The organism is Paenibacillus sp. 1182 (assembly GCF_017833915.1).
Classification (GTDB): domain Bacteria; phylum Bacillota; class Bacilli; order Paenibacillales; family Paenibacillaceae; genus Paenibacillus; species Paenibacillus polymyxa_D.
This window is the reverse complement of sequence record NZ_JAFICR010000003.1, coordinates 461,372-519,042: the sequence shown is the minus strand read 5'-3', so window position 1 is coordinate 519,042 and position 57,671 is coordinate 461,372. Positions and strand designations below refer to the sequence as shown.

Below are 57,671 nucleotides of genomic sequence, written 5' to 3'. Positions count from 1 at the left end.
TGAGCCTTATATTTTGGCAAAATCTGATCATCCAAATACGCAGTTCCTACCATAGAGGATTCCAGCCCAAGAGCCAGCATAACCTCAGTCGGGTGCTGGTTCAGTGTAACCGCGCGTTTAGGCGCCTCGGGAAATGCCATTTTAACGCCCATGTTCTCAAGCTCTACCGACGTCTCCTTGGTTGCTGATTGGGATGCGGCAGGTTGCTGCCCGCTTGCGGATGGATCGCTTGTTTGGGCCGTGTTTCCTGCTGCACAGGCTGATAACAACAGCATCATTGCCAAAGCGAGCATAACCAGCGGTAACGCGGGCCTGCTATATCTTTTCATATGTACCGTCTCCTCTTTTATTTGTAGTTAATCTTACCTCATCGTATCGCCTTTTCTGTTAACATCATGGATGGCCTCCTCTCCTGAGAGAATCCGGTAAAAAGGTAATATTCGGCTTTCCGGTTTTTGGATGAATGCAGATTTCTGTCTCGACCCCGAATACACTCCACAGCAGGTCTGGCTGAAGCACATCCTCTGTTATGCCGGAGGCTACCACTTTGCCTTCTTTTAATACATACATTCGATCACAATAAAATGCCGCTAAATTCAAATCATGCAGTGCAGCTAGCGTAGTTATCCGAAGTGTTTTGACCAAATCCAGAATTTGCAGCTGATACCGGATGTCCAGATGATTCGTCGGCTCATCCAAAACAAGAAATTTCGCCTGCCCGGCCAAAGCTCTGGCGATCAATACCCGTTGCTTTTCGCCGCCAGACAAGGTGGCAAAGCCCTGATCTGCCTGAGCATTCATGCCTACCCGCTCCAGCGCCTGCTCGACCAGTTCATGATCGACGACAGTATCTGCTTCCAACAGTTTCTTATGCGGATGGCGACCCATCAGGACGATGTCCCGTACTGAGAAATCAAACGTTTGCGGCGCATCCTGACTCACCACTGCCATTTGTCGGGCTGTCTCTTTATACTTCATCCGTAGCATATCCTGGCCATCCAACGTAACCACACCACTGTCAGGCTTTAGCACACGATACATATTTTTGAGCAACGTCGACTTCCCGCTGCCATTCGGACCGATCAATCCGACTAGCTCCCCTGCTTTTACCTGGAGACAGATGCCGTCGATCAGCCGTTTGTCGTGAATACTGAAGGTCACGCATTCGACTTCTATATTCATTTTTCGCCTCCAAACGAGTAGGAACTACGACGCAGCAGCCACACAAAAAAAGGTCCTCCGCACACAGCCGTCACAATACCAATCGGTAGCTCCTGTGGAGCCAGCACAAGCCGGGCACATACATCAGCCCACACGACAAAAATAGCTCCCGCCAACAGGCTGACGGGCAGTACACGCCGATGATCTGATCCCACTACCAGCCTAACGATGTGCGGAATCATTAGTCCGACAAAGCCAATCGAGCCACTAACGGATACGACTGCCCCGGTTAAAAGAGACGCCACCACAACCAGTAATACGCGGAACGCCTGTACGTTCACACCAAGCGTTACTGCGGTCTCTTCACCCGTTAGCAAAGCATTCAGCGACCGGTATCGGGTCAGAAGCACAGCCGTTCCAACGACTACAATAAGGCTTGGAATGAAAAGCGTGTCCCATTGAGCACCTGCCAGACTTCCCATCATCCAATACATCGCGTCACGAATGCCTTTTTCATTCGGGGCCATCGTCACGATAAAGCTAGTCACAGCCGACAGCATCATAGACACCGCCACCCCTGCCAACAATAAGCGGGTCGTCGATATGCTCCCAGCTACACGGGCTAACGCGAACACCATAAGCATTGCAGCTAACGATCCTATAAAAGCAGATAAAGGCAGCGCAAGTCGTCCTAAAAACCCGAAAGCTCCGAACACAATTACCAATGTGGCTGTCACCGAAGCCCCAGACGAGACACCTAAAATATAGGGATCCGCTAACGAATTACGAATTAATGCCTGTATAGTCGCCCCTGTAACAGCTAGTCCTGCTCCTACGATGACACCTAACAACACGCGTGGAAAGCGGATTTCCCAAACGATATATTGCTCAGGCTTGGTCCATGTCACGGGTATCCACTGGTCCAGCCAGGGAAGATGGGACAGTGCAATTCGCCATATCGTCCCCGGTGCGACAGCTACAGGGCCCAGCATGACCGCAAGTGTGACCGAAAGCAACAGCCCAGCAGTCAGCAGCAGAATTGTTGTAAATCCCCAAGTAGGCTTGCCCGCTAGGTGTGCACGAGAATGATGTTGTGATGGATTAGGTCTTGATGGATTAAGGTGACTCGTTCTCGAAGTCATGAATTACTCAATGGCTTTTCGGCCGCTTCCAGCTTTCTCAATTGTTCCTCGATCTCGGAAGCAGAGAAATTCTCACCCATGACAACCGCTACATCGTTCACTGGCTTTTGCGGGCGGATCGGAATGATTTCCAGCTCCCGATAGGCAAATTGAAACATCATCTGACCCTCTGATTCCAGAAACCGCACAATTCCTTTGGCCCGATAAATTTCAGCTGGCAAACTGCGGAACAACTGTTCAAACTCGTAGCGTGGCACAGGTTGTCCAAAAAAATGCGTGTGAACAACTACATGGTCGTAGGAATGATAATGCTCCCCATGTTCGTGTTCGTGGTCGTGGTCATGGTCATGGTCGTGATCATGGTGATCATGAGACTGATGATCTGTATGGTCATCATGGTCATACGTGTGCAGATGATTTTCCGAATGAGGATGTTCACTCTCAATATCAACTGCGGATTCCTTATGTCGCGAAACATCCATACGCTCCTGTCCTTGAGTGGAGAAAAAAATTCCAGCGTCCACGTCACTTCGTTGCGTGCTCACAGTCAAAGCATATGGATTTAACTCTTTTACGAGGGCCTGTACTTTCTGTAACTCGCCCGCAGCCAATAAATCGGTCTTGTTAATAATCAGTTTGGAAGCGCATCGAAGCTGATCCTGCATCAAACGAAGCGATTTGCTTCTCTCGTTCCCCGAGGCAAAATCCAAAAATTGACGCGCGTCTATGACCGTGATAATGGATTGTAATATCATAGTAGAATAAATGGAGGCGTCTGTCACTGCATCTACAATCTCCATCGGGTTAGCCACTCCGGTACATTCTACAATAATCACGTCCGGCTTATATTCCTCAGCAAGATTCATGAGCTCGACGCCCAAGTCCCCGCGAATGGTACAGCATATACAGCCACTGAGCATTTCCTTCATGGGTGCTTGTCCATTCACCAAACTACCGTCCAGATTAACATCACCCAACTCATTCATCAAAATGGCTGGCTTGAGACCCTTTTCCTTGTAGTAAGCCAGCGCATGCTGAAGAAGAGTGGTTTTACCGCTACCCAAAAAACCGGATAAAACAACAATCGGTATCATATAACCCCTCCTTGTCTTTGCAACATTTAATATGGATCGTACCTTAAAAATTTCCTTCTTGCAATCATTTATCGGATTTTAATCGTAATAATTACTATTAATGAGTATAAATATATATGAGCATGCTCAGATTTGTCAATATAGGGAGGTGATTCACACACAATCCGGCGGGCATGATTGTCCCCTTACAGGCATAGGCTGTAGATAAGAACCCTTATTCCCAAGGAGACGTGGAATGAAAAACAGTACGCTGTTGAAGATGCTGCCTTTTATGATTCCGTTTGCCTTTCTCATCCCTGTGCTTGTCACGCTATCTCCCCAGTGGCTTCGTTTGTTAGATGTGGGGCAGCTGCAGCCATTAAAAACGGTATTTATGGGTATTTTTCTGGAAGCTGTTCCGTTTCTCCTGATCGGTGTGCTCGTCTCATCCCTTTTGCAGTGGCTTGTACCGGAGACATGGATTCGCAAAATAGCGCCTGCACATCCTGTACCGGGTGTCCTGCTGGCCTCCTTACTAGGTATACTGTTTCCCATCTGTGAATGCGGCATGATCCCTGTCGTTCGCCAATTAATGCTCAAGGGAATGCCTGCCTATATGGGTATCACTTTTATTTTAAGCGGGCCCATTATCAATCCCGTGGTACTGGCTGCGACGATGATGGCTTTCCCTTCCCATCCCGAGGTCACTGCCGTTCGAACGGGTTTGGCTTTTACCGTTTCCGCGATCATCGGACTGATCGTGTATGCCTTTGTGCGAGTACATCCGCTCAAACGGTCGTTACTCTCTTTTAACCAGCAAAAGCAGAACAATCAGACTCATCGGCATAATCGCACATGGCGGGGATTTTTTGTACATGCTGGGGACGAGTTTTTGGACATGAGTAAATATCTCATTATCGGCGCATTATTGACAGCCTGCATCCAAACCTTCATCCCACGTAATGAGATGCTTTCGTTAAGCAACGGAACGGTCGGATCGTACGCCTTTATGATGGGTTTTGCCTACATACTGTCGCTGTGTTCCACCTCTGATGCCTTTGTAGCGACTGCTTTTTCACATACCTTTACACTGGGTCCACTGGCGGCCTTTCTTGTACTTGGTCCGATGCTAGATTTCAAAGGCACGCTCATGCTACTAAGCACCTTCCGCACCAAATTTGTCGCCATCCTGGCCTTGCTCATTGTTTCACTTGTTCTAGTGGGTTCTATAGCTGCTGAATGGTTATTGGGGAGGTGAATACAAACGTGAATTCAACCTTTAGCATCCGCTGGCAATATGGCATGCGCTCCTTGCTCATGATCGGATTGGCTGTATACATTATCTCATTAAGCCGCACGAATGCACTTCATTACTACCTAGCTCCCCATATGCAAAAGCTACTCCTACTCTGTCCTGTACCACTTTTGTTCATCGCATTGGCGATGGCATGGCACGGAATCGTTGGGGGGCGGGACGGTGAGGATGTATGTGATTGTGAGCACCCGTTGCCGCAAAGCTGGTTCAAAAAAACACTCGTATATGGAATGCTGCTCATTCCGCTCCTATTCGGTTCTTTGCTGCCCAATCAGGCACTTGGTAGTGATATGGCCGCCAAAAAAGGCATGTCCTTCACGTATCCCAACCCGGACATCCGACGGAAAACAGATACACAGACCACGAAAGCATCCACCTCCTCCCTTTTATCAACTGCATCTTCTGTCCCCACTTCGCCCCCTCCAGAGGGGAAATGGAGTCAGGAAACGCTGGATAAGCTGTTCGTTCCGCCTGATAAGTACAATGTGGAATTCGCCGAACTGGCGAAACGCCTGTATCAGCAACCTATCATACAGATCAAGCCAGAGATTTTTTCCGAAACTATTGGAGCCATTGAATTATATAAACAAGCTTTTGAAGGAAAAAAAGTACAGGTGACTGGCTTTGTGTATAAAGACGACAATCTGCCGGGTAAAGGGCTTTTTGCAGTAGGAAGATTCCTCGTCATGTGCTGTACTGCCGATGCCATGCCCTTCGGGATCATCGTCCAATCCCAGAAAGCCCCGTCCTTTGACAAGGATACCTGGGTGACCATTGAAGGAACACTGCATACCGCACAAAAGGGAAACGCTCCCGTACTTGAAATTCGATCCGAAAAAATAACCGCTGTCGAGCAGCCAGAATCCCCTTATGTCTATACCCAAGCAGACTCGGTAGCTACCTTTGATCGCTTGAACACAACACACTAACCCCGCCAAGGAGGAAAAATGATGAACAAAGTTCCTGTTATTTTAATCAGTGGTTTTCTTGGAAGCGGCAAAACAACACTGCTTTTGCGCCTGTTAGCCCATACCCGCCAAATTCCCCTTCGTGCTGTTGTTTTAATGAACGAAATGGGTGAATATAATGTAGACAGCGCTATAATTTCAGAGGAAATGCCTGACGTAACAGTAGAAGGATTGCTAGAAGGCTGCATTTGTTGCAGCAAAAGAAATGAACTGGCAGGGGCTTTGCATACCCTGCTCAGCCAGGAGCCAGATCTGATCTTCATGGAGACCACCGGGGTAGCCAACCCCGAACAAGTACTGGAGGAGCTTCGCTCCCCTCTACTGGCAGATCAGCTTTATCTGGTTCACAGCATCAGTGTTGTGGATGCTGAGCTGTTCCATGAATACAATAGCCGTTTTACGGCTGATAAAGAACTGGTTCGCACCCTGCACGGACAACTGCGCACCGCAGACTTCATTGTGGTGAACAAGACGGATGCAGCAAGCAGCCGTGAAGTGACGAAGGTCGTCAAAAGCATCCGCAAGCTCAACGATACGGCCAAGCTGCAAACTACTGAATATAGCCGGGTTGACCTTGAACCACTGCTAGAGCCTGTTCTGGCCTCCACATCCGTTGCCGCGAAACCTGTACAGACACCTCAACCAGCACCTGCACAGGTCCAGCCCACTGATGCAGATGCACTGTCTGTCCCCATTCCCGTCAAAAGTTCCGGACGACCCAGTATTACCTCTATAAGTACGCCGTTCAAAGTTATTTCTGCACACAGTCATAGCCACAGCCACGATCCCAACCAGACCCACTCGTTTTCCCATTTGGAGAGCTTAACGCTGCATCAATATTCTCCTCAGCCACTCGAAAAACAACGATTGGAGCGCTTTCTGACAGGGCTAGGCTCCTCTCTGCTTCGAGCGAAAGGTTATTGCGTGCTTCCTCAGGAAGGGACAATGCTTTTGCAATTTTCAGGAAATCACTTGGAGTGGCAGCCTACTGCACTTCCCGTGAGTCAGGGATATGTCACGCTCATTGGGGAGCAGCTCGACAAAGCATCCATTACCGACCAATGGGAACAGTGCTTCATTTCGCTATAAATAACAGGTCTAAATTAAGACAAAAAAACCTCCTGCAGATGCAGGAGGTTTTTTAAAAAGCGATGTTCACAGATTATAAGCATAATCCATGAACACAACGCTCGACTGTTCTTACTTAAGGTTATATTTTTTGTTAAAGCGATCCACACGGCCACCGATATCCACGTTTCTTTGTTTACCAGTGAAGAACGGGTGGGAAGCGGAGCTAGTATCTACACGGATAACTGGGTATGTGTTACCATCTTCCCATTCCATCGTTTCTTGCGAATATTTAGTGGAAGCACTCAGGAAAGTAAATCCACAGCTAGGGTCCAAAAAGATAACTTTGTTCAATGTTGGATGAATATCTTTTTTCATTAGTTTCACCTAATCTTTCATGTAGTTTTAGTTTCAACCTCAAACGTACTGGCGCAATACTCCATCAGTTGGCAAAAGGAACGGTTATGTCCCAGAAAAAAAGACGACAGACCTTAACGGTTGGCGCTCAAGCTCGTAAACGACAAGCAAACGATGCCGCATATATCGCATCGCCCATTGCACGAACGCTCCGGATCTTTCGTCAGCCTTCATCGTTATATAAGCATATAGTGAATGGTCCTCCGGCTCGTCCCAAATGCTGACACCAGCACAGGAGAAGTCGGTAGCCACGTGCTTTCGATTCAAAAGGCAAAGCGTGCCATGTAGCTCAGCATCTATCATACAGCCGTGAAAAAAAGCCGTTCTCTTAGATGCAAGCTTTAACTTTAGACGCTCTGTCCACTGGACTAATTCAAGTTTTCGCCGGTTCCATAACGCAGGCTTTTGCAAACTTAACAGGCTTCGCTCAGGAAGCAGGATAATTCAGGTTGCTATACAGCAGGCCTCAAATTATCTAGTTTCACGATGGATCGTGTACTTTTTCAGACGCGGAGAGTATTTTTTCATTTCAAGACGGTCCGGATGATTTCTTTTGTTCTTAGTTGTTGTATAGTTGCGGTCACCGGATTCGGTGCATGCCAAGGTAACAATTACGCGCATTTCTCTTCCTCCTTAATTGGAATACATGGTATACAATTACAATAGTAATTTTTACGATTAGTTTTATTCTATAATTCATGCTCCGCTTTGTCAACCTTAGAGTCACGGTTTATCGCTTCTTCTACCGTGTTCCAGCGATTACGGTACTGTGCAAGCTTCGGATGAAGTTGTAGTGGTTCGCTCGAAAGCACCAATCTGACATTTCTAATCCATTCTCCAAACGATGCATAGGAAGCGCACAAATTTGCCATTTCAGGACTCATGTACAAAAAAAGTGGGGTCGTATACTTTTCCGCCAAAAAACGAATAGCTGCTTCAATCGGCGTATACTTTTTACGCTTACCTTCCCAGCTCTCAATGACAACAGCACTCAAAGCCTGCTCCCGCTGCCACTCTCCCAGCTCGTCCACCCGCTTGTAATACGAACGTACCGGCTGCTTCCACATTCTTCTGACGGTTTCTTCATGCAGCGGATACAGCACCAGCTTTGTAAAAGATAATGCAGCCCCCGTTTCGGCAAAAAGCTCCAGCTCTCTGGCTGTAATCTGCTCGAACGTATCATAGTAGACCATGGTCCCTTTATGCATCTCGATCGGAGGCTCATAACCATAGGGTACATATTGAAGGTTTCTTGTCATGCCGGACACTCCGTCCTTCCATAGATGAACTTTTCCTTCTATATTATACCCTTGTTTTGGCATGAGGTTACATCAAATGTTTATCCTTGTTCAACAGCAGGCGTATTACCGCGTGGACCCCTTCGGAATTGCAACGCATAAAGTCCCATCGTCACAAGCGCAATCAGTGCAAGCACCGTAAAAATATTGCTAAAGTTGAACACCTGCACATTAGATACGACAGGATTCAGATGAAAGGACGACGAACTATCTAGCGTTTTGCCCAAGATACTTGTCGTAATCGCTCCGGCAATGAAATTCAGCAGAGATAGCAGCCCCATTCCAACACCAATCTGGTCTTTCGACAAGGTACGAGAAATCGTGTTGGACATGGCAATTTGCATGAAGGTCTGACCTACGTTTCCGAAAATAAGCAAAAACAAAATCAGATACGGAGACGCACCCACAAACGTAGACAAGCTGATAAAACAAATAAACAAAAGCGATACAGCTGTATAGACGAGAAACGAATTTCCTTTGCTATCCGCCAAACGCCCCCCTCTTTTACCCAATAGAGCCGAAGCAATAGCAGCCGGAAACATAACCAGTCCAATTATTGCGGGCGTAAGCTGATTGAGACTGTTCAGAAACTGCGGTGCCAAGTACGGCAATCCAAAGCTAATCCCCGTCCCTAAAAAAGCGATAAGGAGCCCGTATGAATATTGTTTGTTACGGAACAGCTTCGGCTGGATGAATGGGTCATGTGCAGTGTTAATGCGCCATATAAACAGTGCAAACAGCACCATACCGACCAGAAAAAACATCATATTGGTTTGCGAAATCGAAAGTAATAAGAAGGCTACTGTTCCACCCAGCAATAATCCACCAAGAAAATCGAACTTCTGATCCTCTCCACGCTGATCGTCCAAATATTTACGAAAGAACGGCAATGCGATCAGTGGCAGCATGGAAATGACGAACAAAAAACGCCAGCTTGCAAAGCCTGTGATCAAACCGGAAATAATCGGAGCCAGTGCAGTACCTAACGCCAAGCCGATTGCTGTGACGCCCAAAGCACGTCCTCTTTTTTCAGCCGAGAAATAACGGACTGGGACGATCATAGCAGTGGCCGGAATAACAGCAGCCCCTGCAGCCTGAAGCAAACGAGCTACAATGAGCATCCAAAATTGATTGGCCAACAGTCCAATAAGCGAACCCAGTGCAAAAAAGATAATCCCAAACGTCAGCAAATCCTTAAGACGATATTTATCTGCCAATTTGCCGTAGGTCACCGAGCCAACCGCATACACGATCATATAGCCAGTCAGCAACCAACTTACATCGGAAGCACTAATATGAAACTCCTCTCGAATCACAGGCATAACGACATTAAACATAAAAGCGTTCATCACTGAAAAAACAAGTGTGAAAGCTAGCACACGCATAAGCTTATCCGCATTCGGATAAGTTTGTTCATTTATCATTTGGTTGTCTCCCTCTCCTGTAAACCTCTTATCTAAGATCGTAATTCACTGCTTTTGAATACCCCTATCCGGGTAAAATCTCTATATATTCGCTCATGCACGGGCGTCCGCAGGGTGGTAGTCGCGGAGAATTTTTTTAAGCAGGCCGCGCAGCGTCTCCGATTCTCCGACAGATAACGTTTCCCCTACCGAGCTTTTAATTGCCTCAATAGTACGTTCAGCTACCTTGTGAATCTTCAAGCCTTCCTCAGTCAAATAGATTTGCTTCATGCGTGCATCTTCCGGGTGACTTTTGCGTACTGCCCAGTTTTTCTTAACGATCCCGTTAACCAGGCTAGTAACGCTTGATTTATCAATAAGCAATAGCTTTTCCAAATCCGTATTGGTGACTCCAGGCGACATCGCCAGTATATAGAGCGTCTGCGATTGTGGGGAGGTGAGCCCCAAAGGGCGCAGTGCTATTTCAATTTCGCGCCGGACGGTAGTGAAAATCCATTTAATTAAATACATCGTGCTCTCTTCCTCCCAAGGAAGACAAACGGGATACACCTCGCTTCCCATCTCACTACGAACCTCCATATCTATCTAATTTTAATAGTTTGAATTCCAACTAATTTTAATCAGCTGTCTACTTAGTGTCAATACTTTCGTAACATGATGCTTTATTAGATAGGGTTAATTTTGAATTACAAATTCATCCTTTATGGAAATATAGGCACAATAAAAGACGAGTCCTTTGAAGGAAACCCGTCTTTTACTTCATTCATCATTCATTTCTGTTTTATAGTTGCTTAGTCCGCAGTTTTCACTTGAACTAGCGGATATTCTTCTCCATCAACGGTAACCGTGCTAGCATCATTCAGTTCCAACCGCTGCCAAAGGGTCAATAGCGTACGATAAGGATACTTCTTCAGATCATACTCCGATGGTGTGTCAGTGTCTGTGTCTGTATTTGCTCCATTGCCACTACCCTCAGTAGTAATCTCCGAAGTCAAGCCTCCGTCCGTGTTGCCAGTCACTGCTCCAGATTGATCACCACTTTTTCCACTGGATGTACCCCCACGAGCTGTGGAACCATTGTCCGTGGATTGTCCATCTGCTGTCGTGCTTTTTGTAGTGGCGCTCCCAGTGTTTACATCACCGGATGGATCATTGTTCGCCTTACTGGCTGCTTCCTTGTCGTTCTGTTCAGCAAGTGTAAAATTTTCGTATAAGTGCTCCTGCTGATCCGCACCGACAATGACGAGCTTCTTCGGCTTAAATTCTGCCTGCTCTGTCGATGTCTGAAACGCAAACAACAGCTTGACCATTTTCGTAGTGGACTTGGTATTAGGCACATGTGTCACTATCGCCGTAGGCTCCTTTTTTACGGGCACTGTAGGCTCTACAGGCTGTTGTTGTACAGGCTTCGGAGTGGCAACAGGCGCAGGTGTGTCAGCAGATCCGATCACCCCGGTTGCTTTCAGGCCGCCTAGCGTACCTGCAATGACAATCAGCACGATCCCGGAAATCACCCCACCTTTACGGAAACGACGAAGCGTTTTGACCAGAGGCGTGTCCGTCTCACGCTTTGCTGCCAAATAGAAATTTTTAAAGGCAGGCTTCGCAGGTTCAAAATATTGACGCCACAGCGTTTTTTTATGCAGTCCCTCTCGTCCTTCCTTTTGGAAGAATAGAAGTAGCGCACGTCTGTAGGATGGTTCAAAACCGCCGCGTGGAGTAGCAAACTCAGGGTGTTCCTCCGACCATCGGATAAAGCGGTACATCGTATCGTTATCCTTTGCCCATTTGCGAATCGAACTGACCAGGCGAGCGAAATCCAATATTCCCTCTCCCGGCCCGTCAGAACGATAAAAGGCAGGCAACAGACGGGCAAAATGGCCTTCCGCAAGCTGCTGGGGCAGCCAGCTGTAAGCCCAATCCTGTACCTTTTCTACTTCGCCGGGCTCCAGACCGTCCAGCACCGACGGTTCCGGGTCCTCCGTGTTAAACCAATCATAAGCCGCAACTAATCGCACAGCTTGTCCCTTAAGAGGAGCAGGCAGCTTTCCAACCCACTGCACCAAATCAGGCCGTGTGAAAAAAGGAATCTGTACGACCTGATCGGGTGATATTTCCTTTAGCTCTACTTCGGTAAGTAAATACCGATCCGACGCTTCCTGCAAGCGTTCTGTCAATCCAGATTGCTCCAGCGGGGACAGTTTGCCTACGGCAGAGTTGCTGTCCCATTGACGCAAGCGTTGGTGAATGGCAGCCACAGCCTCTACTGGTTTTCTTTCCGCACGCAGTCGACCCATCAGTGCAGATTCTGCCAAAAGCTGAAAATCGGCATTCGCCGACACTTCGATATACCTACTGCCCCATTCGTGCACAACAGCCAGCAGCCCCTTGGCATCCGGTGTTCTTTTCATCTGACTGTCCATGTAGGGAATGAACAGCATTTTTGTCAGTGCCGGATTACCCAACACTTTCGTAAAATATGCCTTGCCTAATGATGGATTCTCTTCAATTGTATGATAAATATACGTGACTGCTTCCGTATTTCTGGCAGTATAAGCATTGTTTAGCGAACGGATTAAATATTCCACCAACCGATTTTCGCTGCTGCGTGCATGAACTTTATAATAGTCCTTGAAACTATCTACCAGGCCTACATCCGGAATATATCCATCCTTCACCCGATCAAATTCATGATCAAAGAACGACAGAAACAGATCATTCAGCCTCATTTTACGTGGCAGCGCATCGGGTGGCGATAAATAATCAGTCAGGCTTCGTAACACAGTGATTCGTTGTTCGTTGTATAATGCCCGCTCTCCCTGCTCAATTCTGTACAACGTAATTAGCTCATGATAGCTGGATGGCGTCAAATCACGCCCAGCCTCCATACCTGTCAGCATTTGCTCGGCAAATTTGAAGAAATCGTCCGGCGTCTCACCATTCAACAACGTACGGACGATCCAGTCAAAATACGGCTGTCTCACCTGCTCTGCATCCACATTAAGTATTCGACTATGATTAGACAGGTCAAATACAAAGTCCTTTTCTACATTCCGATCACCGGGACGCAAACTAAAAGGCTCAACAAACATCAAGTGAATGCCTTTTCTGCTGTTTGGTTCCTGTGCATATGTAAGAAATCCGAGTCTGTTGCGAAATGCATAAGGCAGTGCTGCATATAACACAACAAGCAGTTGCTTGGCTGAAGATCCGACCGCTTCTACAGGAACATTCAGCGCTACGTATACCTTTTTGCGACCCGCTGCGGACATCATGACTGCGTATAAAAGCTGTTTGAACACTTCTTCGCTCAGCTGCAATTGAGCCAGCACTGTAGACGGGTCAACAGCCGGAAATACACTTCCACCTGGTAGGCGCTCCAATTCCGGCAAATCCGTTCCCTGCTCAATATCATAAGTATCAACAAAGGAGGTGTTCAGCCACTGCTTATAGTCAGACGGAGATTCACCATGTCCGGCTGGAATCACATAGTTGTGCGTGAAAAGGGCGCTTCGTAGCCCAGTAAAATCCGCAGCCTTATAAATACTGCGGCCAAGTACTACATCCCCGGACTCCGTCCGTACCAGATGTATGGCTTCCGGATAGACACTTTCCTGTTTCTCGCCGCGCGCCGTCAAAGCAGCAGGCGCATCATATACACATAAGGGATGCAGCACCTTTTTAATAAAAGAAGCATCCAATCCTTTGGAATTAGCCACTGTATCGAAGCCTTCCGTAGAACGGAAAATACCACGCCGTTCCCGTGTGTACATCTGCTGTTGTATCAAATGAGAGGTAGCATAACTCACTGTGATTCTCTCCCCTCAATGTACTTCAACTTATAAAGCAGCCAAATAAATGGCTCATCCACACGGATCGGACTAACCAACCCTTGCAGCTTTTGCTCAACCGGATTGCTACCCAGCGCGGAAACCGCGAAATAGGCCGTATCCGTAAAATATACATCCATCGTGCCCTTGAACGGTTTATCCACCTTTTCGATGAAGCGCCGAACTTCGCCATCAATGTTCGCAAACTCATCCAAATCCATATATTTGCGATGCTCCATCGGATTAAAAATATTGCTGTTCGTCTTGATGTATGTGCCTTCTTCATCTGCCAACGCAGTAAGCATATCACTTTTGGTCAGGACGACAGCGGTCGGAATGTCCGTTTTCCCTTTTTCCTGATAGGCAATAAAATCACCGAACATCGTAAGTACAACGTCACGCGGTTCATCATATTGTGAGACCCACTCACCCGGCTTATCGCCAAGGTTAATCTTAATGCGCTCCCGAATAGAGCGGATTTGTAGTGGATCGACCATAAAGAGAATACCTGCAGAATTCTTAATATGCTGTCCATGCAGTCCCAGATAGTCCTGATCTACCATTCCCTCACCGGCGACATCAAAAAACACTAGCGTCAGTGGCGGCTTTTCCTCATCCTTAAATACGAACTGGAAGATAAAAGGCTCCTGCATCTTTTCTTTTTGTGTCGATGTAAGCAGATCGCCTCTTTCAAATAAGGGTTCCTCATACATAGTGCGGAACTTTCGGCTGATCTCTGCATTGAGTGGCATGCAAGCCGCGTCAAAATGATCGGCCGTAACATGTTGCAGCGTGTGAATCAGGGAGGTCATATAAACAGATTTCCCTGCCTGCGAAGCTCCAATAATCGAAATGATATTGCTAGGCACCTTACCCGCAGTCACGGGCAACTCGTTATGGCAGTGCGGGCACAGTCGGTGACGCGTCAGCTCGCCATAACGGTCGGTCAGTCCTGTCAGTACATGATCAGAATACAATCGATGTTCCTCAGGAACATCAAGGGGATGTAAAATCGCCTCCATATCATGCACACTGTCCAAGCCAAAACGCTCCCGATATTTGTTCAACAGCTCATCTTCACCCAAAGCGTAGTCCTCGTCATCTTCACGGTGATGAGAAGCACGGAATACTACTTCCTCCGGGGAGAATTTACTAAAGCAATAAGGGCACACAATATCATAAAATAACGGCCTTGGCGCTGCCTGTGGCTTTCTTCTGAATAAATTGCTAAGAAAACTCATCGGTTGCGGCCTCCTTTCATTCAGGAACTAATTCATATACCGTGCCATATTTCTGGCCGTCCGTAAAAAACAGCCGCACATATTCATCTCCCCCCACTTCAACAGCGGGTAAAACATTCCGTCCCGCAACAAAAGGTGCTGTGAACGGATACAAGGTTCCATCGTCCCGATCTGCGGGATAGCCCCCACGCTTCTTCACGTAGCAAAGCGCCTCCTGCGGGACAGGAACTTCGGCTGTCACCTGAATTTGGACGGTTTTGCGGCTGCGAAACCAGCCTTTTTTATGGTGAACCGCATATCTGATTTTAGCCCTTCCGGTGCTCAACTCCAGTTGGTTGGCTCCGTCTTGCTGACGGATCACGTAAGTGTCTCCATCCTCCCGAACAGCCGGATACACGGTATACCGCACGCGTCCAATGCCTTCAATTCGGTCACGATAGCTGCCAGCAGCCTTATACTCCTCGCGTGTAAAAAGTTTTAGGCTTGAAAAAGGCGGTAAAACTTCACCTTTATTTTGCCCATTCACACCTGCATCGGCTGATTGCTTCGCAATATATACCACGGCTGCGCCCTCAGGCCACTGCCAGCGTAACACAACCCGGTTGTCATCAATTTTGTGGCTCAGCTCCGAAATAATAGGATCACCGGGCTGTGCTTCCCTATACTGCATAAGTTCCAGCCTCCCGTTCTAAAATCCACTGCTGCGTCGATTGCGCGTCGGGGCTTCCGGTGCCCCTCTTCGGCGTCCTGACGACTCACCCTGACTTCCTCCACCGGAAGATCGGCGAGTATTTTCCGCAATCGGCAGAACAAGCGAAAAGACAGCAATAAGGGCTGCCAGTACGAGCGCTGCCAACAAACGAATCATCAAGTCGCCTATAGGCGATCCAGATAATCCTTTTTCCAAAATAAAGCCAGCGAGCAAGCCTGCCGGGACTCCACCAATGGCGAAATTCCGTGCAAGAAAACGGTTATCGAACATCAGCCCAAGAGCTAATCCCAATAGAGCGCCGATAATGACCAGAGCCGTTACACGATAAATGGCAAAATACAGACTGTCGGCATATTCACCTGTCCGCTCCGTTACCAGTGTGCGATCACCGATTTTGTTATATATTTTACCGAACGCCTGAGTAAGTCCTTGGGCATTGGCTACATTAGAATAAGTTCCACCTGTCAGGTTAGCAATATTTTGCAATAAGGCTATACCATCCGACTCTGCCAGTTTCAGCCCGATCGTATTAATCGGAATCTGGCGGGCGATATAAGGAGCCAATGCTGTCTGGGTATCCAGATCGCTAAAACCATCAGAGAGCATAATAACGAGAGAACCTTTTTCCGCATTGCCTTGGGTTTCAATCTCCTTGATCGTCTCGTCCAAAGCAAGCCCGATCTCTGTACCGCCTGACATTATAGTTTGCATACTATCGATTTTAGAATATACCGCTTGCTTCTCTGCATCTGTGCCAATGGGAGTAAATGGCTGAACCAACTGCGCAGCAGATTCAAATGAAACAATGGCTACCCGCTTGTCTCCATCCATTTGGGCAATCAGACTCTTGGCAGCCGTTAGGCGTTCATTATCAGGATCTGTTTGTTGCATACTTCCGGAATTATCAATCACAAGTACGAGGTCCTGTACGCTCTTGCGCCCTTCAGGGTTAACCTGATAGCCCAACTCCAATAGCAGACCTGCCACGAACAACATCACCAACGTAGCAGGCACCAGTAACCTCCAGGATAACCCGGAGTAGCGCTGCCGCCATGAATGTCCATTTAACTGTGGCGAAATCAGTTCGCCAATCAGACAGCCTAGGCCAATGCACAGGGCCATGATGCCAAAATACAGCCCGATCACGATGATATGCGGCCAATGCCCTATCAATTTGTGAAGAATAAGCTCTCCCAAGATGAAGCCTACTACAGCGCCCAGCAAGCCGAACAGTAATAGGAGAACGTTAAATTTACGCTGCTTCATAAGAATCGTTGCTTCCTTCCATCATTAAAGTAGGATGAATATGTGGCTACCGCAATTCCGGCAACCGGTCCACGTCGATTCCGTGAAACACGAAACCATTCGCAGTATATGTCTCATAATACGTTTTGCCGTTGCGGTAAACCATCAGATCCTCCAGATGGAAGCCGCCCATCAAATGCAGTTTTTCCACCCCGCTACTGCGGCGCTCATGCACAAAACCCAGTTTGTAAATACGCGAAGTAATGTCCACATCCATCGCATAAGGAAGAAATTCGCCTTCGTAGTCACCAAAGAAGTACTTTTCTTCATACCGATGCTCATGGGTATAGTCGAGCAAACGTACGTTAATTCCGCCATGTTCCTCTAACGTTTGATACAGTTTTCTAAACAGCTCATCCTTCGGAACGACCAGCCGATTTTCATATGCAGCAGCTACATTCGCACGCCGCAATAATTCTTCTTCGAAGGTCTGATTAAACGGCTGTGAACTGAGAATCAAGGTACGACAGGTCTGCGTAAGTCGATCCACCAATGCGGACAGACCCCCGTCCAGCAATCCGGATACAGGCCCCATATGCCGGGTATCAAAGAATATAGATTTTCCCCGCTTGCTTTCCAGCTCACGCATGACATCCTCTGTCACACGCTCGTAATACTCGAACAGGTTTTGACCTGTGTAACTGTCGGCCTGCCGAATACTGTCCGTTGCAGCTTGATGCAGTTCACGCTCCAGGCTGGCAAGCTGTACTGTAATATGCTTCGCTTGTGCATGCCATTTCTCTAGTGCCAGTTCATAGCGGCGAAGTAACTCCAAATCCGCTTGAATCCGCAGCATGTGCAGCTTGTGCCCGTAAACTGTCTCGGTCAGGTAACGGATCAAGCTGCGCACATTATGCTTATCCATGAGTGGTAGTCGTTGAAAAGGCTGGTCCTCCACCCGCCCGTTATACAGGGTATCCAGTTCAGCGGCACTAATCTGCAAGTCATTGGACGTATCACGAATCAGCCCCCGAACAGCCGTAAGCACATTCCCTGTTTTATTTTCATCCGTCCAGTCTGTCAGCTCGAAAAATCCGATTTCAGGATATTCCTTGGCAGCTGCATTCACAGCCAACTGCAGACCTGATTCCGCCTGAAAATCTCCCAACCGTTTGTGCACAATCCGTTCACAATTATCACGGAAAAAGGCTTCGCAGCCCTGACCAAACAAGGCCTCCTCCGCCTCACGTAATGTCATTCGCTTCAACGAGCCGTAGCTGGCTCCGCTGGTCATCAGTGCACTCATGTCCGTGATCGCTTCATTACCAGGAACTAGATCATTTCGCGTGCGACCGCGCTCAGCAGCATCTAAACCAAAATAATTCAGCTTATCGCGTATGTCCCACTCCTGCTCTGTTCTCATACGCTCTAACAGCTTCACATAAAAGTGATACAGCACCGTAAGTGCGATTGACTGGTTAGGGCGGTTGACTCGGGAAAATCCAGCCGACACATAACCCTGCCGCCCGGATTCCGTCATGATGTTGTTTTTAAACGATGTATTGTTGTATCCCCCATCCTGTGACCGATAGGAATCTCCTGCCTGATAACGGTTTTTAAGAAGCTGAATGTGGCAAATGATGTCACAGCTTTCTCGCAGACTATTCGGCACCGTTACGCCGCGTTCGTTCTTGTCGGACAGCACATAGACGAGATCGAACAACGGCGATGGAGCATGGGATACCGGAATGGTCAATTTGTCCTCGGTCATATGAAGCGGTGCCGTAAACGTATACTCCGGACTCTGGATATAGTCCAGCTCTCGCATGAAAGCAACGGACGTTGCACTACTGTAGCCAAATTGGGCAGTCTGATCGCTTTCATTCACCAACACATACAGATCCATTTGTACCGATTTAAAAGACTGTGCAAAAATATACTCCGCCAACAGTGTAACTTCAGGGATTAATACGTTCATGGGGTCATCCGCTGTCGTCAAAATCGACAAATGGACACGCTCGAACGAAGAATACAACCGACCGTAATCTGCCAGATGTCCACTAGCCCGGCGCAACGCGGTGTTAAGCTCAATTAGCTGCGATTCATGTGTATAAAAAGCTTGGTGTAAGTCACGGCGTATCGTTTGGTGGCCACTTTCCTCCGGTACCGCTATCGTATGAATAATAGCATCCACCGAACGATCTACAGCCGCATGTTCCTCCTGCGAGCGGATCTGAATATACGTTACTCCCGTGCTGTTATCCCACTTGGTCCGGTTGATATCTGCAATGGTGTTCATCACCGGATTCATGCGATCCCCGATAAAAAGAAACACGGACGGGAAATGGATGCTGCTGCGTCCATCCCCGCTTCCGATTAATTGGTCCTCTGCGGCTGCATAGTCAGCCGCATAACGTAACAGCTGCTCTCTCATACTTTACTTCAACTTTCTGCGGATGTCGTTTAATTTTCCAGCCATTTGAGCATAGAATGCATAAAGTTCCGCTCCGTTAGCCAGCTCCACCTTTTCATATTCCAATTGATTACGGGCCTCTGTATAAGTCGCAGCCAGTTCATCCAGCTTTGCCAGCAATGGTGTAATATCCTCAGATGAAGTCAATACAGCATCACGGCGATCCGCCTTGCGCATTAGAGCTGCAAATTTCTTTTCTTCCAAACCACGGAAGTTTGTAAACACTTCAAACTCCACATAATTGCGACTCTTCATGACGTTGGCAAACGGCTCCCAAGCCTCTTCCTCTTCGTCACGATCATAGACATACAAAGCGCCTTTTTTCGTAATCGTGTCCGTATAGAGAGCCTGAATGAACTGATCAAGCCATTTTTCTTCATCCTGATATTTACCCAGCAAAGCTTCCAGTTCAGCGGCTTTCGCTTCAATTTGTGTATATTTCACCAGTTCTTCACGAACCACCTGTGTTAACTCTGGTGAACGGATCAGGTTTTCCTTCGCCATCTCTTCATTGATGCTGCCAAAGATGTCCTTGCTTCCGGCCTGCTCCAGCCCTTCAGCCAGCAGACGTTTCAACTCAGACCATGCTCTTTTCACCTCACCCAAATTCGGCTTGGATTCATGCAAGCGCATATCGTAGCCTGCCAGCATCGCATTCAGATCTAGCGCATGTGAACGGATTACAGTGAAGCGGCTGCTCGTATTCTGATCGACATCCTTTTCTCGAATCACACCAAGTGACTTGGCACGGTCAAAATCATTACGAATGCGTGCATTATATGCTTGCACACGAGAATTGACGTAAGTTTCGCCCCATGACTTTTCAGGAATCGGCGACGGCAGATTAGTCCAGTTGTTCTGGCCTGTTTGCACCAGATGGCGGCCAATACCTTCGCGGTCAAGAATCGTTTTTTCATAGCTTTCTTCATACACTTTGAGCGGCGTATATACAAACAGAGGAACACCATTACGCGTATTGAGCCAGAAAATCCGGTTACGAACTTCACTTTCTTTAATAGTAAAGTGTGATTTTCCAATTGCATTATTTTGATAATTGCGAATGCCTTTTAGGATATTAGGCGACTGTACAGGTACCGAAACGAATCCCCAAGACGGGAAGTACAAGTTGCCAGAGCTATTGCTCAGATGGAACACAGGTACAGCTTCCTCATCCAGTTTGCTCGCAATGTAGCGCTCCACAAATTTTTCAATGGCTTCATCTTGCCCGTATTTCATGACGAGGAAATCCTCCATGGAACGGGTAATGAGATCACCGAACTTATCAGTCAAGAAATTGGAGATTGAGCTGATGATGTCCATATCCTGATCCTTCACCCATTGATCTGAATTTTCGAGCAATTCTTGGGCAAAATCACGAATCAAATCGTCACCGTTGCGGTTATCCAGCAGCTTGGTCACAACTTCAGAAATATCCGGTACACTTACCAGATTCCAATAGTACGTTTTGTTACCTTTGTGATCGGACTGTTCCTCGCCGTTAATCAGCAGATCACCATTCTTCTCGAATATTGCGCTCAATGCGTTCAAAATTTCAGTAAATACATTATAAATGCGGCTATTTTCCTTATTCAACAGGTCATACAGGTCTTCATAAAATTCAATGAGCTGCTCTGTACGTTCCACATCAGCACGCAGCCAATATTCATTAATTTTCGCTTCAATGTACGCATTTTTCTTTTTATCCTTGGATACAAACGCGCTCTTGGCATCGCCCAACTTTTCGTTCGCCTGCTCACGCGCCCATTCAATGTCCGTCGGAATACGGTGCAGTGATTCACGCAACGTCTCCACATATGAAAGCAGCATTTTCAGCAAGCTAAATCCTTTTTCAGTATAAATCATGCGGGATACATAAAACGGTCCTTGCTCAGGATGCAGAAACATCCGGCGAATTTGATCCGTAAACTGTCCTGTAATTTCACCAGGAAGCTGCTTCTTCGCTTTGATATACTCTTCGCGGGCACGCGTCAGGAACGTTTGCTCCAGCTCGGTGTCCATATTGACAACTTGCATTTTAACGACATTGCTATAACTTAACCGTTCACTGTTTTCAAAGCCCGGAAGCGGCTCAGGTACACGGGATTCAAAGTTTTTGATCATGCTATCCAGATCCACGCCCAGCTTGCGGGCAAACTTCTCTACATCCTCTTGATTTGGCGATTGCTCGAACATTTTGGACATTTTGCCAAACATTCGATAAGCCAGATATGTCGTCATTTCCTCCATTGGCAGCACCGCCGAGGAAGCCCCGATAATATTGTAATCGTAGTTTGCTGGATACGCCTTATTCATTTGTGCGATGTTGGTACGGATATTGCTGATATAGTCATGAATGGCAAATTCTTCGCCGGATTGTTTTTCCTCACTCGCCATAAAGTTGGTGATGTTTTCGGCGGTGACATTCATGCAGTAATCATAAGCATTTTCCAACAGCTTGCCTTCCGTATTCGTGGCCGAAATGAGATGGCACAGATTAAACGGCGGAAGCGGCGAGTTCACGGTCAAAATATTTCCGTACTGCTGCTTAAAGCGTTCACCACGGCTGTCTACATTCATCCAGTAGTCCAGCTCTTTCAGTGCAGCATAGCCGTTCTTTTTAATATATTCACGTGTATGCTCACTCAGGCTTTTGTTCGCCAAATTGATATCCGGTGTAAACAGATACCCTAATGTATTTACACGGTCTACACCTGCAGAGCCATAATCGCGCTCAATAATTCCTCGGACGATATATGAGATATCGAGGAAAGTACCGCTTCCTGTACCGCCGGACAAACCGGACAGCAGGAACACCATAAGCTTCTTATTGGTGCCCTCAGACAAGGTTTTGATTTTTTTGTCAATGCTTTGAACGACCTGATTAATTTTGGTGAACAGCAGTAATCGTCCTGCCTGACGTACCCCTGCCGCCCCGTTCATACCATCGGTAATGCTCAGCTCTGGAGACAGCCAATCGGTAATGTACGGCTCTAGAATGCTACGGTTTTGCAGCAATCCGCCGATTTCCGCATTGGACAGCAATACAAACTCATTGATGGGGTCCAAACCAATCCCCTTGTATTTTTTGTTGCGGTCTTGTTCATTCGTTTCAAAAGCGAGAAATTCCACATTGTCCGGTTTATCGCTCTTTTTCTTGGAGATCGGATCTGCTGGAAGCTTGAATCTGCGGTTAATTTGATATTTCAAGCGGAGAAGGGCATCAATTCCCGTACCTCCGAGTCCGATAATTAAAATAGGATTATCAATAGTATCCACTCTGATCTTATCGCTTACGATCCCCCCGCCGAGTGATACGTCTAATTGTTGGATATGCTCTCTAACTACTGGTTTCATAGATATGACCTCCTAAGGGTTCGTTTAGCTGTTTACTGAAATAAATTCCAGCAAAATGGTTTTGTCCACACTGGCTAACGGGATGGTCAGACGATCACCGTTTTTGAGTTCAAGACCGTTGCCTGTGTCTACAGCCCGCCCGGATTTTTCAATCGTAATCTCGGAGGTACTGCGCACAATGATACGATCCTGATTGGCTGGTGTGAACACAACCTTGTCGGTTCCAGCAAATTCCGGTGCCAGTTGCAGCAACTGGTGCAGATTAAATTTGCCCCGGAAGGTGTTCAGCTTCTTGTACTGCGGATACGTTTTTTCGCCAGTGTTCTCATCCCGGATTTCCAGTACGATTTGACCGACAAAGCCACGGTTGGCCTTTTTCATAGCCTTCCAGATGAAATATGCGGCAACCAGCAGAACGAGCAGTCCCAGCCCTAAAAGAATGAGTGGCATTAGCTTGGACTTTTCAGCAGGTGTTGTTGGCTGAGTCGTGCCCGTATTTGTACCGCTCGTCGCCCCTGCTTTAGCACTAATGGTTACAGGCTGTGTTTCACGGTAGAAGCTCTTCTCCTCTGCTCTAACGGTTAGTTCGTAGTCATGCTCATCTGGAATCGTATAGGAACCGGTAAAAGAATCCCCTGCGTTGGTTAACGGCACCTCATTCGTTGTACCGGAATCCAGATCCTTGACCTTCAGAACAGCATTCATATTCGCATACAATTCCTGATCCTGAAGATGCTGGCTATTGCTCGTCAGGTAGGAACGAATTTGAACTGCATCGCCTTTTTTGTATGATTTGGCGGGCGGTGCGTCCATTTTCAGCTCCAGATCATAGTTAAATACCAGATTAATATCAATCTGATCCTGCTGGACTCCCTTGACTTGGAGCTTCCAGTCACCAGCCGCAGGCTTGAGCAGTTTAATCAGTGAGTAGCTTTTGGACTTGGACAGCAGCACATCGCTCGAAGGAATCGGCTTGGTGTTGCCCGACGGGTCTAACAGTCTCGCATCCACCGGTTTCGAGGACATGATCGAAATGTTAGCCTCCAGCACACTATCGTTCGGTACGGTTACCGTTACGTCCTGATAGTCGCCGTTTGCCGTAATGGACTGCAAAGGCACCACTTTCAACTTCAAATTGCTGGCGAAAATTTCACTCAAAATGTTCGGCAGGTCATCCGCTGAGCTTGTAATAAAGGACTTGCCGCCCGTTTGCTGCGCTATGTCGGCGAGCTTGTTTTTATTCAGCTTCCCATCTGCATTCAAGCCGATGGTGTAGATCGGAACGCCGCTATTTTTAGCCTCGGCTACAGCCTGTGCCATATCCTGATCGGATTGGCTTTCGGTTCTACCTGTCGTCTTATTAAAATCGTTGTTACCGTCGGCCAGCATGACGATCATAGGCGCATGTCCAGCTGTTTTACCATCTTGCAAAATGCGGATTGCTTCCTTGACACCCACGGAGGTGTCAGTATACGCCCCCCGGTTCAGTCCGTCAATAAACGTCTTCAGTTCCTGCTTATCCGCTTCGGATGTAATATTAAGCAAGGCTTTCTCACGCTGTACGACATCCGTATACGCTACAATCCCGACCTTGTCATTTTGCGTCGACAGCATATCAATGAACATTTTCATGGCTTCATTGCCAATTTTCCCAGGATCACTGGTGTTCATTGAATTACTTACATCGACGACCAGCACCGCATCCACCTTAGAAGCAGAGGGTGAAGCTGCATTCGCCATCTTTGGCTGCCATGCCAAAATCGAGGTCATGATCATTGTACATATGATTCCGATGACCAAAAACCATTTTCTGTCTCTACTAAACATCGCTTGTACCCCTTTGCCGGTTAATTCTCATTCTAAATTACAGTTGTACTCCCCTACTATTAAATTATAATGAGTTTTACATGAGCGCCAGCTGAAAATACTGCCCGAATGGTCTGAATCCAACCCAAAAGCCTGTTATACCGCGAGATTTTACCAATATCCTGCAGTAATGATATAATTATACCCCAACAAGGGCAATCGGGCACCAGCCTTCTCCTTTATACGACAAAAATAACAATAGCGAAACCCGCCCATGTAAAATATTGAAGTAAAAATCCAAGTAGAAAGAGGAAATACACTATGATCTCATACGGATGTCTGGCGATTATGTTTCTTTTTGTCGCCATCAAATCACTAATTTACTATATACATAAAAAACGCGCCCCGTCGATTACACAAATCGACACCGAGCTTCTAGCGCTGCTGAACCGGAGAAGTGAGCACAATGAATAGTTCCAAACAAGCTGTACAATTTCGCCCATTTACCCGCACAGAGTACGCCTTCCAAAAGCTAAGAGTCTGCAAGCGTTGTGGACAATTTACCGCCCTTTGGGAAGAAGAGTGCACATCATGTGGTCGGGATACACTAGTCCCTGTAGAGCAATATGCCAGACTCAGAGCCAAACGTTATTTTCGTAAAGACCTTGTCGTTAGTGTCATATTGCTGGCCGCTACTGTCTTTTTCGGCCACTCGCCGCAACAAATGCTTCTGTGCGGTATCGTCGGTGCGCTTCTTCTGCTGCCCTTGGTGCTTCTACAGCAGGGTATTTATCCTTATGAACGGCGTAGGCAGCTTATACGTCTGTTCAGAGGCCGTATAGGGCAGATCCAGGAAGGACTAAACGTTAATCATAAAAACGCAGTTGCCCTGCGGCAGCTTAGTGAGCGTGTCTCCTATGAAATGCTGCGTGAGATGGCTGTACTCCTTCACAATGATCGGATAAGGCTCCAGCAGGTCGCTCTGCTGCAATCTTTTGTTCTCCGCAAAGACATGGAATTAACGCTCGATCCTCTCCTGATCAAGAGCTTTGAGCCGCTTATGGTCAGATATATCGGAGAGATTGCCAGACTCAATCGTGAGCTGATCAAGGACCGGACATTCCGATACGTAGTCTTTTATGAGCGCCGTATTCTGGAATTGGCAGGGGGCGAAGATATTCTCGTCCGCGTAGCCAGTGCAGCTGTCCGTAAAAAGCGCTACGTAGTCACCCATGCCGCTTTCATTTCCAGATATGTGCGCAAACTGCCAAAGGAACGAGTCCAGCGTTTATATCATATCATTCAAGAGAATCCGTTAGAACCCTTTGGAGATTTGGCCGATGAAGTAAAGATCATGTACCTGATGGAGCAATATAAAAGCTAAGCTGCCATAATGCCCTTCTTTATATGACGTCATCCCGATCACAAATCACTGCAATGAACCAGCAAAAAACCGTCAGGATCGCCAATGTGCCTCCAGACGGTTTTTTAAATTATGGATTATTATAACATTGTTACTTTTTTATTGGCTATTGGCCTTGCAGTTTTTGCTGCGTATGTCTAATAGAAGTAAAGTTAAAAGCACGCACTCCCTGGCTATCATACACAATAATCTCTTTATTCAAATACGGGTGTAGACCATTAAAGTATCCGGGCATAATCAGTCTGCGCATAAATAGGTTTTTACCCAGCATACGGGGAGAATTGGTCGCTACGACAAGCATTTGCTGGGTTGCAGACCATGGGCTAGGTTGAATATATGACAGGCAATACTCGCCAGCCATAAAATCGCCGCCCAATGTATACCCTTCCTCCGTACATGTAATTTGCAGATCGGCTTGGTGCTTCTGAAGCAGCTCATGTCTGGACAGGCCCGAAGTGACACAAATCACGTTGCTATCAGCCAGTGCTTCCTCCGTAATATCATTGGAAGACACCACCGGATAATGAACACCGATATACGGATTCCAAGTCGCTGTTCGTGGGCTAGCTAAAGCGTTCGCCGTCCGTCTCACCGCCTGCTCTTCCTCCGGTGTAGCGTAGCTGGACGGAAGGACAATGTGAAGACGATCCATATAAACGTCAAGCACACCCATACCATGGCTCAAAACGTTTCTTCCCACGCTTTTCGAATCCACCATTTTCTTTTTGGCATCCGATTCTTTTGTAAAGCATCCACTGCTTTCTTCCTCCCGTTCGGCAATCAAACGGTATTCAGGGGAGGGACGTTTATGTGACTGTGTCTTAACAAAGCGAAAGCGACTGTATTCCCGCAAATCCAACACGAAAATACGGGCTCCGATACGAACTTGGGCCAATTCCAAGGGCATGACCTCTTGAGAAAGATGAATGATAAATTCTTCGGCGTGAACTGCCTCGATATCTAACTCACCTGTGGCACTCATTTCACCGTACAACTCGGCATATTCCTCATTTACATCCATTCGCGTCAGTTCCAGCCAGTAAGCCCGGTTATGTCTGCCCCGTTCCGTCCGGTAGGCGATACGCTGAGGTACGACATCTCTTTTCCATTGCATAAGCCAGCCTAGTACACCGTCCAGAAGTCTCAGCTCATGCGTGTCCCAGTGATTAGAATGACGTTCTACGACACCTTTAAAATGATCAGATGGAAGCGCTGTTACAGGGGCTGTAAATGCTTGTGCAAATAAGTAATCCTGATCTCCACATACATTTAATATTGGCATATTCAACAGATTTATCAGATGCTTGGGATGTGGCGCTCCCGAGATAACCGCAATAGCCGCAAAACGAGAAGGATAAGCCTGTGCCATCGCCCAAGCAGCATATGCTCCGTTCGAATAACCCGTCAGATAGACCCGATCTTCGTCCACTCGATACGCTTGCAGTATGACATCCAGCCCCTCCAAAAAAGCAGCTTCTCCAATATAACTACCCAACGTTACACCACGGCACGAAAAAGTAACGAATATAGCTTCCTCTTCCCAGCCTCGCCCAAAACCTCGATTCTGAAAATCCGGCAAACCCAGCTCATATCGCTTGCCTGGCATCAGAACGATCAGAGGATACTGTCGGTCAGCCGAATAGCTTCTGGGAAGCTGAATGGTATAGCGTTGCAAACTATTGTCCAAACGGGAGACAAAAAATCCTTCCCCAATTCCGTCATTACACAAAAAGATGTGTTCTTCTTGAAGTAAGGATGGGGAATGTGACTGCTCGGTATGTCCATTTGTGAAGATCTGTTTTAATAGCTTGATATATTCACGCACAATCCGGTAATCCCAGATTTCAAAAGGATCTTCCGGCAAATCCGTTAACCTTTTTAATTCTTCAAGCAGGCCCTCTATTTGTATTTTCTGCGCAGAATGAAGAATATCTATAGCGCGGGCTTGAATGTATTGGTCATACTCTTTCTGCAAGCCCTCCACGACGACTGACAAAGGCCGCACAAGTACCGAATACACAAAATGATGCTCCACAGCCTCATGATCCTGATATGTAACAGTGAAGTGCAGCATTCCCGTATTCCTGGCCTTTTCCTCATCCCAGTCATAGCTTTGCTCCTGCTCCCAATGTGCTGGAAAGCGATCCAGCTTCATGCCCTCATCATCCGTTACCTCGACCCATAACGTTTGATCTAAGGGAAGATCTATCCGATCCTTACGCAGTAAATAAAATAAGATCGGGCTGTCTTCGCCCTCCCTGCCAGCACTTTCTTCAACCTCTAGCCATGCCATATGAAAACGTATATTACGCTCTACAAATTCTCGATGCAGTTCTGTCACATCTGATTCGTCGCATACCTGATTTCCACTGATACGAATAGAGCGGGCCTCCTCGGGAATAAACGCAGCAATGATAACTACCGTGTGATCGCCTTCCTCCAGATACAAGCGAAAAGGACCGGATTCCGCATATACCAGTGTGCCATCTATCCATATTTGTCCCGTTCCTTCAAAGGGTCTGAAAATCACTTCCTGTGCAGCCATACAACGAAGATTTGAAACCAGCAAAAGCCTTTCTTGTTCGGCCAAAGGCGGAAAAACACCTAGATTCAGCTCCGCAGTCCGAGGGTCCAGCTCGGTCAATAATCGGCACGCTGCCTTTCCTCCGGCTGAAAGCTCTACTCCTTCTTCACCACAAGCCTTTTCCAAATTCCAATCCTCATGGGCAAAATAACTTGACCATTCCCTGCCCACACCGCAATTTTCCGGAAGCTCGACTGGACCGACTGCATAAGCAGACGCCAGACGTACCGGATGATCCGACAGCACAGTAGTTGCTTTTTCCAGATGTGTGAACCTCATAACATTCCCCCTCCAGGTTTTTGTTTCCTCAGAGACGTAGTCGCGGTTATATTCCGTTTAACATTCAATTGAACTATATAAAACTATTCGTTATTACCTCTACGTACTCCTCTGTGCTTTTCAAAAAAGAAGCTATTCTCACAACAAAAAAAGAGGCAGCTTCTGCCACCTCTCTTGAACATTACACTTATTTTCTTACAATGCTGCCTGCAAGTCTTCAATCAAATCTTCCAGATCTTCAATCCCAACCGAAATCCGCACCAAACCTTCGGTAATGCCTAACTCTGCACGACGTTCTACCGGAATAGAGGCGTGCGTCATACGTGCAGGAACGCTAATCAGACTTTCAACCGCTCCCAAGCTTTCAGCCAGTGTAAAATATTTCACCTTTTTCAGAAGTGCAACCGCGTTAGCGTCGCTACCTACATCAAAGGAAATGATGCCGCCAAAGCCTTGAGCCTGGATTTTGGACAGTTCGTGCTGCGCATGGCTTTCCAGTCCAGGATAGTACACTTTGCTAACCTTCGGATGTTTTTCCAAAAAGGCTGCAATTTCCTTCGCATTTTGCTCAATCGCTTCCATACGCAGACCCAATGTTTTAATACCGCGGATCAATAACCAAGAATCCTGCGGACCGAGAATAGCACCAATGGCGTTTTGCAGAAAATGGAGTTGTTCTCCCAGCTCGTCGCTGTTCACAACAGCCAGACCAGCTACAACATCGCTGTGGCCGCCCAAATATTTGGTAGCAGAGTGAATGACAATATCTGCCCCGAGTGTAATTGGCGTCTGCCAATAAGGGGTAGCAAATGTGTTGTCGACGATCAGTAAAAGATCATGTTTTTTTACAAGCTCCGAAACAGCGCGGATATCAGTAACCTTCAAAAGCGGGTTCGTTGGCGTTTCGACATACAATGCCTTCGTATTCGGACGAATTGCTTTGGAGATAGCTTCCAGGTCAGTCGTATCCACAAATGTGTACTCAATTCCGATACGGCTGAGCACTTTGCTTACAATGCGATAGGTGCCTCCGTATACATCATCGGTCAGCAAAATGTGATCCCCTGCATTAAACAGTGAAAATACCGCATGAATTGCAGCCATACCCGAACCGAAAGCAAAACCACGCTTTCCTTCCTCCAGATCCTTGATCAGCTCCTCCAAAGCAAACCGGGTCGGATTGCCTGTACGCGAATACTCGTATCCCTTATGGACGCCAATTTCCTCTTGCTCATAAGTGCTTACCTGATAAATAGGAACGTTAACCGCGCCTGTATGGGGATCGGTAGGAAGCCCGCCGTGAATCAGTTTTGTTTTGCGTTTCATTTTATATCCCGCCTTCATATATTTTTTTACTCAGATAACGTTCGCTGCTATCCGGGAAAATGGTAACAATATGTGCACCATCCGGTGCATTTTCTGCTTCCAGTAAAGCGGCATGTAAAGCAGACCCTGAAGAACTGCCAACGAGAAGACCCTCACGTGCAGCCAGTTCCTTGACACGGCCAAAAGCATCGACATCACTAATGGTGTGGATGGCATTAAAATATCCTTTATCCACAAATTCAGGAATTAATTCCATGCCAATTCCTTCCGTTTTATGTGGACCTGACTCGCCGCCATTCAAAATGGATCCTTCCGGCTCCACGATGACTGTTTTAAGGGCTGCATTTTGTTCCTTAAGATAACGCGAGGTTCCCATAAACGTTCCCCCCGAGCCTGCACCTGCCACAAATACGTCCACTTTGCCGTCCAGATCGTTCCATATTTCAGGTCCCATTGTCGTATAGTATGCCTCGGGATTATCCGGATTACTGAATTGCCGCGGCAAGTATGCATCTTTTATTTCAGCAGCCAATTCTTTTGTTTTTTCGATAGCTCCTTTCATCCCCTTACTCGTCGGGGTATGAACGATGCGTGCTCCCAATGCCTTCATCAGGTCCTGTTTCTCTTGGCTGAACTTCTCAGGCACAGCAAAAATAACCGAGATATTATAATGAAGTGCTGCCATCGCAAGACCAATACCTGCGTTGCCTGCTGTTGCTTCAATTAATGTCCCACCTGGCTTCAGCTGACCTGTTTTTAATGCTTTTTCAATAAGAGCCTTACCCACCCGATCCTTTACGCTGCCGCCGGGATTCATAAACTCCAGCTTCGCAAACAGGCGAATTCCTCTCGGTAGAGAATAGCTGTTCAGCTCCACTAATGGCGTACGTCCGATGAGTTCAAGGGTATTTTGATATACATTCATAATTTCAAGCTCCTTTTAATGGCGAATCCAAAATAAACCAATGGTCAAAAATTAACGCCTACTGTCGGAGAAGTTCGCTATCATCTCCAAGAAAACATAGTAATGCGGTAAGTATTGATGCAATAAGATTTTATGTGTATTTGAAGCTTTTGTCAAATGGACCAGTCACAATACCCACACCCCCTGCCTGCTTGCTCGATAGGATAGAGAAGATGTCACAAAATATTTCCCGTGCAACATAAGGAGGAGTTCATATATGGGAAAGCAATTTCTAAAGATAGCTGCCGTATATTTTGCCCTCAGTGTGCTGCTTAGTGCCATTATTGGCGTGTCGGGTGATTACAGTCTGTCCAATATTCAGTCTAATATCTATTTATTAGGTTGGACAACGCTTGGAATCATAGGTCTGATCTATGTGGCCTTTCCCGCACTTTCAGTTACTATTCTGGCACATATCCATTTTTGGATGCATAATATCGGTCTGCCCGTGTTGATATTGGCGCTTATAGGTCAAAATTACAAGGTTCCAGAGACTGAAGTTTGGATCGTCATAGGGTGGGTGTTACTCGCAGGGGGGATTATGCTGTTTATGGTGAATGTGTGGGACAGACTGCGCTAGAGCAGATAAGTTCTCTTCATTTGACCATAAAAAAAGGAGCCTGATCATGTCAGGACTCCTTGATATCTTCATCATATGTTAGCCATATACCAGCTGTACTAGCTAAGTGTCTTACTGTTACTTCACTATTTCATCCTGTACATGTTCTTTACAGAAGTTCTCAACAGCTTGCAGCTCATCCTCTTCAAGTTCAAGATCAATGTAACGATTCGTTACTTTTTCAATTAATTCATACTTCAGCAGTCCTGTCTTTTCTTCGTCTACTAAATAAAGACAACGGATATACAGTCCGTTTTCAGTGTATAGCTCGTCGTCCTCCTCTACCTCTACATCAATGATAAATTCATAACGCTGTCCAGTCAAAATACCAAAAGCATCTTTAATCTGATCTACGGTGTACGCTGTAAAGTTCAACATGTTTTTATTCCCTCCGGGTTTCCTTCAATTACGGTGCATTCTACGCCTGCAGGCAGTAGTTGTTCAACTTGTATACGTACTTCTTGGCGACTCAAATCCTGGCCCATGATGGATATCCAGCCCCGATCATTACGCGAGCGAATTAAACGCCCTATGCCTTGTCTAAGTCTAAGTGCCATGTGAGGCATATCTATCTGAATAAACGGATCTGCTGCATCCTTGCGCAGAGCCGTAAAAACCGGATCATTCGGAGGAAATGGCAGTGACCAGATAATGACGTGCGACAGAGAAGGTCCAGGAATATCCAATCCTTCCCATAATGTAACAGCGCACAACACACTTTCCTCATCATTCTGAAAAGCTGAGATCAGATGGCTGATTTCAGCCGAACCTTCGTACAGAAAACGATAGGCAGACGCCTCCGGGTAAGCAACGAGACCCGTCTGGAATGCAGCCAATTCCTCCTGTGAAGGAAACAGGATAAGCGCTCTTCCCTGCGATTTCTCCAGCAGTGCCAGCGCTCTCTGGATTGGATCATCCCCCGCTTGCAACGGGTACAGTGCAGCTTGCATCTGATCGCTGTAGTCATAAGGTGAAGCAACAGAGAACGTTAGCGGATTTTCAATACCGAGACTCTGCGCCATATAGTCAAAAGAGCTTTCTACGGAAAGCGTAGCTGAAGAGAATACGATCGGTATATGCTGCGCAAATACTCGCTCTTTGAGAATCTCTTTTACCATCTTCGGCATAACCACAAGCGTTAATCCATCCTGATCCTCCATCACCCACGAAATGAGAAGTTCAGGACGCTTAAACAAAGCCAACGCGGTTTGAATCATTTCCAAATGTTCTTCCACAATTTTGACTTGATACTCATCCAAAGAGAATAGTCCGCTTTCAAATACAAGCTCTTCCTCGATCATGCCGATCAGTTCTCCAAAGCGGTTTACCTCTCGAGTCAGTGACTCATTCAGGATGAACTCCTTGCGATTAGAACCCTGGACAGGCTGACTGTTCTTATCTAGTGCAGCGAACAAAGCCTCACTTTGGGAGATTGCATCTTCAATCGTCATTGCCAGAGATTCTCGCACTTCTCCCTCCAGCAGTCGGGTAATTATAGACTCAAACTGAGCGTGCTTAAGCTTGTAAGTAAGCGCATTTTGTGCCGCTGTCTCCAGTAAATGCCCTTCGTCAAAAACAACAGAGCTGTGCTCCGGCAGCAACGGCAACTGACCCTCGCGCTTTCTCGCTTCGTAGGTCCATACATGCTCCATATAAAAATCATGAGAGCAGATGACCAGATCTGCCGCTTTGCGATAATGATCACGAGACAACGTCTGACCACAACGATGCCGCTGATGGCAAACGAGACAGTCTTGAAATACATCCCATCCGAGTCTGCTCCATTGTCCATCTGTTAGCTCAGGATATTCCTTTCGGTTCCCGTAAGGAGTGAAGGACTGTAACGTATCTGGAAAATGAACAAAATCCGGTAGATCCTGATAGATATCACGGAAAACATCTGCGTCCTCATCCAGTCCGCTTCGCACCTCATCCAGCTTATTCAGGCAAATATACTGATCTGGCGACTTCCCCAATCTGGCATCAATCGTCAGACTCAAATGCTGTGCCAGCTTGGCGATATCCCCTTCCGGCTTTACCAATTGTTCAATTAACGATTCATCTGCACAGGCGATAATCGCCGGTTTTCTCATGTATCGGGCATATGCAATAGCGTACAGCAGGTATACCAGCGTTTTACCAGTACCCACACCTGCTTCTGCAAAAATGGTCTTTTTTTCCTTATAGGCACGTTCTAGCTGGAATGCCATATAAATTTGTTCATCCCGAACCTCAAAGCCGACTTCAGGCAAAACTTCATAAAATACATCCGCAATCCAGTCACTTGCCTGCTCAATAAACGGCTTGGACGGATCAAAGGCAAAAGGGTAAGTAGTCAATCGGGCTGTGCCTCCAATTCGTTCATAATGTGCATCCTTTCATTATAACGCAAAACAAGCTAAAAAGAACATGAAAACTGTAAGAGCAGCTTATATTTTTTTTATGTCGGTATAAGATTCCCTTTAAAATAAAGGGGCATACTTTCGTCTCGGTGAGATGCTACGTTATATTAATATTTCATAAAGAAAGCTACATAGACATCTACGATGGAAATTTTTTGAGAAATGTCTGTTTTTTCCGTAATAGTAAATGAAGAAAATTATCATGACAAAATAAAAGAAACCAGCTAATGTATTACAAGCATTAGCTGGTTTCTTGTTGATTGATGAATATGCATTAAGCAGAAGCTCGTTCTCCTTAACTCATGTTTAAGATTCGCCAATTAGATCCAATTTTCCCCACGCTTATTAATACATGGTTTTGTTCTTCTCCATCTATATAAAGCTTAACTTCAAGCACCCTTATTTCTTGTATATTCATAGTCTGCTCTATAACATTTTTGTTCTTTTCACTATGACTCGATATTATTTGAGGCTTAGAGTACGTGCTACTCACCTTCATTTCCTTGATTTTCTTTAGGTCCATAGCAGCATTCGCTTCTCCCATAACGATACGTTTGCCCACCATATCCGGATTTGAGTTTAGGAACAGTAACATATAAAATTTCTCCCAATACTGTTCATATTCGATAAAGCTTTTTAAAAAGTTATGGCTTTCAAAGGAAGGAATGGGAGCACCTGCTTGAAGCTCATAGGTATGGAGCAAATTGAAATGATTATCTACTGTATTCGCACGATACTTTTCCACAATAGGAAAACATTTTAACGCACTGTCGAAGTTATGATCATTTACAGCTTCAAAAAAGGCTTCTACCACCAATTCGGGCGTGGAAAATTGCGCCTCAGTGGGTTGTGGCAGATCTGCCTGCAAGTTCTCCAAATAAGTGCTTCCAGGCTGCTCTTTTCTAGCATCTTCAGAGCTGATCTCTCCAGAATGTCCTTTATTCGTACAACCCGCAACCACTACGAACAGCAGCAGGACTACAACTGAACAAAATATCCATTTTCGTTGTCGCATGAATTCATGTTCCCCCATTATTTTGAAAATCAAAGACTACTAAGCTTTCCTTAATAATCGGTGATCTCCTCCGTACTTACAGAAAAGACGATTGCTGATTGTATCGCTGCAACTCTTTTTTATGTACAACAAAGGTATTGGTACAAAGATCGTGGACTCCCTGTTTCTTCGCAGTAAAAGCGACCACAATATATATAAGACGTAAAATCACAAAAGAAACGGCTTTAATCCAATAACGTCCTGAGGCATGCAAGAATCCAAGACGCTTTCCTTCCTTGTCTACAACAATTAAAGAGAACACAAGCTTACCCGGTGTTGCTCTTACCTTCGATGATTCCCATAACACACAGTAAAGCCATGGTACTACGAGCCATAAGATCAGCGGCCAAACCATAAGCAGCACTTGTATGAAACCCGTCTCCTTTATACCCAGAAGATCTGGGATAATGTTAATTGCTCCCCCTACTAAAAGGACTATGCCAGTAAGGATGATCAAATCAATCAAAAACGCGGCTGTTCTTATCCAGAATCCTCCGTACATCCGTCTTTCAGTATCACTTGTTCCTGTCATGATATGTATAACTCCTTTTGAAATGATATTTAAAATCCAGTTTATTCCTTTACACAAGATGATATCATACGGTTACCTACCTATATTGTCAATTTACGAATAAATACTCTTAAACAAGTAAAAGGACCTATTTCCATGCATCAAAATGAAAATTTTATAGGAATTAAGAGCTTTATATACAATGATTTTTCTTTGATTGGGTACAAAATAAGCGCAGCTACAATCTCTTCCCCCTCTATAAGTAGTACTTTGGCATCGAATTAAATAAAGTCTTTTTTTGTGCATAAAAAAACAGCGCATATGTAAATGAGATTACATACACGCTGCCTCACTATTACTCTGTGGATTTGACAAGCAACAGCTCAGCTCGAATGAGCTTGTTCCCGACCATCTTACTCACTATATTTTTTTGCATTCAACACTAAACAAACCTTCTTCACCGCGCAGCTTTGCCAATGCCTCGACAAAGAAATAATCGCCATAGATAATGGGAACGTTGATGTATTTTTGCTCAGGATAATGTACAGTCCCATTCATCAGCAATCCCTCATGCTCCTCGCCCCACGCCGTACACGTATGATGCAAGCCCTTGAGTATAGATTCTGCAGCTTCTGTAAAATGCTCCGCACGTGTCGAATATTTTGCCAGCTCTAGCAAACCACTGGCTGCAATCGCCGCAGCCGATGAATCCCATGCCCCTCGGTGCTCTTCTTCTGCTCTAAAATCCCACACAGGCAGGCAAGCATCGCTCAGTTGGGACAGGAAAAAATCAGCCGTGTTCTCGGCCACCTTCAAATAACGCGAATCGCGCGTGTACCCATACGAAAGCGTAAAACCATACAATGCCCAAGCCGTGCCACGTGCCCAAGCAGAACCGGGAGCAAATCCCTGTCCACCATGCTCGGCGACCTTTTTTCCAATCTCCGGATCGAATTCGACCACATGTGCGATAGAACCGTCCGAGCGGACAAATTCACGTGCTACGGTATCTGCATGCTGCACAGCGAGAGCGGCAAAACGCGGATCTCTGCTTACCTCCGAAGCCCAATAAAGCAAGGGCAGATTCATCATACTATCTATAATCGCAACGCCCCGTGTATCCATGTCCTTCGAGGAGAAGTTCCATGCGCGAATAAAACGGCCATTCACGTTAAAACGGGCAACCAGCAGATTGGCAGCCAACAACCCTCGCCTTCTGGACTCTGAATCTCCGGTCAGCCGATGGGCGGCTACACCGCTGAGCAGCCAAATAAAGCCAAGATCATGGTCTACAGCTTCGCTATTATAGAGTATTTTTTCCAAACGACCCTCGCACCGCTGTGCAATCCCGGCAGCCACACTGTCAGGACGCGCCCGATTGGTCAGCCACAGTAGCCCCGGATAAAAGCCTGCTGTCCACCACGCTTCTTCACGATTATCATAACGTCCACCCTCAGCAACATGTGGAAAAGCGTCCCCCAGTCTTGCCGCTAAGGCAAGGGTCTTATCCAAAGCCAGATCCCACGATTGCTCCAGCCACGCTTCTGCTTTCGTCATTTCTTTTCCCTCTCCTTTTTCCACATGTTAAACCATATTCATGGCTCCAGCTCTAACTATTCAGGTAACCGAATGATAAAGGAAATGCGGTTGCCTTCATATTCCAGACGCGCTCCCTTAAGTAAACCATTCCGACAGGCTACTGAAGCTAATTCTTCCGGCCATACCACGTTCGTTCCTTCCGTCGTCGGGATAACTTCGAGGCTTGCGCCTGCGTATTCTACTCGAATGCTTTCCGTTTCTTTCCCGGCTGACATGACATGATGAATTACGCTGCGCTCCCGACCGTCATATGCCATTAAGGGAATAAGTGCCCCTACATTCTGAATATTGCCTTGAATCTCATACGCCACTTCAATTTTGCCAGGTACCTGACGATAATGCGTTCGGATTTCCCTCACTCCCGGGAATGGACCTTCCCACAAGAGAGTGAAATCCGTTGCTCCGTCAGACGCTGAGCTTTGTTCCAGCTGTACGGTTCCTCCGCCATCCTGCGGGTCAATCCCTCCATCCCGGTCGAACTCCAACGTACCGGGAATGCCTTCCGACAAGCTGTGCCACTTTCCGTCCTCCGTTTGCCAGGCCGGGGTATAGCTCAGCGGGAAAATATCTCCCTCCGCGAAGCCTGTAAAGCCGCGGTCTGCATGACCTGCTGAGGACGGACCGATCAGCGACGGCAGCGCAGACTGCTGAATACGCACGATGCCCGGAACATTATACGGGTCGTTGACCGATGTTTGCACAAGCATTTGCTGCCCCTCTACGGCTGCAATGACAGTCTGGAACCAGCCATCCGTTGCCAACACCCGGCTGCCGATTTCCGCCGGGATGAAGGTTGGAGAAATGCGATCCATCTCCTCCCCATATAGAAGGGTGTGGGCCAGCACAGCCGCCGTCCACAGACTGTAGCAGGTATGATTTGAATACACCTCAAAGCCATGCCGTGCCTCGGACGAATAATGGTTGCGGACGATATGCAGCTTGCCGTCATCGGTCTGCCAACGGCTAATTGCTTGCCAGCATAGATCTGCTGCCCGTCGGAACGCACCTGCAAGCCCATGCTCTCCTGCCGTAATAGCCTGCTGAGCATGTGTTGTAAAGACAAAGGCAGCAGCCGCTTCGTTCCACTGATGCTGCGCGCTTCTTCCACGCGGCGGAATTTCCCCGTGCGGGGATAGCGCCAGTAATGTGCTGAGCGCCCCCCTGCGAAGGTGGTCACGCAGTTCGAGTGCGCAGCTGCCATCATATCCATTCTCCAGCATCACGCCCAGATGGAAGCGTGTAACGATATCGTAGGCAAATGGGCTATTGGGCCGATCCAGCGGTCCATCCTGATACAGGCCCAAACCGGTAAAACGAGGCAAATGGTAGCTTCGGATATACTTCTCCATCCATTCCGAATCGGCTGCAATTCCTTCCGCTGCACGCAAAAACTCGCCGGAAATCATAATTGCATTCCAGTTGATCATCCGGTTCGGGTTTTTCATTTTGCTCATCGTAAAAATGTAGGTCTGCTCCGGCTGAATTCTGCTCAGTTGTTGCTTCCATGCCGTGGCTTGTTCTGGCAGCAAATTTTTAAGGAGCCGATACGCTCCCATCATCATAATTGGAAAAAAGTCTGGGTGGTGATCGGGCGCTTTTTCCTCCACTACACAAGCTATGCTATGCGTCAAGGCCGCAGCAGCAGATTCCAGTAAATCATGCCGGCCTTCTTTGACCAATACCGCCGCAGCGAACGCATAGGACGGGGTGGAGTAGTACCGTTCACTTTCAGAATGGAGGTCAATGATAGCTCCAGATTCATCCTGATGCAGGGCATATGCGCGAACCAGCTTTTCCAGCACGGCCAGCTTATGTTGGTGAGTCCATCCGTCATTCACTTGGTTCGGTGCGCTTTCCACCTGTTCTATAAATCTCTCCAGTTCCGTCTGCCAAGGGTACGCGCTGCCTGTCTGCAGCTTATTCATCCTGTCTGCCTCCCATTCAAAATGAAAATTAATGTATGGTAAAAAACAGATTGCAATCTACGCTTGCAGAACCGTTCCAGTGATTGGAGCCCAGCTGCAGCGATGTTTTATAAAACACAAAGGGAACTCCGTCATGATCTATGTGCTTCACAGCCTCCACCCCCGCCCGCAGCACGCTGGCATCATAATCTAGCCTGACGACCGCGCTCGTTCCCTTCCATTCCACGAAGTTTGCTCCCAGATTAGGCTGAATGCGGCTGATGAAAAGCTCCTCCACATCCCATGACTTCATGCTAACGCCAGACGTTTCAAACTCAAAATGATCTGTGACGGTAAGCCTTGCTCCCTTGCTTCCCTCCAGCACAGTCCATGTGAAGGAGCGGGTGAAGACTGCCAATTCTTCTACGGGATAAGCAGATGTCAAATCAAGCTTAAGTCTTGTGCCTGGCTGTACCTCCTCCTGCTCATCCAAAGCAATATCCAGTACAACCGCCTTTGCCTTTGCGCCCGATTGCTGCATAGTCCCATTGATGACAGGCACGGAGTGACCTCCGGAGGAGATATTGATAATCGACTCTCTTCCCGGTGAAAAATAGGCCTTCGTGTATAAGCCTGCTCCCAGATCACACAATAGATTTTCGCCACCACCATGAAGGATGAAGTGTCCAAGATCGTTATGATTGTGCGGTTCATTGTTATGCCCAGCCTTCGCTGAAAATGCAAGCATGATACCTGATTCACCCTTTTGGCTTCCATATCCACTATGGCTGGAACTGCGGCTGCGGCACATCAGCCAACCAAGTTGCGGCAAATAATTGGCAACGGTCTCACCGCTCCCAAATGCCAAAGGATTCGTCCAGACCAGATTACGCAATACATGAGCCCAGCGGCGACAGGGGTCTTCCAACAGACCAGGTACGCAGAAAGGGAGTGTAGATGGTCGTTCTTGCAATGAATTCAAATGAGAGATGAGTCCGGAAGGCAAACGTTCCGTTTCACTACTGTCCGAATAATTAGCAAAAATGCCATCCGACAGATGAACCCGCTCTGCAAAGGCTGCGATTTGCCTAATCTTTTCCGAGTTCAGAATATCCACTGCTCCTTCGGTAAACTCACGCAGCATATCGGCAAAATAAATGAAATAACCAAAGCCGTACACCCAGTATCCTACGCCTTCGGGGCATCCCCCGTCCTCACTGTAGCCTGCCAAAAAACAATCCAGTGCGCCCAGCATGCTCTCGATGGCTACCGCTCTGGAAAAGTCATCTTCTACCAGCAGCAATGCTGCAATTCCACAACCCGAAGCACATACTGCCGACCAGTTATGATCTGCGGTTTCCCATCCAAAATGACGAGGCTGCCAAAAAACGGGTTCCAGTACACGACGTTCGATCTCTTCGTGCACCTGAGCGACCACATGGCTAGCCAGTTGTTCTCCTAGCAGCAATAAAATTTCAACCAGCATTTGTGCTGTTTCGGACGTGAATAAATCCACCTGCTGCCAAGGCGGTGTTACTGTGTCCTCTTCATTGACATGTGCAGGAAGCGCCCAGGTGTACTCGCTGCATATGTCCAGCAGACCGCTTTCCACCGCTTTTATCTTTCGAGGCTCCGGCTTGACAACCGCTTCCAGCACTATAGCAACCAGTCGTCCACGCCGTCCAAAGTACACATCCTCATACGGTTTGCGCTCCCCTGTATTAGCAAATTCCCGAAACAGAGACAACGGCAGTTCAGGCCATGATGTTTCCCGATTATCTTTACAGGCACGCTCAATATCCTTCCAAAACTCGGCGTATATCGGCTCAGAGACAGTCGTCCGCAGCCTTTTTGTCCAATTACTCCTTAACCGTTGCCTTGCTGAATCCTGCATACTACCAGCCAGCGCCTTAACGAGCCGCGAAGCAGGCCAAGCCTCCCTCAGAAGACTCATTTGCCTTTCCTCCCCATGAGAAGCATTCGTTTCACCCTCTTTTTTGTTAACGCTTTCATTGTATCTAACAATCATCCTAAATTCAAAGGGGTAGAAAAACAATACCGCAAAACACAAAAGAACCTCCACGCCACGTTGCTGTAGTCATGGAAGTTCTTGTTCTACTCTTTTGCCAGACTGAGTCCAGATTGGCCTGGATTTATCGTTTCTAGACCTTTGGCTTTTCTGGTTTCCAGTTTTTAATTCCGTCATCCTCCAGAATACCCAGTGCTGCATCTGAGATATTAGGATCACGTAGCAAAGCGTCCTCGACTCTAAATTTAATATCGTCAGCATCTGCCAGCGTCATGCCCGGTGTAAGCTCAATCAACCCTTCCACGTGATAGTAGCGTCCTTCCTGCAAAATACGCATTTGATAAATATCCGTAACATGTGTGTCTGCTAGAATAATGGAAGCCACACGTTCTTCGATATCAGGAGGAGCAGATACACCGATCAAACCTACCATGTTGTCGTAACCGACCCGGAAAGCAACACCGACCATCAGACAACCGATGAGAATACTTGAAATACCGTCCAACAGTTTAAAATCGGTCAGCGATGTGACCACCACTGCTAGCAGGGCGAGTACTCCCCCCGTTGTTGCTACCAAATCTTCATAAAATACCAGACGGGTTGGCGGTGCAGCACGCCCCACGTGGCGGAACGCAGTGGTGAAAATGCTTAGCCCCTTCGCTTCTACTCTGGATTCATGCAGCACTTCTTTCATCGCTTTGCTCCATACAAATCCGTCCACCACTAGTGACAAAATCAGCACTACTACATTAATCCAAAATCCATGTGTAGATTCAGCCGGATGCTGAAGCAAATGAATGCCTTCCAATGCGGTTTCATAGGCCATGATCGTTACGACAATAACAGCAACCATACAGAACAGGTTAATCACCCGTCCAAAGCCGGTAGGAAAGCGTTTTGTCGGTTTTTTCTCTGCTAGTACACTGCCCGCGAACACAAACATTTGATTCACTGCATCCGCAATGGAATGCATCATCGTAGCAAACATAGAACCACTACCTGTCAAGGCAAAAGCAATCCCCTTAATCAAGGCAATGCCAGTATTACCTAACGCCGCCGAGCCCGAAGATTTGTTTCCTTTTTTGACCATACTCCAAAAGGAGTCCTCTTTCTGTTTCACTTCCATCTTGTAGCTCCTCCTGAGGTATACATAATCTGTTATATCATCGTTTGTTATGTATTATTTTTAACCCGTCCATATTCTACCTAACCAGCTGAGGAGAATCAATACAAACGATAATATTTTCCATGGAAAAGGAATGCCCCATGTCACCCTACGACATGAAGCATTCCCGTTACAGCCTTCTATCAGACATACCCTCAAGTTAACAACACAGATAATCTACATGCGCTGGCGATCAACATAAGTGCCTGTTTACCAGCTTGATTTCGTAATGCCTGGAATTTGGCCTTGATGTGCCAACTCGCGGAACGCTATACGAGACAGCTTGAATTTGCGCAAGTATCCTCTGGGTCTTCCTGTCAGCTCACAACGGCTTTTCAGGCGTGTTGGAGATGAGTCACGCGGAAGCTTTTGCAAAGCTTCGTAGTCCCCTTTTGCTTTCAATTCACGTCTCAGGTCCGCATATTTAGCTACAATTTCCTGGCGTTTCTTCTCTTTTACGACTTTTGACTTCTTGGCCATGTAAAGCTCCTCCTTGTGTTATATGCCAATCATGAAGGTTCACCATCACTACCACGAGATTGATGAACACGGATATGAACATGATTTCACGCCATAAATAGTAATAATTACGATTACTATTTAATATAACGCTGCTCCAAGCGTGTTGTCAACCCAAGCGGTTTGAATCACAACAACATTAAAAAGCCGTTGAAACAGTAGACCCCTTTCACTCTTGTGATCGGTCTGCCGTTTCAACGGCTTTAAAATTTGTTGACTAGCTCTGTTCATTCAGCCAAATGGCAAGCTACCCAGTGATCTGGACGTGCCTCACGATAGAGTGGAATCTCTTTAGAACAACGCCCGATGGCAAAGGGGCAGCGAGTATGGAATTTGCAGCCCGAAGGCGGATTAACCGGACTAGGAATATCCCCCTTGAGCAAAATTCGTTCTCTTTTCAACTTCGGCACCGGAATAGGCACAGCCGACAGCAACGCCTTCGTATACGGATGCAGCGGATTGCCGAATAACTCGTCACGCGAAGCTGTTTCGACCATAGAGCCTAGATACATCACGCCAATACGGGAACACAAATGTTCCACCACGCTCAAATCATGCGAGATGAACAAATATGTCAAACCCCGTTCGGCCTGCAATTTGGCGAATAGGTTAATAATCTGCGCCTGTATGGACACATCCAGCGCTGATACCGGCTCATCAGCGATAATTAGATCCGGCTGAAGCGCCAACGCTCGGGCAATGCCGATCCGTTGACGTTGACCTCCCGAAAATTCATGGGGGAAACGGTCGATATGATATTCGGACAATCCACATAGCTTGAGCACGTCCAGCACAATCTGCCGGACCTCCTCTTTGGTAGCTATACCGTGATCCAGTAGCGCCTCACCAATGGCATCACCAATCCGTACACGGGGATTCAGCGAGCTATACGGGTCTTGAAAGATCAGCTGAATTTTAGGACGAAGCTCCTGCATCGCTTTGGCAGACAAGCTGTGCAGATCCACCCCTTTGTATTTTACGGTACCGTCCGTTTTATCCGTCAATCTAACAATCGTGCGGCCCACCGTGCTTTTACCGCTCCCCGATTCCCCTACCAACCCGAAGGTTTCACCCTGACGGATTGTAAAGCTGATATCGTCTACCGCCCGCACATGTCCTGAAGTACGGTTCATAAACCCGGACTTCACGGGAAAGTATGTTTTTAAGCGGTCTATTTCCAACAATGGCTCAGCCATGAACAACCGCCTCCTCATATAGCCAGCAGGATGCTTTCTGCTGAGCTGAAACTTCTTTTAATGTAGGCTCTTTTATACGGCAAATGTCCATGCAATACCCACAGCGGTCGTGAAAATAACAGGAAGTCGTCAGCTCCAGCGGATTAGGTACCTGCCCGGGGATGGAATACAGTTCCTCTTGGCGCTGATTAAGCACCGGTTTGGACTTTAGTAACCCCTGTGTATAAGGATGCTTGGGATGATTGAACAGCTGTACCACCTCGCCTTCCTCGACGATCTTGCCTGCATACATCACTATGACGTAATCAGCCATTTCGGCGACAACACCCAGATCATGAGTGATTAGCATGAGCGACATATTGGATTGGGCTTTAAATTCACGCAGCATATCGAGAATCTGCGCCTGAATCGTTACATCCAGCGCCGTGGTTGGCTCATCCGCGATAAGCAGCTTGGGACTGCAAGAAACAGCAATGGCAATCATAATGCGCTGCAGCATTCCTCCGCTCAGTTCATGCGGATAGCTTTTTAAAATCTGCTCCGGCCGGGATATACCGACCTGTTCGATCAGCTCCAGTGCTCGCTTACGAGCTTCCTTACGGCCTATTTTCAAATGCTCAATCAGTGGTTCGGATAGCTGTTCACCAATGGTCATGACTGGATTCAATGAAGACATCGGCTCCTGAAAGATCATGGATATTTCATGCCCGCGAATCGTGCGCATCTCATTTCTGCTAAGCTCTAGCAGATCGGTTTCCTCAAAACGGATGCTTCCGCCTGCCACTTTACCACCAGGACTCTGGATGAGACCCATGATCGACATCGCGGTAATACTTTTGCCGCAGCCCGATTCACCGACAATGCATACCGTTTCCCCCGGCTTCACACGGAAGCTGATATCATCCACCGCTTTAACCGTTCCTTCTTCTGTATAAAAATGAGTGCTTAAATGTTCAATGGAAAGTAAATTGTCCATGGTGTATGATCACCTACCTCTTATGTTTCGGGTCAAGTACATCCCGCAGCCCGTCACCAAAAATATTAATAGCGATGACTGTAGCAAAAATAGACAGTCCTGGCGGTATCCACAACCACGGTCGTTGCTGAAAATCCAGCACATTGTTAGCGGCATCAATCATATTGCCCCAAGTTGGTGTCGTGGGTAGCACGCCAAGGCCAAAGAAGCTGAGTACAGATTCACTCAAGATAGCTCCGCCAATATTCAATGTAGCGATAACGATCAACAACGGTAAAATATTCGGCAGCAGATGCTTGAACAGCTTTCGACGATTCGAGAGTCCCAGTACCGTCGCGGCTTGCATAAATTCACGTTCCCGCAAACTAAGCATCTGGCCCCTCACCATCCGTGCAATCCCCGGCCAGTTGACCAGACTAAGCATCAGCATGACAATATACATCCGTTGATCGGGTGGAACCTTCCAATCAGATAGCAGCGCGCCCATAATAAATAGCAGGGGCAAACTGGGAATTGTCAGCAGCAAATCAGCAACGCGCATAATAATCTGATCTGCAATCCCGCGAAAATATGCGGATATGACCCCCAGCGTAGCCCCCAAAAAGACTGACAATACCATGGAAGCCAAACCCACGGTAAGAGAAATTTGACCTGCCTGCATCACACGTGTCAGCACATCCCGTCCCAGCTTGTCTGTTCCTAACCAGTGATGGATATTTGGCGCCTTGTTCATCATTAATATATTTGTTTTATTATCGGAATAAGGAGAAAATAGCGGGCCGATAAAACAGAGCAAAAACATAAATACCACGACGAGCAGACCAGCCATAGCAAGCTTGTTTCTGAACAGCTGCCGGAGCGCTTGCTGCCACATTGAAGATTTAACAGTTGCTTGCAGTCTGCCGTTGCTCTTGCTCAAATTACTGCTCACGGATGACATTCCTTAGCCCCCTTCTTACACTTTCACACGCGGGTCCGCGATGCGATACAAAATATCGGACAACAGTGTCCCGATCACGCTCAATATGGCAATTAGCATCGTAAAGCCCATAAGTAGCGGATAATCCCGGAGCGAAAAGGATTGCATGTACAACTGACCGATCCCCGGCCAATTAAAAATCTTTTCAATAATCAGGGACCCGCCAAACAGCGCAGGTAATTCGAAGCCAACGAGCGTAATGGCAGGCAGTAATGCATTTCTCAATGCGTGCGTAAAAAGTACCTTTCTTTCCTTTAAGCCCTTTGCACGGGCTGTGCGTATATAATCCTGCTGGATCACGTCGATCATATTGCTACGGAAGTAGCGGGTCAACGACCCCAGTCCCAGCAGCGTCATAACGATCACTGGCAAGGTCATATGCTGGAGAACCTCCTTCACATACTCCATACCTGTAGCGTTACTGCCCGTATTGAGCATGCCACCGGGTGGCAACCACTTCAGGTCAACCGCTGCGATTTTAATCAGATACAGTCCGATAAAAAAAGAGGGCACAGACATGGCAGCGAAAATCATTACCATTACCAAAGTATCAAACCATGAATACTGCTTATAAGCAGCAACCACACCAATAATGACCGCGATAAACCAGGTCAGGAAGGTCGATATAACGGCCAGCAAAAACGAGTTCCAGATATATTCATTAAATAAGGTCAGCACCGGCTTCTGCTGGGCAAGCGAATAGCCAAAATTGCCATGCAGCGCATTGCCTAGCCAATTTCCATAGCGTTCAAGAATAGGCTTATTTAGGCCGTAAATTTCCCTCAGCTCCGCCTTTCTCTCTGGCGACAGCTTCAGATTGCCGCTAATGAAATCTCCCGGTGTCATGGCATACAGGAAAAAAATCATCATCGATGCGGCCAACAAAATAATAACCATATACGTCAGTCTTTTCGTTAAAAACGAGCTCATGACAGACTCCTTTCAATTCAAGGTCAGGCTACTCATTACGTTTCCCCCATTTGGGAGGCCCCTTGATCCGAACCTGATGTTCTTCACAAGGGGCCCGCAAATGTGGCTTATTTAAGGGACCATTCGAACAGATTACCAGACAAGCCAATGAACGGACTGACCTTTACATGTTCCATCCGACCATTGTAGGCATACACCGTCTTCTTATAGTTGGTAAAAATAACGGGCAGTTCATCGTTTAGCAGCACATATAATTCTTTATATATTTTCTTGCGTTCTTCCATATTCGTCGTAGACAAGCCTTTTTCATATAGCTCTTTTACCTTTGGATTGTTATATCCCTTGACTTCTCCATTAACGAATTGCTCGATTCCATCCGATGGATCTGTCAGCATGCCTGTCGAGAAGGCGGCGAGATCATAATCTTTACCTTCTACTTTGGCTACCATTGCATTAAAGTCTGCAAAGATTTCCGGCTGAAGGTCAACACCAATCGCTTTGTAATTTTCAGCCGCAAGCGCAATAAAGGTGTCTGTTTCTGGACGTTTAGAGGTCAGCAGGTGAATGGTCAGCTTCTGTCCGTTTTTCTCACGGATACCGTCACTACCTTCCACCCAACCCGCTTCATCCAGCAACTTTTTCGCTTGCTCCGGGTCGTAGTTGTATGGATTGATTCCTTCGGTCGTGTAAGACCAGAATATTGGGGAAGCTGGAATGTTTGCGACTGCCCCTGCTCCCTGAGCTGCGTCGACATAAATACTTTTCCGATCTAGTCCATAGGTCAATGCTTGACGAACCTTTTTATCCTTAAGCTTTTCATTTTCTAGATTTACTTGCAAATATCCGTAAGTGCTAGGGGTATACGGCAAAATGTTTAAAAAGCCAAGCCCTTTCAGTTTGTCAATATTTTCCTGAGTTGCGGTGAAGGATGCAAAGTCGGTATCGCCCGTTTCAATAAACTGCCAAGCATCGCCTTCTGCTGTTTTGTAAATGAAATGCTGTGTTTTCGGCTTGCCTTTGAAAAAGTGATCATTCGCCTCCAGACGAACTTCTTGCCCCGGAATAAATTTTTCCAGCTTATAAGCCCCATTCCCCAGAGGACTACTATGTAGATTCTTAAAATAATCCAGCTGTCCAAACTTATAATCCTTGCCGTAGTAGGCTTTGGACAGTACATATTCACCCAGAATCGGCAGAGCCAACGCGTTAGGTTTTTCCAACGTCGCAGAAATGGTCTGCGCATCAATTACCTTGATTCCTGCAATTTGTTTTGCCTTGCCTTCCGTATAGGCGTTGCCGCCTTTAATGTTCAGCTTTCGGATTTGACTGTCGCCAGGATAGGCTTTGTCATAGATCAACGTCCAAGTAAAAGCGACATCTTCTGCTGTCAAAGGGGAGCCATCACTGAATTTAGTACCGGGAACCAGATGAAATGTATACGTTAGATTATCTTTAGAAATATCCCAGCTCTTAGCCAGATTGGGCAGCGGAAGCCCCTTCTCGTCTACTGTGACCAGCGGAGTCCACAATTGCGAAATCACGTTGCCGTCATAGCCGCTTTGGTTAAAATACGGAGTAAACACCCCGGCTGGGTCAGTCAGACCCACAATAATCGTGTCGCTTCTCTTTTTGGACACTTCCGGCAATTTGGACATATCAGAGGCCTTTACCAAACTTGTTAATGGCTGCGTTGTAGTAGCTGTCTGTGTGTCCCCATTATTTTGGGCAGTAGCATTGTTGGAGCTGTCCGGTCCACCGTTAGAGCAAGCCGCCAGCAAAATAGAGCTCGCCAGAAGTAGACTGCTAAGTAAAATAATACTCTTTTTCAACATAATCCCCCCGAGTTAAATTATTAAATTCCGATAGAACAAGTTGTGATTAAGAAGATAAACCTCATTATAGGAATTTATTGGGGTTCTGTAAAGGGAGAACTACATTTTTTATGTAAAAAAAAGACGTCAACTCATCTGGATTCCAAATGATCGACGTCTATTTGTTTAAAGTGTTAAAGTCTGACGGGTGCGTGCAGCCTAATTTCGCTCCATATAGCCAAAAATGCTCCGATGCATTTCATCCACAGCCGAAAGCCGTGCGCTATATCCGAGTAATGTTTCTCCATCAAAATGTGCATGAATGAAGCCGGAGGCCCGGAGCTTAAAAATATGGTCGTGCGTGATTCCCTTGGACAGCTTGAGATGACGGACAATCTCAATAAAGGTTCGTGGAGACTGGCTTTGATACAAATATTTTAAAATCCTAAGCCTGCTCTTCTCCCCCAAGCTTCGGATCATTCGATATTCCTGTGGGGATAAAAAATCGTCCTCCTGAACATAAATTCCTGCCGAGTAATGGCACAACAGGAGCGACCCAAATCGATAAATAATATTTATCGGCTGAAAATGGTATTGAGGCACCAGCAACACGCGCGTCAGTCCTTCGGAAGGCTCGAACAGGAAGCCATTAGTGGTACGATCCACCCACTCCATAGAGCTATATATGCCCTTCTCCTTATTTCTTCGTTCAGCTTCTTGTTCCAGACCGCTTAGAATACTTATATCCACATGGCGAAAATACTCTTCGTCCCAGCCAGATAGCAGTTGCAAAGCAAGTTTGCGAAGCTTCTCCATGTCGTCAGGCAGCGGGATTCCATAGGCTGATGCCTGTTCATTTAATTCCTGTACAGTCCGGTTCTCCAGACGGTCTACGACCTCTTCAACCTTCCCCTGATCAGAAAGCATACAGACGAGTCCATAAAAGATCTTCCAATCTGCATTGATTTCCATGGACTCCAGCAATTCGGACAAACCTGGAGACAGCGTTCCACGCACTTGCTCCGCCCACCCGGCTGATAAATCGGTCTTCTTGTACGCCTTGCGGCAAATAAAGGTGTGTAAGCTGCTGAGCAACTCAAACACCGGTCCATATGCTACATGTACATCGTAAGGAGCATTCACGTCATGACTCATCGCTTTCTGTCCTCTTTTCTTTCATGTCTGATGTCCATTATACATACTATCGTACACCCGTTCATTCTTAGTGTCCCTTTCTACGAGAGTTTAGCAAAACACAGATACAAATATGAACGTAATAAGCATCATAATCAAAGCGCAAAAAAAGCCTGATCTCATCAGACCCTAACTGTTCAGCTATGAATTAGAAAAGGTTGTCTCCCACAAATATCGCAGGAGACAACCTTTGGACAAATAATATGATGTTTAAAGTTTGTTAGCTGCTACTTTCCACTCTAATATTCCTGTGGATGCTGAACCTTTGGATACCATTTCAATTCTTAATTTCGTTGTTTTTACAGGCGTAAAAGTAGTCGTATTATACTGGTCTGCCGAAGTACCCAATCCATTAGCCTGCTTGACATTAGACCAGCTGCGACCATTCCAATACTTAATCTTGTAAGACTTAGGAACATCAATGCCAGCGCCATCTTGGAACCAATAGACATCCGTTTGAGACACCGTATACTCTTGATCAAAATCATATTGAACCCATTGTGTACCTGTCTCAGGCCAGTTACCATACACGGCATGACTTCGATCATTAGAATTAGCAGGTTCAAATCCATCGTTTAGCGCGCTTACATTTTCCCAAGATGAAGTATAGGAGCTGCTAGCCGTTGCCGCAGGTGCTATGTTCACGATTTTATCAGGATCTGTTTCAATTGGGCCATCGTCGTCTTTAGCCGTGATTGGGAAACGGGAAGTATCTTTTTTGAGCTGACTCCAGGTATAACGCAGCATCCAGATATCCCAGTCGGTGATATGATCGGAATTACCGGCCCACATAATGGTGTTCGTTGGGAATCCACCTGGTGGACGCTCATGTTCTTCATAAAAATCGTTTAATCCAAATCCATGCCCAATTTCATGTTCAGTAATCTCAATCTCATCCGAATTCACCGTACTCAGAACGTATTCATCATTCATACGCTGTCCCCAGTCGCCGCCGGCTCCCCCGTCAAAATTTTCTGTGGCCCAGAGATACATATCAAAGCGTTTATCCAATCCACCCGGATAAGAATAGTTTGGGTCCGAAAAATGCTCAAATCGGGATATTTCATTAGGCGCAACGGGAAGTGCAGCGGGAATTTCCGGTTTTTCAGAAGCTAGTGTATCTAGAATGGTATCCGTATAAATGACCTCGTCAGGCTGCTTGTCTAGGAGCAGTGAAGGATCGGCAACAGCCCAGCCTACCACTTTTACTTTAATATTCTTATAAGGCCAGCCGTCATATCCTTGAAGATGATCTGTCCAATGGTTCATCTGCCGATCTATCATTTTAGCAATATCTTGGCGTTGCTTCAGTGTAACGGGCTTAGAAGATTGCCAGCGTATAACATAATTAAGAGTCCCTTTTCCCGCAAAAATTTGATCAAAAATCGTATTTTTACGAGCCGTCGAGCCTTCGGTCAGCATTCTATTCTTCCAAACCCATTCCACCGATGATTTGAGATAAGCTGGCATATCAGCCAATGTCGAATCACTCGTTGCCGCAACCACAGAATTCCGGTTTAGATGAGAATCCGCTGATACAAAACTAGCGTTTCCCATCAGTAATAAACTAGCAATGACTACTGAAAAAGAAGCCATCATTCCTTTTCTGTTCAACATGTATGTACCTCCATATCCATTTGTATTATTGCAGTAGTTTTCCTGAAACGATGATCTCTATCAGCTCTCTTTTCGTGTTTGCGAACTAATCTAGGAGATCAAGAGTACACTATCAATCCTCCTTGTCGTTTTTTGTAAATAATCACAAATCATATTATCACTGGATTATTGCATCGTCAATATTTTCCTTAATGATTTAAATTAGGATTTTTAATCGTATTTTGGGACATATACTTACTCTTTGGCATGCACAAAACTGGTATTTTATAAAATGAAAAAACCGTTTATTCACTGAATCAATTCCATCACAGAATTTGATTTTGGAATAAACGGCTCTATTTATAAGCTTTTTCACACTACTCTAGCATTTTTTAGCGGGTAGGAAAACGAGTAGTATCCTTCTTGACTTGGCTCCAGGTATAACGCAACATCCAGGTATCCCACTCTGTTATTTTGGGAGAAGTTCCGGCCCACATAATAGTTGGCACAGGAAAACCACCCCTAGGCTCATGCTCTACTTTATGGATTTCAATGCCGATTCAGCCAGTGAAGCCAGTAGCTTCGCTGTTCCCGGCAACGCACGTTCGTCCAAATCAAAGGCAGGATGATGCCATTCCTGGCTTCCCGCAGTGCCGACAAAGACAAATACACCTGGGATGTTCTTCTGATAAAACCCAAAATCTTCGCTCGCCGAGGATGGTATGGGACGAACGACATCCAGACCGACCGCTTCCGCCGCCTCTTCCGCGATGGCGGCCAACTTACCGTCATTCAGCACAGGTGGCGGACCCTCGATCCAGCGGATGGTTGCTTTCGTGCCGAAAGCATCGGCAACACCTTTTACGACCTGCTCGAACCGTTCAGTCACCTGAGCGCGAATATTCTCGTCAAATGTGCGAATTGTTCCGTCCAAATGGGCGCGGTCTGGAATGATGTTCCAGGCATTGCCACTATGCAGCTTCGTGACGCTAATGACCGCGCTATCCAGCGGATTAATGCTCCGACTCACAATGGATTGCAGCGCCGTAATGATATGTGACGATACCACGATGGGGTCAATCCCTGCATGCGGCACTGCAGCATGTGTGCTCAGACCCTCCACCTCGATGTAAAAACCATCCGCCGCTGCCATTAGCGAACCTTCTTTGATGCCGACCGTGCCTACGGGCAGGTCCGGCTTGTTATGCAGGCCAAATATGGCCTGCACCCCTTCCAACGCACCGCTGTCCAACACTTGGACAGCGCCTTTAGCCTTTTCCTCAGCTGGCTGGAACACCAGTCGAACCGTGCCTTTCAGCTCCTGCTCTCGCTGCTTCAGCAGTATGGCTGCTCCCAACAAGGACGCGGTATGAAAATCATGCCCACAGGCATGCATCTTGCCCGGATGCACCGAAGCATAAGGCAATCCCGTTTCCTCCTGAATAGGCAACGCATCAATGTCTGCACGAAGCGCGACAGTTGGTCCCTCCTGCCGTCCACCGATTTCCGCCACTAATCCGGTACGCAGCGGCACATCCAAAATCGTTATGTTCTGTTCTTCCAGCAGACCACGGATAAAGGCGGTAGTTTCAACCTCCTCGTTAGATAGCTCGGGATTTCGATGAAGATGGCGGCGAATGTCCACCAGCTTCTGCTCCAAAACCTGCTCCTTCGTCCCGGTTGATCCACTCATCCCTATTCCTCCTTCGTGAACGCAAAATAGTTACAATTCTCTCAGACCAACAACATCTAGGACTGCACAGGCAATCCGGCAAAAGCTTCATACAACAACTCGAACGAGCGCACGCGCTTGTGTATATCCCTTATTCCTGTCGTAACGATCAGCTCATCGACCTGATACTTCGCTTGAATTTCCGTCAGCGCAGCATAGATTTCGTCTTTATTCCCTTTGTTAATTTGCGCTTGTGTAGCTTCTATTGTATATTCTTCACCCGATTGCTTGCCAAACTCTTCTGCACTTTCCAGCGTACCCACCGTAGCCGTCTTGCCACTGGCCAGATGAATTTTGTACAGCTTGTGCTCACCTGCTAACTCTGCAGCTTCCTCGGAAGTGTCCGCTACGATGACAGAAAGCGCAAAAAGAGCTTTCGGCTCACGTCCATAACTATAATCGAAAGACTCCCGATACGTACGGAATGAATCCAATGCAACCTGCTCATTACTATTGATAAATTGCGAGAAAACGTAGGGCAACCCCAAGCGCGCAGCAATTCCAGCACTGTCTATACTTGTACCCAAAACATAAATATCCGCTGGTGTTTCTGGAATCGGATTCGCCTGTAACCCGGCTAACGGTCCTTCTTCAGACGGAATATTGTGAATATAGCGGCTTACTTCATCAATTTTTTCTTCGAGAGAAGGCGCGTCATGAACGTTTCGCTGTAACGCCTGTGTGGATTTCGGCAGCCCGCCCGGCGCTCGTCCGATTCCCAAATCTACGCGACCCGGTGCAAGAGAGGACAGTACATTAAAGTTTTCAGCTACTTTATAAGGGCTATAATGCTGAAGCATCACTCCACCAGAACCGACTTTAATACGCTCAGTGCGTGCCAGCAAATGGGAAATGAGTACCTCTGGCGAAGAGCCCGCAACCTGCTCGGAATCGTGATGCTCTGATACCCAGAAGCGCGTAAACCCCAATTCCTCTACACGCTGTGCTAGCTTAATCGTATTACGAAGGGCCTGCGCTGCTGTTTCCCCCTCGTGTATAGGGCTTTGATCCAATACTCCGATTTTGATACCCATGTCTTCCTCTCCCGTCTAAATTGAATAGTTATATTCCGGTGTAATCCGTTTCAGGAATTGTTTGGTACGTTCCTCTTTGGGGTGGTTAAAAATGTCGTCCGGTGTACCTTCCTCGATAATATGACCGCCATCCATAAATACCACATGATTTGAAACATCACGCGCAAAGCCCATTTCATGTGTAACGACAATCATCGTAATGCCTTCCTTCGCAATCTTGCGGATCACCGACAGCACCTCACCCACCAATTCAGGGTCCAGCGCCGAAGTCGGCTCATCGAACAAAATCACTTCCGGGTTCAGCGCCAAAGCACGCGCTATGCCGACACGCTGCTGCTGCCCGCCGGATAGCTGGCTTGGATAATGATTCAGCTTTTCACCCAGACCGACCTTTTCCAGCACTTCAATGCTAATTTTTTTCGCTTCCTCCTGCTTGACCTTACGGACTACGACAAGTCCCTCCATGACATTTTCCAGTGCTGTTTTATGCTTGAACAAATTGTATTGCTGAAAAACCATGGCCGTCTTTTGACGTAGAGCCAAAACATCCTTCTTCGCAGGTCGCTTGCAGTTCACTGTAAAATCGCCAATGCTCACTTCCCCATCATTCGGCTTTTCCAGATAATTAATGCAGCGCAGCAGAGTCGTTTTACCTGAACCGCTCGGGCCTAAAATAACGACGACCTCGCCTTTGTTCACGGTCAAATCAATGCCTTTGAGCACTTCATGTTTGCCGAACGACTTCGTTATATTTTGCAGACGGATCATGATGCTCGACCTCCATTAAACACATTGATTTTTTTCTCCAGCAAGCCGGATATTCGTTCAATCAATACCGTCAAGCCCCAAAATAGCAGTGCAGCTGCGATATATACCTCTAAATATTTCCAGTTGGTAGATGCCAGAATTTCAGCCTGTGCCTGGATTTCTGTGACCGAAACCGTGAAGGCCAAGGTAGAGCCATGAAGCATCCCAATAACGGAATTCGTCAGATTTGGCAAACTCACCACGAACGCTTGCGGAAATACAATCCGTCTCAGTACTTGCCACGTCGTCATACCGACAGCATAAGCTGCCTCGATTTGTCCCTTGTTGACCGATTGAATTCCAGAACGGACGACCTCAGACATATACGCGCCACTGGTAATGGAAAACGAAATGAGTGCAAATACCATATACGGAACATCTTTGGATTGCAGTGGCCAGCCGAAATGCTTTGCTCCTGCATCAATTAACAAGGGCAAACTGAAATAAATAAGCAGCAAATGCATCAGCATCGGTGTGCCTCGGATAAAAGTAACGTAACCGTGAGAGATTTGCGACAGCACAGGAACGTTATAAATTCGTGCCAACGCCGTTATAATCCCGATGATCAACCCTGCCAGTACGGAAACCACTGTAATGATTAAAGTGTTGGGCAGCGCAGAAAACAATCCTAAAAAGGCGGTGTATACAAATCCAAAGTCCAGACTCATATGCCTTTACCTCCTTTACTCAGACGGGGACTTCTCAAGTAGCGCACCACAAAACTTTTTCGTTCTTCGGGTTCTTTCTGCACTGCATCCCGATGCTCATGCCGGAGAAGCGTATTTTCCAGCATCTTGAACAATTTTTGTAAAATCAGACTGATCACCAGATAGATAAGGGATAACGCGATATAGGTTTCAACAAAATGCTGGGTAGCCGACCCTAATGTCTGTGATTTCCCTGTCATCTCCATCGCTCCGATTGTAAATGCCAGCGAAGTATCCTTCAGATTGCCAATCACCAGATTGGAAAATACCGGAATCACCACAGCCAGCGCTTGCGGCATTATGATACGTGTGAAGGTCTGATAGCCTGACATGCCGACGGACTGCGCAGCCTCGATTTGTCCTCGATCTACTGCCTCTACCCCTGACCTGATAATTTCGGAAATAAAGGCTCCACTATTGAGCGCGTAGGTCGCTACAGCAAACCACAGCACATCCCATCTGGAGGAATTGATATCTACCAGCTTTAGTAGCTCTGGCAGGCCGTAATACACCAGAAACAATTGGATTAGAATAGGTGTTCCGCGAAAAAAGGAAACATACACCTGAGAAACACGTTTGAGAAATGGAATGTTATACATGCGAGGCAGCGCAACCAACAGACCAATGATAAGCCCCAATACAAGCGAGCTTGCTACAATAAACAAGGTGATGTGTAAGTAAGACAGCATTTTCGGGATAAAGCTAAAAACATAGTCAATATTGAACTCTCTGCTCATATGCCTGCCTCCTTTCTATACATCAGCGGTCAGAATACATAGAGTACCCTGACCGCTGAAATGTCCAAGTCTATCCTTACTTTTTACTGCTGTTACCTTCCTTTTTCACATCTTCCAGAGACTTCGTGAAATCCTCTCCAAGCCATTTAATGCTCAGCTTCGACAGCGTACCGTCGTCCTTCACTTCCTGAATGGCTTTGTCCAGGTCATCCGCCAATCCTTGCTCATTTTTATTCAGTACATACAGTACATCCGATTGAGTCAAAGGATCACCCACGGTTTTCAGAGCTACTTCTCCTTTTTCATCGGTGTTAAAACGGTTCGCAAAGTCTGTCGTAACGGTAGCATCTATACGGCCACTCGTAATTTGTTGCACCGTATCATTGGCCGCACCACTCGTATAAACGATATTCAGGGCATCTCCATGGTTTTTGTTATATTCTTTTAGCACATACGCCGCATTACTGGTTGGGCTGGTAAGTACCTTTTTCCCTTTCAAATCATCAATGGAATGAATGGTATTGTTATCCTTCGCTACAGCGACTCTGTTCAGAAAAATGCTATATGGATTTTTGTTGAACAGATACTTGGCTTCACGCTCCGGGTTTTTTTCCATTTGATGCGATACCAGATCAATCTTGCCGGCATCGAGACTTAGCAGCAAATTTCCAAAGTCCATCGTTTTGAATTCAAATTCGTATTGAGGTAGGCGCTTGTCCAGCTCCTTGATCAGTTCCACATCAAAACCTGTTAAATTTCCGTTTTCGTCAATAAAGCATACATTTTTGAATTGAGTACCTGTGCCTACGATAATTTTTTTCACGTCTCCGCTTGAACCTGACGCACTGGACGCGTTATCTGAGGAACCGCAGCCTGCCAACACCAGGATGATTGCCATAACAGACAATATTGCAAACCACTTTTTCATATGAACCCCCCTCATCTCTTTGTATATCAGCAGTTTGCGACATACATGGTAGCTATAACATTCTATCATACATAATTCCTATAAGTTTAATCGGTTTTAGGATGTGATTAATTTAACACCTGGATACCTATACGTCAAT

At 46.7% G+C, this 57,671-nt stretch carries 48 protein-coding genes and 1 pseudogene (1 of these 49 cut by a window edge); 6 read left to right on the top strand and 43 right to left on the bottom strand.

What is annotated here, in order from left to right:
• The 4 genes from JOD82_RS08070 to JOD82_RS08055 all read right to left on the bottom strand — a co-directional run.
• A protein-coding gene (locus JOD82_RS08070) for an ABC transporter substrate-binding protein (RefSeq protein ID WP_209948100.1) crosses the window boundary here: on the bottom strand, positions 1-329 show its start. 694 nt of this gene lie to the left of the window's left edge; only the first 329 of its 1,023 coding nucleotides appear in the window; its start codon is at positions 327-329; its stop codon lies off the left edge, out of view.
• 64 nt (positions 330-393) lie between these two features.
• The gene (locus JOD82_RS08065) at positions 394-1,182 is read right to left on the bottom strand and encodes an ABC transporter ATP-binding protein (RefSeq protein ID WP_029519160.1); all 789 of its coding nucleotides are present in this window, start codon (positions 1,180-1,182) and stop codon (positions 394-396) included.
• Positions 1,179-2,303, bottom strand: coding sequence for a FecCD family ABC transporter permease (locus tag JOD82_RS08060; RefSeq protein WP_029519159.1), 1,125 nt, complete (start codon positions 2,301-2,303; stop codon positions 1,179-1,181). The genes JOD82_RS08065 and JOD82_RS08060 overlap by 4 nt, the downstream gene beginning before the upstream one ends.
• Positions 2,300-3,397, bottom strand: a complete 1,098-nt coding sequence (locus JOD82_RS08055; RefSeq protein ID WP_209948098.1) for a CobW family GTP-binding protein — start codon at positions 3,395-3,397, stop codon at positions 2,300-2,302. Before JOD82_RS08055 ends, JOD82_RS08060 begins: the two co-directional genes overlap by 4 nt.
• A gap of 235 nt (positions 3,398-3,632) precedes the next feature.
• On the opposite strand from JOD82_RS08055, the gene JOD82_RS08050 reads away from it, so the two are divergent.
• From JOD82_RS08050 to JOD82_RS08040, 3 genes are read left to right on the top strand one after another with little or no spacing between them, the layout of a single operon-like run.
• Positions 3,633-4,634 carry a permease gene (locus JOD82_RS08050; protein ID WP_209948096.1) on the top strand — a complete coding sequence of 334 codons (1,002 nt, stop codon included), beginning with the start codon at positions 3,633-3,635 and terminating at the stop codon, positions 4,632-4,634.
• An 8-nt stretch (positions 4,635-4,642) separates the two neighbouring features.
• Positions 4,643-5,620 (top strand): TIGR03943 family putative permease subunit, encoded by a 978-nt coding sequence (locus JOD82_RS08045; RefSeq protein ID WP_209948094.1) that lies wholly within the window; start codon positions 4,643-4,645, stop codon positions 5,618-5,620.
• A gap of 18 nt (positions 5,621-5,638) precedes the next feature.
• Complete coding sequence (locus JOD82_RS08040; RefSeq protein ID WP_049817075.1) at positions 5,639-6,748, top strand: CobW family GTP-binding protein; 1,110 nt, start codon at positions 5,639-5,641, stop codon at positions 6,746-6,748.
• A gap of 111 nt (positions 6,749-6,859) precedes the next feature.
• On the opposite strand, the gene JOD82_RS08035 is transcribed toward JOD82_RS08040, so the two are convergent.
• From JOD82_RS08035 to JOD82_RS07975, 13 genes are all read right to left on the bottom strand, one after another.
• Positions 6,860-7,105, bottom strand: coding sequence for a type B 50S ribosomal protein L31 (locus JOD82_RS08035; RefSeq protein ID WP_013310118.1), 246 nt, complete (start codon positions 7,103-7,105; stop codon positions 6,860-6,862).
• Between the two features lie 84 nt (positions 7,106-7,189).
• Positions 7,190-7,411 carry a hypothetical protein gene (locus JOD82_RS29055; RefSeq protein WP_238437774.1) on the bottom strand — a complete coding sequence of 74 codons (222 nt, stop codon included), beginning with the start codon at positions 7,409-7,411 and terminating at the stop codon, positions 7,190-7,192.
• A gap of 204 nt (positions 7,412-7,615) precedes the next feature.
• Positions 7,616-7,765, bottom strand: coding sequence for a 50S ribosomal protein L33 (gene rpmG, locus JOD82_RS08025; RefSeq protein ID WP_013310116.1), 150 nt, complete (start codon positions 7,763-7,765; stop codon positions 7,616-7,618).
• A gap of 68 nt (positions 7,766-7,833) precedes the next feature.
• Complete coding sequence (locus tag JOD82_RS08020; RefSeq protein WP_069010193.1) at positions 7,834-8,403, bottom strand: hypothetical protein; 570 nt, start codon at positions 8,401-8,403, stop codon at positions 7,834-7,836.
• A gap of 80 nt (positions 8,404-8,483) precedes the next feature.
• A complete protein-coding gene (locus tag JOD82_RS08015; RefSeq protein ID WP_069010194.1) occupies positions 8,484-9,866 on the bottom strand; it encodes an MFS transporter in 1,383 nt (460 codons plus the stop codon).
• 93 nt (positions 9,867-9,959) lie between these two features.
• Positions 9,960-10,427 carry a MarR family winged helix-turn-helix transcriptional regulator gene (locus tag JOD82_RS08010; RefSeq protein WP_029519152.1) on the bottom strand — a complete coding sequence of 156 codons (468 nt, stop codon included), beginning with the start codon at positions 10,425-10,427 and terminating at the stop codon, positions 9,960-9,962.
• Positions 10,428-10,657: 230 nt separating this feature from the next.
• On the bottom strand, positions 10,658-13,675 hold the full coding sequence (locus JOD82_RS08005) for a GAP1-N2 domain-containing protein (RefSeq protein ID WP_209948093.1): 3,018 nt from the start codon (positions 13,673-13,675) through the stop codon (positions 10,658-10,660).
• Positions 13,672-14,937, bottom strand: a complete 1,266-nt coding sequence (locus tag JOD82_RS08000; protein ID WP_029519150.1) for a TRAFAC clade GTPase domain-containing protein — start codon at positions 14,935-14,937, stop codon at positions 13,672-13,674. The genes JOD82_RS08005 and JOD82_RS08000 overlap by 4 nt, the downstream gene beginning before the upstream one ends.
• Before the next feature lie 16 nt (positions 14,938-14,953).
• Entirely contained in the window at positions 14,954-15,607 is a 654-nt protein-coding gene (locus tag JOD82_RS07995) for a beta-mannanase (protein WP_069010195.1), read from the bottom strand.
• Positions 15,608-15,625: 18 nt separating this feature from the next.
• Complete coding sequence (locus JOD82_RS07990; RefSeq protein WP_209948091.1) at positions 15,626-16,915, bottom strand: vWA domain-containing protein; 1,290 nt, start codon at positions 16,913-16,915, stop codon at positions 15,626-15,628.
• Positions 16,916-16,961: 46 nt separating this feature from the next.
• Positions 16,962-19,328 carry a transcription initiation factor TFIID gene (locus JOD82_RS07985; protein WP_209948090.1) on the bottom strand — a complete coding sequence of 789 codons (2,367 nt, stop codon included), beginning with the start codon at positions 19,326-19,328 and terminating at the stop codon, positions 16,962-16,964.
• 3 nt (positions 19,329-19,331) lie between these two features.
• Positions 19,332-22,721, bottom strand: a complete 3,390-nt coding sequence (locus tag JOD82_RS07980) for a tubulin-like doman-containing protein (protein WP_209948089.1) — start codon at positions 22,719-22,721, stop codon at positions 19,332-19,334.
• A gap of 24 nt (positions 22,722-22,745) precedes the next feature.
• On the bottom strand, positions 22,746-24,548 hold the full coding sequence (locus tag JOD82_RS07975; protein ID WP_209948087.1) for a vWA domain-containing protein: 1,803 nt from the start codon (positions 24,546-24,548) through the stop codon (positions 22,746-22,748).
• Between the two features lie 300 nt (positions 24,549-24,848).
• Here JOD82_RS07975 and JOD82_RS07970 point away from each other — a divergent pair, with 300 nt between their 5' ends.
• The gene (locus JOD82_RS07970; protein ID WP_165147246.1) at positions 24,849-25,001 is read left to right on the top strand and encodes a hypothetical protein; all 153 of its coding nucleotides are present in this window, start codon (positions 24,849-24,851) and stop codon (positions 24,999-25,001) included.
• The gene (locus JOD82_RS07965) at positions 24,994-25,911 is read left to right on the top strand and encodes a hypothetical protein (RefSeq protein ID WP_029519144.1); all 918 of its coding nucleotides are present in this window, start codon (positions 24,994-24,996) and stop codon (positions 25,909-25,911) included. The genes JOD82_RS07970 and JOD82_RS07965 overlap by 8 nt, the downstream gene beginning before the upstream one ends.
• 145 nt (positions 25,912-26,056) lie before the next feature.
• On the opposite strand, the gene JOD82_RS07960 is transcribed toward JOD82_RS07965, so the two are convergent.
• The 3 genes from JOD82_RS07960 to JOD82_RS07950 form a co-directional block, all read right to left on the bottom strand.
• Positions 26,057-28,813 (bottom strand): PHB depolymerase family esterase, encoded by a 2,757-nt coding sequence (locus tag JOD82_RS07960; RefSeq protein ID WP_069010200.1) that lies wholly within the window; start codon positions 28,811-28,813, stop codon positions 26,057-26,059.
• Positions 28,814-29,008: 195 nt separating this feature from the next.
• Positions 29,009-30,139, bottom strand: coding sequence for a bifunctional cystathionine gamma-lyase/homocysteine desulfhydrase (locus JOD82_RS07955; protein ID WP_069010201.1), 1,131 nt, complete (start codon positions 30,137-30,139; stop codon positions 29,009-29,011).
• Between the two features lies 1 nt (position 30,140).
• The gene (locus tag JOD82_RS07950; RefSeq protein ID WP_029519141.1) at positions 30,141-31,064 is read right to left on the bottom strand and encodes a PLP-dependent cysteine synthase family protein; all 924 of its coding nucleotides are present in this window, start codon (positions 31,062-31,064) and stop codon (positions 30,141-30,143) included.
• 256 nt (positions 31,065-31,320) lie between these two features.
• Here JOD82_RS07950 and JOD82_RS07945 point away from each other — a divergent pair, with 256 nt between their 5' ends.
• Positions 31,321-31,683: a hypothetical protein gene (locus JOD82_RS07945; RefSeq protein WP_069010202.1), complete on the top strand. Its 363-nt coding sequence runs from the start codon at positions 31,321-31,323 to the stop codon at positions 31,681-31,683.
• Positions 31,684-31,800: 117 nt separating this feature from the next.
• Here JOD82_RS07945 and JOD82_RS07940 read toward each other — a convergent pair whose 3' ends face one another.
• From JOD82_RS07940 to JOD82_RS07835, 23 genes and pseudogenes are all read right to left on the bottom strand, one after another.
• Complete coding sequence (locus tag JOD82_RS07940; RefSeq protein WP_069010203.1) at positions 31,801-32,100, bottom strand: DUF6509 family protein; 300 nt, start codon at positions 32,098-32,100, stop codon at positions 31,801-31,803.
• The gene (locus tag JOD82_RS07935; RefSeq protein WP_029519138.1) at positions 32,094-34,061 is read right to left on the bottom strand and encodes an ATP-dependent DNA helicase; all 1,968 of its coding nucleotides are present in this window, start codon (positions 34,059-34,061) and stop codon (positions 32,094-32,096) included. The genes JOD82_RS07940 and JOD82_RS07935 overlap by 7 nt, the downstream gene beginning before the upstream one ends.
• A gap of 358 nt (positions 34,062-34,419) precedes the next feature.
• Positions 34,420-35,139, bottom strand: a complete 720-nt coding sequence (locus tag JOD82_RS07930) for a hypothetical protein (RefSeq protein WP_029519137.1) — start codon at positions 35,137-35,139, stop codon at positions 34,420-34,422.
• Between the two features lie 76 nt (positions 35,140-35,215).
• Entirely contained in the window at positions 35,216-35,710 is a 495-nt protein-coding gene (locus JOD82_RS07925; protein ID WP_029519136.1) for an RDD family protein, read from the bottom strand.
• A gap of 399 nt (positions 35,711-36,109) precedes the next feature.
• Positions 36,110-37,246: a glycoside hydrolase family 88 protein gene (locus JOD82_RS07920; protein WP_069010205.1), complete on the bottom strand. Its 1,137-nt coding sequence runs from the start codon at positions 37,244-37,246 to the stop codon at positions 36,110-36,112.
• Between the two features lie 56 nt (positions 37,247-37,302).
• The gene (locus JOD82_RS07915) at positions 37,303-39,213 is read right to left on the bottom strand and encodes a glycosyl hydrolase (RefSeq protein ID WP_069010206.1); all 1,911 of its coding nucleotides are present in this window, start codon (positions 39,211-39,213) and stop codon (positions 37,303-37,305) included.
• A gap of 28 nt (positions 39,214-39,241) precedes the next feature.
• Positions 39,242-41,146, bottom strand: coding sequence for a heparinase II/III domain-containing protein (locus tag JOD82_RS07910; RefSeq protein WP_029519133.1), 1,905 nt, complete (start codon positions 41,144-41,146; stop codon positions 39,242-39,244).
• A 208-nt stretch (positions 41,147-41,354) separates the two neighbouring features.
• A complete protein-coding gene (locus JOD82_RS07905; protein WP_029519132.1) occupies positions 41,355-42,347 on the bottom strand; it encodes a cation diffusion facilitator family transporter in 993 nt (330 codons plus the stop codon).
• A 249-nt stretch (positions 42,348-42,596) separates the two neighbouring features.
• Complete coding sequence (rpsN, locus tag JOD82_RS07900; RefSeq protein ID WP_029519131.1) at positions 42,597-42,866, bottom strand: 30S ribosomal protein S14; 270 nt, start codon at positions 42,864-42,866, stop codon at positions 42,597-42,599.
• A gap of 266 nt (positions 42,867-43,132) precedes the next feature.
• Entirely contained in the window at positions 43,133-44,101 is a 969-nt protein-coding gene (locus JOD82_RS07895; protein WP_069010207.1) for an ABC transporter ATP-binding protein, read from the bottom strand.
• Positions 44,094-45,077 carry an ABC transporter ATP-binding protein gene (locus JOD82_RS07890; protein ID WP_069010208.1) on the bottom strand — a complete coding sequence of 328 codons (984 nt, stop codon included), beginning with the start codon at positions 45,075-45,077 and terminating at the stop codon, positions 44,094-44,096. The genes JOD82_RS07895 and JOD82_RS07890 overlap by 8 nt, the downstream gene beginning before the upstream one ends.
• Positions 45,078-45,090: 13 nt before the next feature.
• Positions 45,091-46,017, bottom strand: coding sequence for an oligopeptide ABC transporter permease (gene opp4C / locus JOD82_RS07885; protein WP_029519128.1), 927 nt, complete (start codon positions 46,015-46,017; stop codon positions 45,091-45,093).
• A 15-nt stretch (positions 46,018-46,032) separates the two neighbouring features.
• On the bottom strand, positions 46,033-46,986 hold the full coding sequence (locus tag JOD82_RS07880; RefSeq protein WP_029519127.1) for an ABC transporter permease: 954 nt from the start codon (positions 46,984-46,986) through the stop codon (positions 46,033-46,035).
• A 107-nt stretch (positions 46,987-47,093) separates the two neighbouring features.
• Positions 47,094-48,818, bottom strand: a complete 1,725-nt coding sequence (locus tag JOD82_RS07875) for an ABC transporter substrate-binding protein (protein ID WP_049817073.1) — start codon at positions 48,816-48,818, stop codon at positions 47,094-47,096.
• A 198-nt stretch (positions 48,819-49,016) separates the two neighbouring features.
• A complete protein-coding gene (locus tag JOD82_RS07870) occupies positions 49,017-49,952 on the bottom strand; it encodes an ArsR family transcriptional regulator (protein ID WP_069010209.1) in 936 nt (311 codons plus the stop codon).
• Between the two features lie 249 nt (positions 49,953-50,201).
• Positions 50,202-51,608 carry a discoidin domain-containing protein gene (locus tag JOD82_RS07865; protein ID WP_069010210.1) on the bottom strand — a complete coding sequence of 469 codons (1,407 nt, stop codon included), beginning with the start codon at positions 51,606-51,608 and terminating at the stop codon, positions 50,202-50,204.
• Positions 51,609-51,979: 371 nt separating this feature from the next.
• Positions 51,980-52,123 (bottom strand): annotated as a pseudogene (locus tag JOD82_RS29595) (dockerin); the annotation flags it as partial.
• Positions 52,123-53,280, bottom strand: coding sequence for an amidohydrolase (locus tag JOD82_RS07860; RefSeq protein WP_069010211.1), 1,158 nt, complete (start codon positions 53,278-53,280; stop codon positions 52,123-52,125). The gene JOD82_RS07860 and the pseudogene JOD82_RS29595, both read right to left, overlap by 1 nt.
• Before the next feature lie 56 nt (positions 53,281-53,336).
• A complete protein-coding gene (locus JOD82_RS07855; RefSeq protein WP_069010212.1) occupies positions 53,337-54,353 on the bottom strand; it encodes an LLM class flavin-dependent oxidoreductase in 1,017 nt (338 codons plus the stop codon).
• Between the two features lie 15 nt (positions 54,354-54,368).
• Positions 54,369-55,121 (bottom strand): amino acid ABC transporter ATP-binding protein, encoded by a 753-nt coding sequence (locus JOD82_RS07850; protein WP_025722945.1) that lies wholly within the window; start codon positions 55,119-55,121, stop codon positions 54,369-54,371.
• The gene (locus JOD82_RS07845; protein ID WP_069010213.1) at positions 55,118-55,828 is read right to left on the bottom strand and encodes an amino acid ABC transporter permease; all 711 of its coding nucleotides are present in this window, start codon (positions 55,826-55,828) and stop codon (positions 55,118-55,120) included. The genes JOD82_RS07850 and JOD82_RS07845 overlap by 4 nt, the downstream gene beginning before the upstream one ends.
• The gene (locus tag JOD82_RS07840; RefSeq protein WP_069010214.1) at positions 55,825-56,604 is read right to left on the bottom strand and encodes an amino acid ABC transporter permease; all 780 of its coding nucleotides are present in this window, start codon (positions 56,602-56,604) and stop codon (positions 55,825-55,827) included. Before JOD82_RS07840 ends, JOD82_RS07845 begins: the two co-directional genes overlap by 4 nt.
• A gap of 76 nt (positions 56,605-56,680) precedes the next feature.
• Complete coding sequence (locus JOD82_RS07835; RefSeq protein ID WP_029519118.1) at positions 56,681-57,532, bottom strand: transporter substrate-binding domain-containing protein; 852 nt, start codon at positions 57,530-57,532, stop codon at positions 56,681-56,683.
• Between the last annotated feature and the right edge of the window lie 139 nt (positions 57,533-57,671).

What these genes read in the sequence shown, in the direction of transcription:
- JOD82_RS08065 (WP_029519160.1), bottom strand. Translation starts at nt 1,182, where the DNA reads ATGAATATAGAAGTCGAATGCGTGACCTTCAGTATTCACGACAAACGG.
- JOD82_RS08060 (WP_029519159.1), bottom strand. Translation starts at nt 2,303, where the DNA reads ATGACTTCGAGAACGAGTCACCTTAATCCATCAAGACCTAATCCATCA.
- JOD82_RS08055 (WP_209948098.1), bottom strand. Translation starts at nt 3,397, where the DNA reads ATGATACCGATTGTTGTTTTATCCGGTTTTTTGGGTAGCGGTAAAACC.
- JOD82_RS08050 (WP_209948096.1), top strand. Translation starts at nt 3,633, where the DNA reads ATGAAAAACAGTACGCTGTTGAAGATGCTGCCTTTTATGATTCCGTTT.
- JOD82_RS08040 (WP_049817075.1), top strand. Translation starts at nt 5,639, where the DNA reads ATGATGAACAAAGTTCCTGTTATTTTAATCAGTGGTTTTCTTGGAAGC.
- JOD82_RS08035 (WP_013310118.1), bottom strand. Translation starts at nt 7,105, where the DNA reads ATGAAAAAAGATATTCATCCAACATTGAACAAAGTTATCTTTTTGGAC.
- rpmG (WP_013310116.1), bottom strand. Translation starts at nt 7,765, where the DNA reads ATGCGCGTAATTGTTACCTTGGCATGCACCGAATCCGGTGACCGCAAC.
- JOD82_RS08020 (WP_069010193.1), bottom strand. Translation starts at nt 8,403, where the DNA reads ATGACAAGAAACCTTCAATATGTACCCTATGGTTATGAGCCTCCGATC.
- JOD82_RS08015 (WP_069010194.1), bottom strand. Translation starts at nt 9,866, where the DNA reads ATGATAAATGAACAAACTTATCCGAATGCGGATAAGCTTATGCGTGTG.
- JOD82_RS08010 (WP_029519152.1), bottom strand. Translation starts at nt 10,427, where the DNA reads ATGGGAAGCGAGGTGTATCCCGTTTGTCTTCCTTGGGAGGAAGAGAGC.
- JOD82_RS08000 (WP_029519150.1), bottom strand. Translation starts at nt 14,937, where the DNA reads ATGAGTTTTCTTAGCAATTTATTCAGAAGAAAGCCACAGGCAGCGCCA.
- JOD82_RS07995 (WP_069010195.1), bottom strand. Translation starts at nt 15,607, where the DNA reads ATGCAGTATAGGGAAGCACAGCCCGGTGATCCTATTATTTCGGAGCTG.
- JOD82_RS07990 (WP_209948091.1), bottom strand. Translation starts at nt 16,915, where the DNA reads ATGAAGCAGCGTAAATTTAACGTTCTCCTATTACTGTTCGGCTTGCTG.
- JOD82_RS07985 (WP_209948090.1), bottom strand. Translation starts at nt 19,328, where the DNA reads ATGAGAGAGCAGCTGTTACGTTATGCGGCTGACTATGCAGCCGCAGAG.
- JOD82_RS07980 (WP_209948089.1), bottom strand. Translation starts at nt 22,721, where the DNA reads ATGAAACCAGTAGTTAGAGAGCATATCCAACAATTAGACGTATCACTC.
- JOD82_RS07975 (WP_209948087.1), bottom strand. Translation starts at nt 24,548, where the DNA reads ATGTTTAGTAGAGACAGAAAATGGTTTTTGGTCATCGGAATCATATGT.
- JOD82_RS07970 (WP_165147246.1), top strand. Translation starts at nt 24,849, where the DNA reads ATGATCTCATACGGATGTCTGGCGATTATGTTTCTTTTTGTCGCCATC.
- JOD82_RS07965 (WP_029519144.1), top strand. Translation starts at nt 24,994, where the DNA reads ATGAATAGTTCCAAACAAGCTGTACAATTTCGCCCATTTACCCGCACA.
- JOD82_RS07960 (WP_069010200.1), bottom strand. Translation starts at nt 28,813, where the DNA reads ATGAGGTTCACACATCTGGAAAAAGCAACTACTGTGCTGTCGGATCAT.
- JOD82_RS07955 (WP_069010201.1), bottom strand. Translation starts at nt 30,139, where the DNA reads ATGAAACGCAAAACAAAACTGATTCACGGCGGGCTTCCTACCGATCCC.
- JOD82_RS07950 (WP_029519141.1), bottom strand. Translation starts at nt 31,064, where the DNA reads ATGAATGTATATCAAAATACCCTTGAACTCATCGGACGTACGCCATTA.
- JOD82_RS07945 (WP_069010202.1), top strand. Translation starts at nt 31,321, where the DNA reads ATGGGAAAGCAATTTCTAAAGATAGCTGCCGTATATTTTGCCCTCAGT.
- JOD82_RS07940 (WP_069010203.1), bottom strand. Translation starts at nt 32,100, where the DNA reads ATGTTGAACTTTACAGCGTACACCGTAGATCAGATTAAAGATGCTTTT.
- JOD82_RS07930 (WP_029519137.1), bottom strand. Translation starts at nt 35,139, where the DNA reads ATGCGACAACGAAAATGGATATTTTGTTCAGTTGTAGTCCTGCTGCTG.
- JOD82_RS07925 (WP_029519136.1), bottom strand. Translation starts at nt 35,710, where the DNA reads ATGACAGGAACAAGTGATACTGAAAGACGGATGTACGGAGGATTCTGG.
- JOD82_RS07920 (WP_069010205.1), bottom strand. Translation starts at nt 37,246, where the DNA reads ATGACGAAAGCAGAAGCGTGGCTGGAGCAATCGTGGGATCTGGCTTTG.
- JOD82_RS07915 (WP_069010206.1), bottom strand. Translation starts at nt 39,213, where the DNA reads ATGAATAAGCTGCAGACAGGCAGCGCGTACCCTTGGCAGACGGAACTG.
- JOD82_RS07910 (WP_029519133.1), bottom strand. Translation starts at nt 41,146, where the DNA reads ATGAGTCTTCTGAGGGAGGCTTGGCCTGCTTCGCGGCTCGTTAAGGCG.
- JOD82_RS07905 (WP_029519132.1), bottom strand. Translation starts at nt 42,347, where the DNA reads ATGGAAGTGAAACAGAAAGAGGACTCCTTTTGGAGTATGGTCAAAAAA.
- rpsN (WP_029519131.1), bottom strand. Translation starts at nt 42,866, where the DNA reads ATGGCCAAGAAGTCAAAAGTCGTAAAAGAGAAGAAACGCCAGGAAATT.
- JOD82_RS07895 (WP_069010207.1), bottom strand. Translation starts at nt 44,101, where the DNA reads ATGGCTGAGCCATTGTTGGAAATAGACCGCTTAAAAACATACTTTCCC.
- JOD82_RS07890 (WP_069010208.1), bottom strand. Translation starts at nt 45,077, where the DNA reads ATGGACAATTTACTTTCCATTGAACATTTAAGCACTCATTTTTATACA.
- opp4C (WP_029519128.1), bottom strand. Translation starts at nt 46,017, where the DNA reads ATGTCATCCGTGAGCAGTAATTTGAGCAAGAGCAACGGCAGACTGCAA.
- JOD82_RS07880 (WP_029519127.1), bottom strand. Translation starts at nt 46,986, where the DNA reads ATGAGCTCGTTTTTAACGAAAAGACTGACGTATATGGTTATTATTTTG.
- JOD82_RS07875 (WP_049817073.1), bottom strand. Translation starts at nt 48,818, where the DNA reads ATGTTGAAAAAGAGTATTATTTTACTTAGCAGTCTACTTCTGGCGAGC.
- JOD82_RS07870 (WP_069010209.1), bottom strand. Translation starts at nt 49,952, where the DNA reads ATGAGTCATGACGTGAATGCTCCTTACGATGTACATGTAGCATATGGA.
- JOD82_RS07865 (WP_069010210.1), bottom strand. Translation starts at nt 51,608, where the DNA reads ATGTTGAACAGAAAAGGAATGATGGCTTCTTTTTCAGTAGTCATTGCT.
- JOD82_RS07860 (WP_069010211.1), bottom strand. Translation starts at nt 53,280, where the DNA reads ATGAGTGGATCAACCGGGACGAAGGAGCAGGTTTTGGAGCAGAAGCTG.
- JOD82_RS07855 (WP_069010212.1), bottom strand. Translation starts at nt 54,353, where the DNA reads ATGGGTATCAAAATCGGAGTATTGGATCAAAGCCCTATACACGAGGGG.
- JOD82_RS07850 (WP_025722945.1), bottom strand. Translation starts at nt 55,121, where the DNA reads ATGATCCGTCTGCAAAATATAACGAAGTCGTTCGGCAAACATGAAGTG.
- JOD82_RS07845 (WP_069010213.1), bottom strand. Translation starts at nt 55,828, where the DNA reads ATGAGTCTGGACTTTGGATTTGTATACACCGCCTTTTTAGGATTGTTT.
- JOD82_RS07840 (WP_069010214.1), bottom strand. Translation starts at nt 56,604, where the DNA reads ATGAGCAGAGAGTTCAATATTGACTATGTTTTTAGCTTTATCCCGAAA.
- JOD82_RS07835 (WP_029519118.1), bottom strand. Translation starts at nt 57,532, where the DNA reads ATGAAAAAGTGGTTTGCAATATTGTCTGTTATGGCAATCATCCTGGTG.